The organism is Peribacillus saganii (assembly GCF_003429095.1).
Classification (GTDB): Bacteria; Bacillota; Bacilli; order Bacillales; family DSM-1321; genus Peribacillus; species Peribacillus saganii.
The window spans coordinates 1-57,671 of the sequence record NZ_QVTE01000024.1 but is presented as its reverse complement, the minus strand read 5'-3'; the positions used below and the strand labels follow the sequence as shown (position 1 = coordinate 57,671).

At 38.7% G+C, this 57,671-nt stretch carries 40 protein-coding genes and 1 pseudogene (1 of these 41 running past the window's edge); 10 read left to right on the top strand and 31 right to left on the bottom strand.

Going from position 1 to position 57,671, the window contains the following annotated elements; genetic code table 11:
* The 9 genes from D0469_RS21865 to D0469_RS09205 all read right to left on the bottom strand — a co-directional run.
* A protein-coding gene (locus tag D0469_RS21865; protein WP_158553406.1) for a FecR domain-containing protein crosses the window boundary here: on the bottom strand, positions 1-1,604 show its 5' portion. Its footprint begins 3,271 nt before the window's first position; 1,604 of the gene's 4,875 nt are visible here — the first part of the coding sequence; the start codon lies at positions 1,602-1,604; its stop codon lies beyond the left edge, outside the window.
* The gene (locus D0469_RS09240; RefSeq protein WP_117326464.1) at positions 1,591-3,405 is read right to left on the bottom strand and encodes a CHASE2 domain-containing protein; all 1,815 of its coding nucleotides are present in this window, start codon (positions 3,403-3,405) and stop codon (positions 1,591-1,593) included. The genes D0469_RS21865 and D0469_RS09240 overlap by 14 nt, the downstream gene beginning before the upstream one ends.
* Before the next feature lie 27 nt (positions 3,406-3,432).
* The gene (locus D0469_RS09235; RefSeq protein ID WP_117326463.1) at positions 3,433-4,566 is read right to left on the bottom strand and encodes an HD domain-containing phosphohydrolase; all 1,134 of its coding nucleotides are present in this window, start codon (positions 4,564-4,566) and stop codon (positions 3,433-3,435) included.
* A 1,015-nt stretch (positions 4,567-5,581) separates the two neighbouring features.
* Positions 5,582-7,609 carry an S-layer homology domain-containing protein gene (locus tag D0469_RS09230; RefSeq protein ID WP_117326462.1) on the bottom strand — a complete coding sequence of 676 codons (2,028 nt, stop codon included), beginning with the start codon at positions 7,607-7,609 and terminating at the stop codon, positions 5,582-5,584.
* Positions 7,610-8,006: 397 nt separating this feature from the next.
* Positions 8,007-9,911 (bottom strand): serine aminopeptidase domain-containing protein, encoded by a 1,905-nt coding sequence (locus D0469_RS09225; protein WP_117326461.1) that lies wholly within the window; start codon positions 9,909-9,911, stop codon positions 8,007-8,009.
* Positions 9,912-10,480: 569 nt separating this feature from the next.
* Positions 10,481-11,461, bottom strand: coding sequence for a C40 family peptidase (locus D0469_RS09220; protein WP_117326460.1), 981 nt, complete (start codon positions 11,459-11,461; stop codon positions 10,481-10,483).
* A gap of 1,205 nt (positions 11,462-12,666) precedes the next feature.
* The gene (locus D0469_RS09215) at positions 12,667-14,607 is read right to left on the bottom strand and encodes a S8 family peptidase (protein ID WP_117326459.1); all 1,941 of its coding nucleotides are present in this window, start codon (positions 14,605-14,607) and stop codon (positions 12,667-12,669) included.
* Positions 14,608-14,671: 64 nt separating this feature from the next.
* Positions 14,672-16,087 carry an N-acetylmuramoyl-L-alanine amidase gene (locus D0469_RS09210; RefSeq protein WP_117326458.1) on the bottom strand — a complete coding sequence of 472 codons (1,416 nt, stop codon included), beginning with the start codon at positions 16,085-16,087 and terminating at the stop codon, positions 14,672-14,674.
* A gap of 328 nt (positions 16,088-16,415) precedes the next feature.
* Positions 16,416-18,455, bottom strand: a complete 2,040-nt coding sequence (locus D0469_RS09205) for an S-layer homology domain-containing protein (protein ID WP_117326457.1) — start codon at positions 18,453-18,455, stop codon at positions 16,416-16,418.
* Between the two features lie 319 nt (positions 18,456-18,774).
* Here D0469_RS09205 and D0469_RS09200 point away from each other — a divergent pair, with 319 nt between their 5' ends.
* Positions 18,775-19,560, top strand: a complete 786-nt coding sequence (locus D0469_RS09200; RefSeq protein ID WP_117326456.1) for a hypothetical protein — start codon at positions 18,775-18,777, stop codon at positions 19,558-19,560.
* 155 nt (positions 19,561-19,715) lie between these two features.
* On the opposite strand, the gene D0469_RS09195 is transcribed toward D0469_RS09200, so the two are convergent.
* The 4 genes from D0469_RS09195 to D0469_RS09185 form a co-directional block, all read right to left on the bottom strand.
* A complete protein-coding gene (locus tag D0469_RS09195; protein WP_158553405.1) occupies positions 19,716-28,982 on the bottom strand; it encodes an S-layer homology domain-containing protein in 9,267 nt (3,088 codons plus the stop codon).
* A 466-nt stretch (positions 28,983-29,448) separates the two neighbouring features.
* Entirely contained in the window at positions 29,449-29,949 is a 501-nt protein-coding gene (locus tag D0469_RS09190) for a VanZ family protein (protein ID WP_117326454.1), read from the bottom strand.
* Positions 29,950-29,956: 7 nt separating this feature from the next.
* A complete protein-coding gene (locus tag D0469_RS21070; RefSeq protein WP_158553404.1) occupies positions 29,957-30,103 on the bottom strand; it encodes a hypothetical protein in 147 nt (48 codons plus the stop codon).
* A 377-nt stretch (positions 30,104-30,480) separates the two neighbouring features.
* Complete coding sequence (locus tag D0469_RS09185) at positions 30,481-31,122, bottom strand: hypothetical protein (RefSeq protein WP_117326453.1); 642 nt, start codon at positions 31,120-31,122, stop codon at positions 30,481-30,483.
* A gap of 535 nt (positions 31,123-31,657) precedes the next feature.
* Between D0469_RS09185 and D0469_RS09180 the strand changes: the two genes are divergently transcribed.
* Positions 31,658-32,122 carry a hypothetical protein gene (locus D0469_RS09180; protein ID WP_117326452.1) on the top strand — a complete coding sequence of 155 codons (465 nt, stop codon included), beginning with the start codon at positions 31,658-31,660 and terminating at the stop codon, positions 32,120-32,122.
* Positions 32,123-32,345: 223 nt separating this feature from the next.
* On the opposite strand, the gene D0469_RS09175 is transcribed toward D0469_RS09180, so the two are convergent.
* From D0469_RS09175 to D0469_RS09140, 8 genes are all read right to left on the bottom strand, one after another.
* Positions 32,346-32,582: an ATP-binding protein gene (locus tag D0469_RS09175; protein WP_233522999.1), complete on the bottom strand. Its 237-nt coding sequence runs from the start codon at positions 32,580-32,582 to the stop codon at positions 32,346-32,348.
* A gap of 85 nt (positions 32,583-32,667) precedes the next feature.
* The gene (locus D0469_RS09170) at positions 32,668-33,630 is read right to left on the bottom strand and encodes a ParB/RepB/Spo0J family partition protein (RefSeq protein ID WP_117326450.1); all 963 of its coding nucleotides are present in this window, start codon (positions 33,628-33,630) and stop codon (positions 32,668-32,670) included.
* Positions 33,631-34,017: 387 nt separating this feature from the next.
* Entirely contained in the window at positions 34,018-34,722 is a 705-nt protein-coding gene (locus D0469_RS09165) for a hypothetical protein (RefSeq protein ID WP_117326449.1), read from the bottom strand.
* A 170-nt stretch (positions 34,723-34,892) separates the two neighbouring features.
* On the bottom strand, positions 34,893-35,093 hold the full coding sequence (locus D0469_RS09160; protein ID WP_117326448.1) for a hypothetical protein: 201 nt from the start codon (positions 35,091-35,093) through the stop codon (positions 34,893-34,895).
* Positions 35,094-35,118: 25 nt separating this feature from the next.
* The gene (locus D0469_RS09155; protein WP_117326447.1) at positions 35,119-35,499 is read right to left on the bottom strand and encodes a hypothetical protein; all 381 of its coding nucleotides are present in this window, start codon (positions 35,497-35,499) and stop codon (positions 35,119-35,121) included.
* Positions 35,500-36,090: 591 nt separating this feature from the next.
* Positions 36,091-37,641, bottom strand: a complete 1,551-nt coding sequence (locus tag D0469_RS09150) for a YifB family Mg chelatase-like AAA ATPase (protein ID WP_117326446.1) — start codon at positions 37,639-37,641, stop codon at positions 36,091-36,093.
* Positions 37,626-38,201 (bottom strand): transposase, encoded by a 576-nt coding sequence (locus D0469_RS09145; protein ID WP_117326445.1) that lies wholly within the window; start codon positions 38,199-38,201, stop codon positions 37,626-37,628. Before D0469_RS09145 ends, D0469_RS09150 begins: the two co-directional genes overlap by 16 nt.
* A 308-nt stretch (positions 38,202-38,509) precedes the next feature.
* Positions 38,510-39,085, bottom strand: a complete 576-nt coding sequence (locus D0469_RS09140; protein WP_117326444.1) for a plasmid pRiA4b ORF-3 family protein — start codon at positions 39,083-39,085, stop codon at positions 38,510-38,512.
* 139 nt (positions 39,086-39,224) lie between these two features.
* Between D0469_RS09140 and D0469_RS22130 the strand changes: the two genes are divergently transcribed.
* On the top strand, positions 39,225-39,419 hold the full coding sequence (locus D0469_RS22130; RefSeq protein ID WP_158553403.1) for a WecB/TagA/CpsF family glycosyltransferase: 195 nt from the start codon (positions 39,225-39,227) through the stop codon (positions 39,417-39,419).
* Positions 39,420-39,711: 292 nt separating this feature from the next.
* On the opposite strand, the gene D0469_RS09130 is transcribed toward D0469_RS22130, so the two are convergent.
* Positions 39,712-40,866 carry a S1C family serine protease gene (locus D0469_RS09130; protein WP_117326442.1) on the bottom strand — a complete coding sequence of 385 codons (1,155 nt, stop codon included), beginning with the start codon at positions 40,864-40,866 and terminating at the stop codon, positions 39,712-39,714.
* A gap of 225 nt (positions 40,867-41,091) precedes the next feature.
* Complete coding sequence (locus D0469_RS21065; protein ID WP_117326441.1) at positions 41,092-41,529, bottom strand: hypothetical protein; 438 nt, start codon at positions 41,527-41,529, stop codon at positions 41,092-41,094.
* 446 nt (positions 41,530-41,975) lie between these two features.
* Here D0469_RS21065 and istA point away from each other — a divergent pair, with 446 nt between their 5' ends.
* Together istA and istB are read left to right on the top strand one after the other, a co-directional pair.
* Positions 41,976-43,385: an IS21 family transposase gene (gene istA / locus D0469_RS09120; protein WP_117326440.1), complete on the top strand. Its 1,410-nt coding sequence runs from the start codon at positions 41,976-41,978 to the stop codon at positions 43,383-43,385.
* A 2-nt stretch (positions 43,386-43,387) separates the two neighbouring features.
* Positions 43,388-44,113 carry an IS21-like element helper ATPase IstB gene (gene istB / locus D0469_RS09115; RefSeq protein ID WP_117326439.1) on the top strand — a complete coding sequence of 242 codons (726 nt, stop codon included), beginning with the start codon at positions 43,388-43,390 and terminating at the stop codon, positions 44,111-44,113.
* Positions 44,114-44,333: 220 nt separating this feature from the next.
* Here the strand turns inward: istB and D0469_RS09110 are convergent, their stop codons facing one another.
* On the bottom strand, positions 44,334-45,032 hold the full coding sequence (locus D0469_RS09110; protein WP_117326438.1) for an HAD family hydrolase: 699 nt from the start codon (positions 45,030-45,032) through the stop codon (positions 44,334-44,336).
* A 155-nt stretch (positions 45,033-45,187) separates the two neighbouring features.
* On the opposite strand from D0469_RS09110, the gene D0469_RS09105 reads away from it, so the two are divergent.
* Positions 45,188-46,069, top strand: coding sequence for a hypothetical protein (locus tag D0469_RS09105; RefSeq protein WP_117326437.1), 882 nt, complete (start codon positions 45,188-45,190; stop codon positions 46,067-46,069).
* A 576-nt stretch (positions 46,070-46,645) separates the two neighbouring features.
* Here D0469_RS09105 and D0469_RS09100 read toward each other — a convergent pair.
* The 3 genes from D0469_RS09100 to D0469_RS09090 all read right to left on the bottom strand — a co-directional run bounded on the left by D0469_RS09100 (position 46,646) and on the right by D0469_RS09090 (position 50,355).
* Positions 46,646-47,524, bottom strand: coding sequence for an ADP-ribosylglycohydrolase family protein (locus D0469_RS09100; protein ID WP_199478443.1), 879 nt, complete (start codon positions 47,522-47,524; stop codon positions 46,646-46,648).
* 322 nt (positions 47,525-47,846) lie between these two features.
* The gene (locus tag D0469_RS09095; RefSeq protein ID WP_158553402.1) at positions 47,847-48,749 is read right to left on the bottom strand and encodes a hypothetical protein; all 903 of its coding nucleotides are present in this window, start codon (positions 48,747-48,749) and stop codon (positions 47,847-47,849) included.
* 208 nt (positions 48,750-48,957) lie between these two features.
* On the bottom strand, positions 48,958-50,355 hold the full coding sequence (locus tag D0469_RS09090) for an SIR2 family NAD-dependent protein deacylase (RefSeq protein ID WP_117326434.1): 1,398 nt from the start codon (positions 50,353-50,355) through the stop codon (positions 48,958-48,960).
* 296 nt (positions 50,356-50,651) lie between these two features.
* Here D0469_RS09090 and D0469_RS09085 point away from each other — a divergent pair, with 296 nt between their 5' ends.
* The 3 genes from D0469_RS09085 (at position 50,652) to D0469_RS09075 (ending at position 52,459) form a co-directional block, all read left to right on the top strand.
* Positions 50,652-50,930, top strand: coding sequence for a hypothetical protein (locus D0469_RS09085; protein ID WP_117326433.1), 279 nt, complete (start codon positions 50,652-50,654; stop codon positions 50,928-50,930).
* A 90-nt stretch (positions 50,931-51,020) separates the two neighbouring features.
* Entirely contained in the window at positions 51,021-51,488 is a 468-nt protein-coding gene (locus D0469_RS09080) for a hypothetical protein (protein ID WP_117326432.1), read from the top strand.
* A 278-nt stretch (positions 51,489-51,766) separates the two neighbouring features.
* A complete protein-coding gene (locus tag D0469_RS09075; protein ID WP_117326431.1) occupies positions 51,767-52,459 on the top strand; it encodes a hypothetical protein in 693 nt (230 codons plus the stop codon).
* A 43-nt stretch (positions 52,460-52,502) separates the two neighbouring features.
* Here the strand turns inward: D0469_RS09075 and D0469_RS09070 are convergent, their stop codons facing one another.
* From D0469_RS09070 to D0469_RS09060, 3 genes are all read right to left on the bottom strand, one after another.
* Complete coding sequence (locus D0469_RS09070; RefSeq protein ID WP_117326430.1) at positions 52,503-54,830, bottom strand: hypothetical protein; 2,328 nt, start codon at positions 54,828-54,830, stop codon at positions 52,503-52,505.
* 92 nt (positions 54,831-54,922) lie between these two features.
* Entirely contained in the window at positions 54,923-55,582 is a 660-nt protein-coding gene (locus D0469_RS09065) for a hypothetical protein (RefSeq protein WP_117326429.1), read from the bottom strand.
* 97 nt (positions 55,583-55,679) lie between these two features.
* The gene (locus D0469_RS09060) at positions 55,680-55,979 is read right to left on the bottom strand and encodes a hypothetical protein (RefSeq protein WP_158553401.1); all 300 of its coding nucleotides are present in this window, start codon (positions 55,977-55,979) and stop codon (positions 55,680-55,682) included.
* 424 nt (positions 55,980-56,403) lie between these two features.
* Here D0469_RS09060 and D0469_RS09055 point away from each other — a divergent pair, with 424 nt between their 5' ends.
* The gene (locus D0469_RS09055) at positions 56,404-56,727 is read left to right on the top strand and encodes a hypothetical protein (protein ID WP_117326427.1); all 324 of its coding nucleotides are present in this window, start codon (positions 56,404-56,406) and stop codon (positions 56,725-56,727) included.
* A gap of 192 nt (positions 56,728-56,919) precedes the next feature.
* On the opposite strand, the pseudogene D0469_RS09050 reads toward D0469_RS09055, so the two are convergent.
* Positions 56,920-57,255 (bottom strand): annotated as a pseudogene (locus tag D0469_RS09050) (IS21 family transposase); the annotation flags it as partial.
* Positions 57,256-57,671 lie beyond the last annotated feature (416 nt).

The following is a 57,671-nucleotide window of genomic DNA, read 5'->3' as shown; positions in this document are numbered from 1 at the left end:
GTTGGCGCCGGTGTTGGTTTCGGACTTGGACCTGGCTTCGGGTCCGGTGTTGGTTCCGGATTTGGACTCGGCTTTGGCGCCGGTGTTGGTTCCGGTGTTGGACTTGGCTTCGGATCCGGTGTTGGTTCCGGTGTTGGTTCCGGTGTTGGTTCCGGTGTTGGACTCGGCTTCGAGTCCGGAGCTGGGTCTGGATTTGGACTTGGCTTCGGGCCCGGTGTTGGTTCCGGGTTTGGATTTGGCTTTGGGCCTGCATTTGATCCCGGACTTGGATTTGACGTAGAACCTGGGTTTGATGCCGGGTTTTGGTTAGTATCCTTGCCTGAATTTGGTGCTCCCGCTATGCCTGGATCTGGATTTGGTCCCTCTCCATTCCCCTGTGTTTGACCAATTGTTGTAGGAATGTCTCCTGGTTCATCATCTAAGCTGAGTTGCGCCGCGGCTGTAACAATATTATTGTCCTGTTCAGGATTTGATTGCTGCGCATTATTTAACAAGTTTTTTTCTTCTAATTTTTGATCTAATAGCTGTGCAGAAGATTTAATCAGGTTCTCTGTATCAGCTAAATTTTCCTTCACAAAGAGGTCATCAATCTTTTGTGTATCCATACCTTGTTTAATAGCTTCATTTTTTACTTTCTCAAAAGATTGTGCAGCTTCCTGGTTTACTTCTTGAATACTTGTTTTTAGCGATTCTATTGATTGGTTCCTTGAGGATAGCTCTTGTGTAACTTGTTCAATCTTTGGTGAAACTTCAATCGCTTTTAGCAGGTTATCGGCAAGAAGCGCCGTAAATACTGTTCTTTTTGAACTTAATAGACTTTCGGTTAACTGCTCCATTTTCTCCGTTTCACTTAAACTTCCTAAATCAGCAGCTCCTGATTCCTCTATTCGTTCTTCAGAGACTTCTAACATGTCCTGTAGCATTTGTACCAACATGCCGGGCTCAGCATCTTCAACTAGTTTTTCCAAGTTAATCTGTGTCTTTGAATCCTGCATTTCACCATTCAGCATTCCTTCATACACTGTTATGGATTCGCCAACAGTGACCAAGGTTTCCTCCTGCTGGTTTTCTTCTTCATTGTTTTCCTTACCCGGAGAAGAAACACTGACTGCTCCGTCAAACACATGTAAGACTGTGTCAGCTGTGTCCGGATCAATAGAAACATAGAATAATGTTCCCCTCACGCCCATAACCGCAGTAGGAGTTTCAACATTATATTCGTCATCTGCGTTTAAAAGCTTTTTTACACGGTTCCAGATATTCCCCGACCATAGCTTCAAACCTGTTCTGTTCTGATCTCCTTCTTGTTTTAAAGTGGAGATCATGAGCTGGGTATTTTCACTGAGCATTGCCTCGGTACCCTTATCATAAATAATTTTGGAAGAGCTGGCTTTCTCGGTACGGATCATATCACCTTCCAGCAGCCCCATTCCATTGAAAGCAAGGTACTCTCGCAAGCCGCCTCCCCTTTTTAACAGTGCACTTCCTTTTAAATCTGCTATTTTGGCTGATCTTGCCGTTTGGCCTTCTGCTGCTTGAACAGTAGCAGGCAAGCACATATGAAGCAGCAAAAGGCAAGCAGCGATAATCTTACTGCACTTCAACTCTCTCCGCCTCCAATTCATAGACAACAACCGGTTCCGCTTTCCCCTTAACCTTTATAGGCTGAAGAGGTGTACACACGAAATGCTGCTGTATAATCTGATATGTATTTTCACTCATTAAAATCTGGTTCGGTTTTGCATTCGACTCTAGCCGTGCAGCCAGGTTAACTGTATCCCCGATCGCAGTGTAATCCATTCGTTCACTGGAGCCAATATTTCCTATGACAGCCGGCCCAGTATTAAGTCCAATCCCGAAGGCTACGGAGCTTTGGTATTTATCATTAATCTGCTGGGCAAGCCTATCTGCTTCCTTTTTCATAAAAAGTGCAGCATTAGCAGCACGGATGGCATGGTCCTCATACTCGATTGGCGCTCCGAAAATAGCCATTATCCCATCACCAATAAACTTGTCAATCGTACCTTCATATTTAAAAATTGCCTGGGCTCCGAGATCCAGATATTCATTGAGTATCCCAACGACCTCTTCCGGCTCCATTTTTTCGGAAAGCGGCGTGAAGCCCCTTATATCAACAAACATCAAAGTTACTTCCTTGCGAATTCCGCCAACCGCTATTTCATTCTTAGCTGCCAGGATCTCATCAACGACACTTTTCGAAACATAGCGCCCGAATATCCCCGTCACTCTTTTCCGCTCCCCAAGCTCCCTAACATATTGTGTGACAATGGAAAGCACACAGGAAGTAATAATCCCCATAACCACATAGATAAATGGAAGCAGAATGGAGAATTTCAAGAATACAATAAGAGATATCCCTACATAGCAGGCTATCATTATTAATGATAGTAAACCTCCCCATTTAGGGCGCAGCGCAACAAATAATAGATATCCTACAATAGAAATAAGGAAGATAAGAACAACCCCGACCGTTTTTGACGACGTTTGATAAAAATCCTGATTTAACATGCTTTGGATGATATTTGCATGGATTTCGACCCCGAACATTTCCAGCGTTCTGCTTGTTGGCGTCCTGTATTGATCGGAAAGCCCCGTGGCATAAGGGCCTATTAACACAACCGAATCGGTAAAGTATGATGGATCAATTTTTCCGTTAATGACATCCTTAATGGAGAAAACTTCAAATGATTTAACATCCGTTTTTTGAGCGGAAGAGAAATACTGGAAATAAATATTGTTTCGGTTTCCTGTGGAGAGCTTCTTGTCACCCGCATAAAAATTGCCCTGCTCATCCCATGTTATTTGCTTTTTTTCATCCAGAAGACGGTTTGCCAGCCTGACAGAAATAGCAGGAACTATTCCTTTTTCTTCGTCCTTAACCCCTAATGTTACCTGGCGTACAATTTGGTCCCGGTCAGGGAAAGTGTTAATATGTCCAACCTGTTCAGGTGCAGGCTCATAAATAGGCCAGAGCAGCTCTTCTGCCTGAAAGGATTGCTGCCTCGGCGGAAATTTAAAATATGCTGACAAATAAACATTCGGATATTGCTTGGCAATACGGTTCCATTCTGAATCTTCTTTTGGCAATTCACTTTTTTCTGTATACAGGACATCAGTCCAGACAGCAGTGGCACCTGCCTTGGCAATTTTTTCTGCCGTTTCAGCCAGTACATCCCTTGACCAAGGCCATTTACCGATTTCGCTCAAGCTTGCCTCATCAATGGCAAGAATCTTTATTCTGTAATCAACTTCTTTTTCATCAGTAAAAGAAGTTAGCCGGTCTGTAAAATTATTCTCAATCATATAAAAGGTATGAAAAATATAAAAGCAGGATAAAACTGCCCCTATTATCAGACCGACTAAAATATTTTTTGCTAGCTTCATTGGTGTCCCCCTGAATTCCACATGCTGCTAAAATACATCTTTATAAAGTTCCTTTACTCGCACTATTTCATCCAAGTTTTCAAAGAATATATCAACGAGTTTCGGATCAAAATGCTTACCGCTTTCTTCCCTAAACAATGAAAGGATCCGCTCCAGCTCCCAGGCGTTTTTGTAGACCCGGTCACTTGCAAGCGCATCAAATACATCGGCCAAGGCCGTAATCCTGCCATATATATGGATGTCTTCCCCGCTTTTTCCCTCAGGGTATCCCGTTCCATTCCACTTTTCATGGTGTTCATAGGCGATTATCGCTGCTGCTTTTAAAATCCGCCGATTTGATCCTTTTAGAAGGTTATATCCTACTCTGGTATGGGATTGCATGATTTCGTATTCTTCTTCTGTAAGCTTTCCAGGTTTATTTAATATGCTATCAGGGATGGCAACCTTCCCAATATCATGCATAGGCGACGCCATTACTACCAGGTCAACTTCCTCCTCGCTCATACCCACGCCCCTCGCCAGGATTCCGGAATATCTGGCAACCCGTTTGACATGATTTCCTGTTTCTTTGGACCGCGTCTCACCAATTTCCCCCATGGTAAAAATAATTTCCCTCTGGGTCTGTTCAATTTCTTCATATAAAATGGCTGCCTCCAGAGATTTTCCTGTATAGGACGCAGCTAAGGTTAGGTGCTTTAAATCATGATCAGAAAATACAGCATCAGCTGAAGTCATTTTATTTACTGCCTGATAACACCCAATAATTTGATTCTCCTGATTATGTATTGGTATTACGATTACCGACTTGGTTAAATAGCCCGTTTTTCTATCAACATCCCTGTTAAACCGGAGGTCCTCATAAGCATTGCTTATAATAATCGGTTCCCCTGTTTGAACCGCGTTTCCAGCCAATCCGGTGGAAGCAGGAATCTCAACTCTGTCTATCCCATGGGCAACCTTCGTCCATAATACTTGCCGGTCCTCATCGAGAAGCCAAAGCGTACATCGGTCAGCAACAACAAGATCTCTGCCCATATCAGCCATTAGCACCAGGAGCGTTTCAAGCTTTTTTTCATTCGCTATTTTTGCTGCATATGTAAAAATAACCTCAAGCATTTCATCTGCCTTCAATTCATTCCTGAATAATTCAGCATTGGCCACTTCTTTCAGGTAAATCCCTCCTGATCCAAAAGTCTTAGTTTTATCATAATTTTAAATCCGACAAAATTAAAGAAAAATTTGTAAAAATTTCTTTTATAAGATAAAAATGGAATATGAGAAATTGTGGAGGCTAGATAGCTTAAAATGGAGTGTGAGGAGCGTACAACAACTATGGCTGGCTAATAAAGACATTTTATGTTGGGCGGGCACTAAATCTACTTTTACTTACCGATTTCTGCTTTGGTTCAATTTTGCGGGCACTAAACGGGGGTTTACTTACCGGTTTCTGCTTTGGTCTGCTCCTGCGGGCACTAAATGAAGATTTACTTTCCGATTTCTACTTCAGTCTGCTTTTGCGGGCACTAAATCAAGATTTACTTACCGATTTCTGCTTTGGTTCAATTTTACGGGCGCTAAATGAGGGTTTACTTACCGATTTCTGCTTTGGCCCAATTTTACGGGCGCTAAATCAAGTTTTACTTACCGATTTCTGCTTTGGTGCAATTTTGCGGGCACTAAATCTAGCTTTACTTACCGATTTCTGCTTTGGTGCAATTTTACGGGCGCTAAATGAGGGTTTACTTACCGATTTCTGCTTTGGTGCAATTTTACGGGCGCTAAATGAAGGTTTACTTACCGATTTCTGCTTTCGTTTACTTGTTGTGGGCACTAAATGAGGATTTTCTTTCCGGTTTCCTCTTTGGCCGCCGTTTTGCGGGCACTAAAATCAGGATTTTCTTACCGATTACCGCTTTGGTCCAATTTTGTGAGTACTAAATCAAGATTCGATTTACTTACCACTCTCCGCTTTGATCCAATTTTGTAAGTACTAAATCAAGATTTACTTACCAGTTTCCGACCGATTGTACATTTGTGACCGGGTTAACTTAAATAATCCCTCCACTTCATTCAGATTGTTGTTATTTACAAACTCATAACTACAGATTTAAATTTAACTCCAAAATAAAAAAAGCTGAACCCGCATAATATATGGGAGTTCAGCTCTAATAATTATTTACTTTGCGATAGTAATATTATCTACATATTCAGCACTGACATAAGCAAATTCATTTGCATTGCTGTCTGAGATAATTTTATACCAGTCAGTGCCATTTGAAGCTTTCTCGGTTCCGGCAATGATTACAGGATAACCTGGCTTTGGATAGGTAAATTGCTTATCAAAAGAAGTTCCGGCGCCCATCCTGACATTAAGTCCCTGGATATTGGTGATGCCAATGTTATACGGGTTGGCGTTATTGAGGAAGTCTTTTCCACCTAACGCTTTATCAACGCGGTACATATGGCCGGCTACTTTTTGTCCCCAATAGGCGTCAGAGGCATAGCGGACATTGATGCCGCGATTTTTGTTGCCTGGAGAACCGCCATTTTGATAAGCAAAACCGCTGTCTGGGATTGGAACGTAATTTTTATTCAGATAGTTGTTCATTAAGCTAATAATGCAATCTTTTATAGTTGCGTACTGCTCTCCGTCTTCCGGATTGCTATCAAACACTTTAATCCCAAAGATATTATTGTTCTTCTGAGCATGAGTACTTGTTCCAAAATCGCTCTCATGCATGGCCATTCCTAAGATTAATAGCGCATTAATCTTATACGTGCTTTCCACTTCCTTTAAGGTTGCACCAAGGCCAATCAGCTTGCTTGTTTTTGTTGCATCCTTATAACGAATGAAAGTGGTTGGATTAGAAGTATATAATGCTTCTTTTTCAGCAAGTACTTGATTGATATATTGATCTAATTCGGCTGCTGTGTAATTTGTCTTTGAACGTGCCGGAAGCATATTAAAATACTGATAAGCAGTTCCGACCACTGTACCGTTTTCTGATTTAAACGAATTTCCGTCCCAGCTAATGTATTTCGTACCCTGCTTTAGAAAAGAAGGTGCAATTCCCGTAGTATAGGCAGTATGGCTGTTTTTATCAATGTCATATACATTATGAACCAATTCTCCTGCACTGTTAACAGTGTAATAGGATCTGCCCTTCATCATCGCAAGAGGGACAAGATAGGCATTTGCATGCTTTACAAAACCTTGTCTGCCAGCAACCTTGACTTCAATCTTCTCATCATCTGATCTGACATATTCCATCTCGGTCGCCGGAACAGCACCACCTGTAGCAACAGGCATTATAACTGTTTTCATATCAGCTTCATAGATGACTGCAGCCGAGCTCCCGACAGTTGGCTTCGCCATAACAATGCCTGATTTCATTTTAATAATAGAATCATTATACAAAACAACTTGAGTGTTGCTGTTAGTTATCGCTGAATTTGCTGCATCAAACGTGTTATAGCTTTTTGGACTAATAGTCAGTTCTCCGGCAGCACTCACTGTGCCGATTTTAAATGGATCTTGCCCTTGGCTCGGATCCTCTTCTTCCTGTATTCCTTCCGCAGCCTTTAACATTCTGTAAATGAATGCTGCTGCATGGGCACGGGTCGCGGATTTCTTAGGGTCGAAACGGAAGGTTCCGGTCAGGTTCCCTTCACTGTCTACATTAGGTATACCTGCGATAATTCCTAGAGCAACCATATTCGCAATAGAATTACGGGATATCGATGAGGTAACGAGCTTTTCATCGGTGAAAGCCAATGCTGCTTTCTGTTTTGGCACTTTCAGATAATCCAGTGATTTATCAATCATATTAGCCATCTGTTCACGGGTGATTGGGTCATTCGGGGCAAAGGTTCCCGCTGAATACCCGGTGATGATTCCGGCAGCTACAGCTGAGTAGATTCCCGGAGCTAGACTTGCTGTAACCGGTACATCCTTAAACTTTGGCTGTCCTTCCGGCAATTTAAGAGCACGTGCTATGAAGTTAGCAAACTGCCCTCTTGATACTTGATCATGCGGCCCGTACTTTCCAGGGCCATACCCTAAAATTACTCCCTTCTCTGCCATTGCCCTCATTTCCATTTCCAGTGCAATTCCAGTAAGGTCATCTGCCGCGGAGGCAAAACGGTTCGGTAATAAGGAGACAATAAGCAAGAAACTTAGAAGGAGTGTGCTAATTTTTCTCATTAAAAACTTCCTTTCAACTTTATCTTTTTGGCCAAAGTCAACGTTTACTAGAAACTGTTACATGTGCAACATTTTGACAAAATGACAGGATATTTCTATTTTAGCAAATAACTAGTTTAAAAGGCGGTTGTATTGGGATTTTTTGTGGGTTTTTGTAGAAATAGAACTTTTTTACTATTTTTATAGGTTTAAGACACCTAAAGGCTGGGTACAAGGGGATTTGGCGAATATTACAAACCCTTCACAGAATGTCATCCCGTTTTTCACTGAATTATTCCATATCTTCACGAAATAAATCTTACTTTTCATAGAATTAGTCCTCGTTTTCGCAGAATTTAAAAACAAAAAGCTCTGTGCATTTTTCACAGAGCTTTCACGTGTATGTTCCAATAAGGAATTATTGTTTCCAAGCGTGTATTTTTTGCAGCAACGTTACCAACTGCGCCCTTACAATAGGGTCCTTTGGTTTGAATGATTCATATGTTTTCCGTACTTTTCCGTCCTTGTCCTTATGCCCGCTGGCCAGGTTCTGATCATACAGCCATTGGACAGCCTGTTTTTCAGTCATGTTCTTGTTTGTAAATCCTTTTGCCAGAAGCACTGCTGCTTTTCCTCTGGATAGAACGGCATTTGGGTTCTGTTTGACCGGAAGACCCAGCTTTTTAGATTGTGCATATACCGACTTCAAAGATTCATCCTTCAGGTCTGCTCCTAAGTAATAACGAAGGAATACTCGTAAATACTCGCTCTCGGTCATAACCTTTGCAGGCTTCAGCAGCTTTTGATCTGCATAGCCAAAGATGATGCCCTTGCCAATTGCCCAAGCAAACGCTTCTGACCAATACTCATTTGGCTTGTAGTCTTTGAAAACAGAAAGATCAGGCTTATTCTCTAAACTTCCTGACTTAACCCATTTGGCAATATCCGAAATAAACTCCTGCGGCACATTGCCTGGGGTCATATATTCTGTCATCCCATCAGGTGTTCCTGAGTAGTTGATTAGCATATGGAACATGTCAGGATATAATTTGTATTCTACATTGGACCGCTCTTTAAGCTCTGTTTTCCAGGATTCAAGTTGAGTTTCCTCCACTTGAATATCTTTGCCGCCCTGCAGAAGAAGCAACGGCACATTTTGCTGTTTTGCCAGTTCAGTCGGTATATAATCACGGATATCATACCACCAGTACGGGTTTTGCAATTTAAAGTTAGCCGGGAACTTTTCTGTAGAGTATTGCGGGTCGTTTATCAAACCGATCTGTTCCTGGAAGAATACAAGATTATCTTTAACAGCCTGAAGCTGGTCTGGCGGAAGGTTCATTTGCTTTGCTCTTTCCAGCTGCTGTTCCATTTGCAAGAGTAATAGATTATGGAACTTCCCTGCCGGCCCGGCGACACCAATCGCTCCTTTAATATCCTTATCCTTATCGTTTTCAATAATAAGCGGTAATGCAAAAGCCCCCTGGCTATGTCCGAGAACAAAAATTTTCTTAGAATCAACCTCCGGGAGTGATTTTAATTTTTCTACAACAAGGTTTGCATCGATTACTGTTTCCTCTTGGATTGAGAATGCAGGTACAAGGCTGGATTTAATAGGATGGACTTTTGTCCGTTTATCGTAGCGGAGTACCGCTATCCCATCGTTCGCCAAACCCACAGCAATGTCACGGAATGGCTTATTCACAAACGCGGTTTCATCCCGATCATGTGCACCTGAACCGTGAACAAGAACAACAACAGGAAATGGTCCTTTCCCCTTTGGAACAGTCAGCGTAGCCGGCAAAGAAAATGCTCCTTCACCAATGACAAGCTGTTTTTCTGAGTAATTTTCGGGATGATTGTAAACTGGGTTCAAGAAGCTCGTGGGGTTAGTTGGAAAATCATAAAAAAAGTCATCCACCTTACCTTCACTGTTTAATCGCAAAACAAGCTCCAAGCTGCCCTTTTCTGCCGTAACTCTAAATGTCGCCTTCGTATGTACTCCATCATTCTTCAAATCTTTGAATTTTGTTTCACTGACTTTCCCGTAGTGCGCTGTTAAACCGGTATAGAATTGCGGTAAAAGTTCTGGAGATAAAGCAGGTTGAAGATTTTCACTCAAAAGCTTGTAGGCTTCCTGCCATTTGCCGGCTTCGGCAAACGCAACAAAATCCTTTGCCTTTTGTGTGTAATCGACAGCCTCTTTCACACTCTCTGCATAAGCATGCTGTTCTGTTGCCGGCAAACTCCCTGCAACACCTGTTAATCCTAGAGTTCCTGCCAACATCAATTTACCGATTAAATTTGATCCTTGTTTCGCCAACCGTGTTTCCCCCCTAATACTTGACTTAACTATTATACGAACGAGAAAAGAAAATGTTTCATTTTTTTGAAAAATTTGTATATAAATGAGAATCACTTTTCAAAGACAGATCTGTAAGAAAACACAGTTGAATAAAAAAACACCATCAAGGGTGGCGCAGCATTGCAGAATTCAGTTAAAAGGAAAAACATCCTCGACTGGGCATGGGTCGTTAATAAAATAAAAGCCATTCTTATACGGTGAATGGCATACCGTCCCGATCCATTCCTTTCACAGCTGGGATCACCGCTTCCTGGGATGCCTGTTAGCATAAGTTATGAGCGCCGGGATGAACCGGAACCAGGAATGGAGTATCGATATATAGAAGTCTGCATTCCCTTTTCACAAAGGAAAGAAAGCAGATTGTAAAAAATAATTACCCATGACCATTGTACCATAAAAACTCAGAATGAATTGAATTTACTGTAAATTAATTCAATTCAGGGTAAAGAAATTTTATATGTTTCATTGAAAGCATTTGAGATATAAAAAAAGAATGCTACAAGAACATAGCATTCCTCTTCATAACTTTATTTCACATGAAGCGCATTATAGATTGCCGCAGAAAAGTCGGCCCGTGTAGCGGAATCCGCTATACGATATGTCTCTGTTTTGAATCCTGTTGTTATATCTATCTTGTTCATCAGCACTATGGCGTCATGTGCCCAATAGCTTGATGGAACATCTGCATACACCGCTGCTGCACTGGTGACATTCTTTGTGCCTAACTTGAATGCCTTGTCGACAATAACTGCCATTTGTGCTCTAGTCATCGTGCTTTCAGGTCTGAAGGTGCCATCCGGAAAACCATTAATGATGCCGAGTTCCTTGATAGCTGCGATGTCTTTTGCGAACCTTGATGAAGCAGGAACATCATGGTAGGAGTTTAAGCTCTTCGGACTTTCTTTTAACACTCTATTGATAATGGCAGCTGCCTGTCCCCTTGTAACGGAATCTGCCGGTTTAAATGTCTGATCTTCAAATCCCAGTATAATTTGCTGGGTACTAAGCTGCTTAACAGCTTCGTAGGCAAAATGGCTTTGGGGAATATCTTTATATTCTCCAGCTGTTATAACACGCTTTGCGCCGGCATATTTAGGTCCCCAGTAAGAGTTGCTTAAGGAAACAATGTCAATCCCCTTACTTGATGTAGCACTTATAAATGAATTATCACCAACATAAATCCCTGAATGGGAAATCCCTGGCTTATATGTATTAGAGAAAAAAACTAAATCTCCGGGCTGAAGATCGTCTCTCTCAACTTTTGTACCAATATTGTATTGTTCAGCGGCTGTTCTCGGCAAACTGATTCCTATTTCTTTAAATACATATATAAGAAACCCTGAGCAGTCGAACCCACTTGGCGTTGAGCCTCCCATTTTATAAGGAACGCCCTGGAAGCTCTTTGCATATTCCAGTAATCTATCATCCTCAGAAGCCTGAACCTGGACAACCGGTAAAAAGGTAAACAATAAGCCTGCAATCAGCAGCTGACTGATAAGTCTCTTCACGTATTCCACCCCGAAATTCTCCGATAAATGTAAAAAGTATCGAATTTTGTTTTTCTAGGGTTATTCTACCAAGAAAAAAGGATTATAATGTTACACTTATATTACAATTATATTAAGTTGGTATATTTGGATAAAATTTGGGTATTTATAGTATTTTATCCTTTCATTTAAATATTAAGAGTTGAAAATGGGATTAAAGTAGAGTGATCAGGGAAAAGGCATTTGCGCTTATTATTCTTAATAGAAAACATTGTTGGAAAAATGGTTGTTACTAGGAATGAATCATGATAGCGGAATAAAACAACTATAACTACACAGCTAGTTGGCAGTCACGGTTGACTTTTACATAATCCAATATTTCCTCTGCAAAACTTATTTGTTAACACGCCGTTTAAAAGCTTCAAACATGGAAAGAATCTCATAATATAACCAATGAAAAAAAGGTGATTATTATGAATGAATATACTGAAACACAGAATTTTTTTAAAGGTCTCCTGTGGGGAACTGTTTTTAGCATTCCGTTATGGCTGTCATTTTTCGGCTGGATAAAAATATTAGTTCTTCTTTAGTTAACGTCTATCCATTTGATGGGCGTTTTTTAAATTTTCTTCCTGGGTGGGACCATTCATCCGAGTTAGGATAGTTTCGAGCCAGATAGAAAAGCTATGAGCACAAACTGTGTAACAATACAGATACAAAAAGGGACGTCAAGTGGAAATTAGAGGATTTTGGAGATCCAGAAAAACAAAAAGAGCTTATAAATTAAGCTCTTCTCTCCTTGCCGCATGTGACACACCTATGAGTATACATACTGATTTTATGTTTTCCGCGCAGCATGCAAATAATAGATCCTAATATCAAAATACCATCTCCCGAAAAAGGTCATTGGAATTATATTACTATATCTAGTTCATAATAACTAGCAAAAACCCTTAGAAAGTCTGAATTTTTTTACATTTTTAGGAATTAATATTATTTGATGCATTAAAAAGCTAGAGTAAAGAGAAAAAAGCTGCTAAAAAATCGCTTTTTTCAACAGCTTTGGAAATCAACTCCAAGGGAAATATAGTTGTTTTTGCATTTTTCTTTTTAATGAGAATTCACCTGTATAAAACTGAATAATAGGCAGCACTTCTCTTTATTATCTATAAGCATGTGAGACAAACAATATCAAAGTTTGCAAGATTAATTTAGGTATAACAATCCTACTTCAGCCGCGGATTATTCACTTTGGATAAAAACACGGAATAGGTTGATCTGCTCATTGGTTCGTATGGCCGGAACGTACCGTCTGGATAGCCTTGTGTAATGTTTGCCCCGGCGATTTTGTAAATAGATTCATATCCGGTCACTTTTGTGTTTACGTCTGTGTAAGAATGGCTTTCTGCATTGGGCAGGCTATATGCTTTTGAAAGCAAAATAGCCATTTCGACACGGGTTACCGGAGAGTTAGGTTTAAATGTTCCATCCGGGAAACCGTTTAGTATCCCCTGTTCATAGGCTGCTTGAATATAGCCCGATGCAAAGCTGTCGGACGGAACATCCTTGAATCTTGTGGTTCTTTTTTCAGCACTGTAGCCAAGGGAGCTGCCGAGCATGGCCACCGCTTCCGCTCTAGTAACTAGCTTATTAGGACGCACTTCTCCATTAAGGTAACCATTGATGATCCCTTTATTGTACAGATACATCATATTTCTGCTGTACCATAAATCGTTGTTCAAATCAGGAATAACGGGGTTTTGGACGTTCACTGAAAAACTATGGGATTGGTCGACCATCTCTTCTCCGTTTAACAGCGGTACAAGCAGATACTCGATATTTCCCTTTACTCCATAATCCTCAATCATTTCTTCGCTGCCGCTGCTAATTATCAATCTGTTATTTCGGTACAGGTTATAGCCTTGAGACACTTCCGGCAGTGAGGTTATCGTAATGCTTATGCTGCCTTTATCCCCGACTGTCTGGGCAGTTTTTGTTTCATTTTCCTGCACCAGAGGAACCGTGTCTGCCTGTACAAGTCCATAGCCATAGAGCGGATCCCGTGAAGGGACACCCAAGTCGAGCGCATTTTGCTGCATTTTTTGCCGAATTTGCTTGTTGGTCAAATTCGGATACTTTTCTATGTAGAGAGCAGCCATTGCCGTTACATGCGGAGCGGCCATGGAAGTACCAGTAAGAGCTCCATAGCCATCACGATCGATGCTGGCAGGAAGAGTACTTACAATCGCATTTCCCGGTGCTGAAAATTCAACCTTGGCACCAATAGAAGATTTATCAATTACCTGGTTATATTTGTTTAACGCTGAAACCGCGATAACATTTGAAAACTTTGCTGGATATTGGACCGTTTCATCACTGTCTGTCTTATGCCCTTCATTTCCTGCCGCGGCAACGACTAAAATCCCTTGGTTATAGGCCTGGTCGATCATAGCTTTCATTGCCAAATCCTCAACCGGCAGAGACAGGCTTAAATTAATAATATCCATTTTGTTCTGGATGCACCAATCCATTGCCGCCAATATCGTTGACGTTGTGCCAAGCCCAGAATAATCAAGAGCTTTTACTCCATAAATCATCGCATTAGGAGCAATACCTGCAACTCCAATACTATTATTTTGTGCTCCGATAATACCCGCTACATGAGTTCCATGCCCATTATCATCCATATAGGAATTACTGCAGGCCTCCGGGTCTTCCGTAATATCGAGCACACATTTTCCGCCTGCAATTTTTAAGTCCGGGTGGGTAAAATCAATACCGGAATCAACAATTGCGATTTTTACTCCTTTGCCTGACAACGAGGACGGCTGCTGGTTTTTTAGGTTTAATTTTTCATGTGACCAAGGGACAGTTTGCGCTTTAGTCCTCACTTGCTGGTCGATTGTTACCTCTTTAACAGTTGCCGCAACTTCCAGAACAGGCATGTACCTAGATTCAACATCTGCCGTAGCTGCTCCAATTGAATCATATTCATTAATGATTGAAGCATTTACATCTTTCAAAAGCGTATGGTCAATTTCTTCGTTAAATAAGATGTTCACTCGGATTAAGTTATTAGCAGCCATATTTTCCTCGGCCATGGACGGAATAGGAAGCAGAAAAACGACTAATGTTAACAGAAAGGCTGTAAATAAATTCTTTTTCATAGTTTTCCCTCGTTTTTAATAGATAAAAAGGAGTCTTTCTGAAAGACTCCTCGCAATAAATTTTCTAATCTACTATATTGTATAAACTATTTACATTGTAGCCCTTAGCTTTATAATAATCCAAAATTCCCTGATAGATAGCTTCAGCTGCCAGCTGTCTATAAGCAGGTGAACGGAGTTTATTATTATCGGCTTTATTGTCTATGAAGCCTAATTCCGTTAGAATAGCCGGCATGCTGTTTTCACGGATTACATGAAAATTACCATGGTCTATACCCCGGTCGTTTGTTCCCCACGCCGCAACCAACCGTTTCTGAATGCTTTTGGCAAGGAGGATACTGTCATTTGTGTACGGATTAGTAGCTGCGGTGCGATAGTAGTATGTTTCTGTTCCATTTGCTTTACCATTGAATGCATTTGCATGGATACTGACGAAAGTATCTGCTTTATTCTGCTTCGCAAACGCTACCCGGTTCTGCAATGTAATATATTTATCTGTTTCTCTTGTAAGTTTAAAATTAAAAGGCGTTTGCGCAAAAAGCTTCTTTACACGCAATGATGTATCCAGAACAACACTTTTTTCATAAATTCCGTAGCCGATGGCGCCAGGATCTGTCCCCCCATGCCCTGGGTCGATTACGATCGTCTTTAGGCTAAGCGGTGATGATGATGATGGAACTGCAGGCAGGTCATCGCTTTCAGATGTTACATAGGCACTATGAACAAAGCCTTCAACTGAAGAAGTTTTAACTAAAATCCAGTTTCCAACACTATAGGCAAAGGTAGCTGTCTCTCCATCTTCAAGTGTTCCTACGGAATTATAATTAGTTGATGGGCCTGTCCGGACTTGCAATGAATCCGTTGCAACATTAATTTCCTTATCAAAATTTACTTCAGGATTCGTTCTTAGCTTATAATTAATAGCTTTCGCAAGAAATTCTGCTGTATCAGCACGGTTCATTTTAATGTCTGCACCAAAAGATCCATTTACGTACTGAGCTATTCCCCTCGACAATAGGGCTTGGGCTGCTCCCGATTGGCTATTGCCAAATGAGTAACCGAACGCTTTACAAATCATTACTGCCATTTCGCTGCGTGTTACTGTGTTGTTTGGCTTAAATGAATTATCAACATAACCGCTAACGATTTTTCTTCCTACAGCAGATTGTATATATCCAGAGGCAAAGTGGTTAATTCCGACGTCTTTAAACTGGGTTTTTCTTTGCTGGCCGTTCAGCTGCAGCGCTCTTCCTATCATCGCAGTGGCTTCTGCACGAGTTACCACTTTGTTTGGATAGTAATAGCCTGACAAAGAGCCGTTTGCAATTTTACCCTGAGCAAGGTACATGATTTCATCATAGGCACGGTGGTCTGACTTCACGTCATAAAACGAAGTAGCTGCTTCCACCTTTGTATTTCCCAGCTGCACCAAAAACCCTGTGACCAGTACAAAGCATAGAAGCATTTTTATTACTCTCATTTCCCTTTTGTTTCCTCCCTTTTTCAATTGGTTCCAGTTTAACACAAAATTAGGAGGAATAGATGGAGCTTTATGGCTATTTATGCAGGTTTTTATCAAAAATTGATATTTTTAACTTATTTTCCGCTAAAATTATTGCTATATTAGAAAACTATTTATTTTACTTTTTTATTATTAATAAGAGACAAACACATATTTTAGAATAATATTCCTTTTAATCTAGTTAAGTGAAAACGAGTGAGTATTTTTCATAAAATTACCAGTTTAAAATTTAAAATTAACTCAAAAAAAAGATGCCGGCCAAAGACCGACATCATTCGTAAAAATATTAGTTAGAGAACTTAATAAACTGAAGGAATTTATCCAGAATGGTTGCCATTTGATCACGTTTTGTATTATCGTTCGGACCAAAGTTACCATTTGAATAACCGCTCATAACGCCAGCCTGGATTACTTTTTCAACACTTGCGCGTGAAGTAGCTCCAATTTGCTTAAGATCTTCAAGATCAGCTAGCTTTTTAGACTTATCCAAGTCATTGTCAGAGGCTTTTGCATAATCCATTGCACGAGAAATCATCATCGCAGCTTCTGCACGAGTGATGCGATCGTATGGGTAGAATCTGCCATCTTTCTTACCAAAAATGATACCCGCTTCCACAGCCGCTGCAATTTCACCATTTTTATTCAAAGCTTGAGTCGTAGAAACATCGCTGAATTTAACTGCAGATGCATCCTGAGCAACTAGTCCAAGGCTGCGGGAAATAAGTGCCGCAAACTCACCGCGGGTCATGAAATCATTTGGAGCATAGTTATCTTGTGTTTTACCGCTAATTACATATTTAGAAGCAAGCTTTTCGATATGAGCCTCTGCCCAGTTCGCTCCTCCATCCACATCCTTAAACGTCTTGCTATTTTCAACAACAGTATATTTAGAGTTTGTTAGAGACTTAATAGTAGCTGTCTTTCCATCAAAATAAGTAGGAAGTGATGCGAAAGTGCCATCATTATTCAAACGTACACCAGTAGATTGATTAGCATTGAAATCTTTTTCTCCTACAATTGTACGATCCACATATCCGTTGAACTTAGTCTTTACAATTGATACAGTTTTGTCTCCTGCACCTTTTGCTGTGACTTCGAACTCAAGAACAGGAGCAACAGCTTTTAAACCGTTAGTCTCGATAACCTTGGCAGTATCTGTTGTAACTGTAACATTGATGCTGATTTTAACATCCTTCGCTTCTACGCCCAATTCTTTTGCAAGATTATCAAGGTTGATTTCACTCACTGGCAAAGCATAAGAACCTTTATCAATTTTTACTTCAACAACAGCTGCCGGATTTTTCTCAGCTACTGCCTTAAGTACAGATTGCGGAACGTCCACAGCTGCAGCAGCACCTGTTCCTCCGATTACTAATTTTGTAAAGTCTTTCGCTTCTTTAATAGCCTCAACAACTTTAGCTGGATCCTTTGTAATGCTATCAGGTGTTTGTCCTACTTGACCTGGTGCAGGAGTAGGTGGTGTTGTTGGAGGAGTTGGCGTTGTTGGTGCTGTTGAGCCGCCACCTCCGCCTCCACCGCTACTATCTGGTGGGGTAACTACAGGTGGGGTAACTACAGGCGGCTCAACCTTTAAGGCAGTTGCTATTTTATGAATAGCGGATAGAGCCGCCCCCTTAACACCTACATCAACCTGGTCGAGGCTTGCCTTAAGGTCAATAAGTGCTGATATGTTAAAGTCAAACATTCCAGTAAAGGCCACATATTCGTTTGGATAATCATCACCAGCATTTTTAAAAGCTGTATACAATGAATAGTAATAATCAATTGAACTTAAATCACTGATGTCTTCTACCTTACCAAGTTCCTTCAGGAATTCTAATTCAACAGCCGCAAAATAATTTAATACAGAATCTTCAGATACGTTAGGATTATCTAAAATATCTTTAATAGAGTCGTCGTTATACTTGCTACGGAATTCACTAATTTTATCATTTAAGTCTTCTAAGGTTAATGCATTTAAAATTAAAATCATATCCTTAGCAAGGTCCTTAACATCATCGCTCTCTTTACCATCGACAATAATATTACTTACAATGGAATCCCATTCTCTATCAGACAAAGAATTAAATTCGCTATATACAGCAGAAACAGCGGTTTTAATATTCCCACGTTCAGTATCGTTTAAAATATTATCATTGGTATAAATTTGCTCTAACTTATTAATTAAATCATCTAGACTATTATACTCTTGCGCAGCACTAACTTCGTTAGGCTGAAGGACGACCGAGCTTGCTAATGGCGTTAGAGCCATAGAAGCCACTAACATAGCCTTAATAGCCTTGTTGCTAAATGGGTATTTCTTCATCAATCTTTCCACCTCTTAAATTATGAAATTTTTTAAATAATATGCCCTATTAATTAAAGCATATGTTGTATAATTATTCCATAAAAAATAATGTGATAATCATAAAACATTTATCCTATTAAAGCAACAAAAAACCATTACAAAAGTCATATAAAATGATTTTCTAATATATTTTCCTTCTACCTCCTTAATTAATTAGAGACTCTAATAGGATGATGTATTTTAACAATTCAACATTATTAAACTATTCTATCAGTGCACCTTCCCCTCAAAATATGTTAATATAGTCAAAAAGTGTTTATTATGGAGAGGTATAGGAATGAAAAAATATTACCTTACTGGCGCTCTGTTACTGGCCATTGGTGGCGGTATAGCTGGAAATCAGTATTGGGATCGCCAAGTTACCGAAACGACGACAAAAGCTAAAGAAACATTAGATAAACCGGAGAATAAGGAAAGAATTGCTGAGATCGAGAAAGCTGTTGGCACTCCCGCTGTAAGCAAGAGTACAGTTAATAGCAGCGGGGGGACGAGCTCTTCAAATGCAAGAGCTGCTGCAGCACAATCTCATGATCAGGCAGTCCAAAATTCAACACAGGTTAACAACCCGCGTCAATCACAAACTATCCCAAACAGCTCTCAACCGGGTGGTAGCAATATTCTAAATCAGGCTCAAGCCAAAAATAAGACGCAGATTGAAACAACAACAGAATTGGAACAAAAAACAGATTCAAAATCGACCTCCCCTCATAACAATACGGAGCAGAAGAAAACAGCAGAGGAAATAAAAAGTTCTTATCGTTTACTTTTAAGTGAGTTAGAGGCACAGGAAACAAGCAAAGTAGATCAATTAGTGGTTCAGGCTAAAGCTGATTATGTGGGCAAAAAATTATCCAAAACAGAAATTGCAGCCAAATATCAAGCGCATGCACAAACACTGGAAATCAACGCTGACCGTTCCTTTAATGTTCTTTTTCAACAGTTCCAATATGACTTAGAAACAAATGGACACAGTTTAAATGAAGCGCAGGAATTTAAGCGTGAGTATCAAGTTAAGAAAGAAGAACGCATGAGCAGAATAATTAGCCAGGTTCAAGGGTTCTAAAAAATACGGCTAAATATTTAAATGATGACACCCATGGGAAAATTAGTTTTCCATGGGTTTTTCTTTTGTTTCATATTTTCAATCAGCGGTTCCAGATACTCAAATAGGGCTGTTCAAATGTCAATTGTATTGACTATTGAACAGCCCCCTTCTTGTTATTGATTAATGTTTACATTTATCGGTAATTTTGCTTCGATCGGTTGTTCTGCACCTGATACGTCGGTTAAGTCTGTATACGTTACATACACTGTGTTTCCATATTCAACAAATAATGTGTCTTGTGCATCATCAGTTGTTCCGTTTAATCTGACCTTTCCCTGAAAAGTACCAGGGTTCTCTTCTGACTCACCTAATGTAACTGTAATTGTTTCAGAGTTAGAGTTCTTAACTTCTACCGTTACTGTATCAAGCGCTGTAGCATTCTTATTTAAGTCACTGTCTGTCAGGGTGATTGTTGACTCTCCAAATTCTGAGACAGTGCTTGGGACTCTGTCTAGATTTAACGTTCCTGTCATAGTTTCCGAGTTAGTATTTGGAACGGTACCAGTGCCGCCGCCACCTGGAGCAGAAGCTGGAGTATTTGCCTCTTTTGTTATCGTGATCTTATTAGAACGATGAGATAGATTTCCATGGTCTACCACGTAAATAACATATTCACCCGCTAAAAGGTTCGGCGTGTCGATAAACATTCGGTTGTGATCCGACGTAAAGTTGACAGCTTCAAATGCTTTTCCTTGATCAACCAGTGTATCTAACGAGTTGATCGTTTGTTCAGTATTTGAGTTAGCGGCAGGAACAAAATAAACATTCGAAACATTTGGATATGATTGTGTTTCGATTTCAATTTGTTCTCCAGAATTATAAGAACCCTTCAATGCAAAAGCGTAGAATGTATGATCCAGCAGGTTAACTTCTTCTACGATTGATCTTACTTCATCCAAGGTAATGACAGCTTCCGTATTCTCTTTATGTTCCATGAAAAGAATTTGATATAGCCTAAACCTTGTAAAAGCAACAGTAATATAATTATCAGCAAATTCCAGATCGTGAATGTCGTTTACGTCAAGCGATTCAGGGTTTGTTTGAATCTTTTTGAACAGTTTTGCACCGAGTTCAGCATATAGGCCCTCGATTCCGGCTTTGATGTCCTCAATTGTTATATTTCGGCCATCTGCTTTCAGTGATTCCAGCTTGGAGATATACAGCTCATGATAATTATCATAGATTTCCACAGTTCCTAAAGGAAGCTTACGTAATTCTTCCATGGTTACTTGGTCAGGGGAAGTATTTATCTTGTCAATTACATTATTAACATTAGAGCCATTTACTGAAATTATTATCTGTTTTATTTGGTCGAAAGTTAACGGTTGTAATGGATTTGAAGTTTTAGCTTCCTCAATACCGCTCTTATATAAACCGAGATTTTCATAAATGACGATATCAGCACCAAATAGCTCAGTTAAATGTTCACCTTCTATTTGATCTGTGTGCTCGTTAATAAATGAAATTTTATCATTGAAAGCAGCAGTATTCCCTTTATCTATCGCCTGAATAATCTCATCCTTTGTAAGATCTTGGCTCAGCTCTGTCTGTAAAGCTTTAACCTCAGCATGATAATACTTAATATTATCCTCATTAACTTTTTCATAACCAGTTAATGCCACTAGATCCACAGCTGTAAAACCCTCTGGGTTTTTGTTAATTGCGTCTAGCAGCGAGTTAAGTGCAGCTTCATTCCCCTGATCCACTGCTTGCGAGATCTCTTCTAGCGTTAGATCGCTGTCCTTGTCTGTATGCAGCTTTTGAACAGCTGCGCGGTAATAGTCAATATTGTCATGACTCAGCCTATTATCATTATTAAATAAACGTTCTAAATCAGAAACAGTAAATGTACCAAGATTGTCATTAATGGCATCAAGCTTTTCTTGCTGGGCTCTGTTATTAACAGATAAAATTACTCCCCGGACTTCTACAAGTGTAATAGATTCTCCTGCCTGTTTACCACTAACTAAAGCAACTAGTGCAGATCGGTACTCATCAAAATAGGATTTGTTAATAAGTCCATCCTCATTAATAAATAGCCGATTTAGACTACTATAGATGTCAAAGGTGGCAGGTTCTTCCTGGATCTCTGCTAATATTGATTCCTCATTAACATTGCTTATGATTTCGTTAACCGCTTCTATCGTCAAATCCGCACTAGTGCTGTAGGCTATCAAAGCACTTCGATACTCTTCCAGGTTATCGAACGATGTGTATCTTGATACTAAGGATAGCAGCCTATATTCAAAGCTCTCCAAATCGGCGTTCAATTCTTCAAAGGCTTGTTTTGCCGTTTCATTTGTAACTATTTCGGCTACCCTTTCAAGGGATAAATCGTTGTGATTTGCATCCAGCTCTGCTTTGATTGCTGTCAGACAATCCTGGAAATAGGGTTCATCATATTGCCATTCTCCGCTGTTTCCCTGAAGTAAAAGAATTAGGTCACTTTGGGTCAGTGTCAACGGATTAGCGTTTAACTTCTTTAACACTTCAGCCCTATCCAATTCTCTGATTAATTCAACTAGTTCATAAACGGTTAGATTAAACGATGCGTCTGCCAGGGCCTCCGTTACCGCCTGCTGATAAAGAGGGAGTCTGCTTTCGGTTGCTTTATAGTAGCCTAATGCATTTTGTAAAGTTTCAAATGTAAACCCGGAAGCATTCTCTTTAATCGCATTAAGAGCAGTTTCTCGTATGGTGCCCTCGGCGTTAGAAACAGCAATTCTAATTTCGTCAGTTGTTAGATCCCTGCCTACCCGGTCCCGCGCCTGTTTAATAGCTTGTCGGTAATCCGCAATATTACTCTTAAACGCAATATGCGTAATGACTTTGAGATCTTCAATGGTGAAGCTATCGATATTAGTATTAATCCGTTTTACCGCTTCAGCAAGCACTGTATCCTGGTAACTTTGGTTAGCATCTTCAATCACTTGAGCCAGCTGTTCCACGGTTAAATCGGCATCTTGAAGTTCCTGTTTTTTGAGTTTTACCGCATCACGGTACTTTTCAATTCTGTCTTCAGGAGCATAAGAATAAATTCCTGCCTTCCTAATTAATTTATAAGCGAAGGATTCAGGATTTGCATTAATCTCGGCAAGTGCGGATACCTTTACCGTTTCATTTACCTTATTTACCAATACCAATAAAGAATCGAAAGTAATAGCTTCCGCTGCTGCTGCTTTTTCCGATACAGCTTTACGGTATTCTTGTAAGTTGTCATAAACAATGTTATCCCATCCATATACGGAGCCTAAATGACTGGCTTCAAAACTGCCTGGATTGGCAACGATAAATGATAATCCAGCCTGCTGATTCACCCTATTTAGGACTTCAAGCAAACGCTCAACGGTAAGTGATTCAGCTTCTTCCCTGATCGCTTCCTTATAGCTGTCAAATAAATCATAATCATAATCAAAATCTTGATCAAATAACGCATCTTCCAAGGTTTCATCCGTTATATCTTCCGTAAAATGGTTAATCGCATCAAGAGCACCTTTTTTATTAACTTCAATAACTATAGAAGCTAGATCATTATGATTGATTGGTGCTGACGTTTCCATCAGTTGGTGGATGGCAGGTAAATAAAGATGATAGTAATTCATTCTAACAGATGCTACCCCATCCACTGCTGCCTCTAACAGTTCAAACGTAGTATTGTTAACATTTTCATTGATCTTATTGACCGCTTCCGTTCGAAGCTGCTGACGCATATCCTCTACTACAGAATCCAAAATTTCTTCTAGTTCTGTATAAGTTAGTTGTTTATTCGCGGCTTTTATTGCTGTGCGGAACTGTTCGATATATTGGCCATATTGATAGCCATGGTATAAATCAGCATCCTGCAGGTCCCTCACAGTAAAGGTCTCAGGGTTTTCGTTAATAAAACGAAGTGCTTCCTGTTGCCTAATCTCATCATGGGTACTGTTAACCTCTTTGATTACTGCTTCAAGCTCCGTAATCGTCAATGGACGATTTATTTCAGAGATTTTTTGCTGGATGGCAGTCCTGTATTTCTCCAGAAGACCTCTGTTCAAATATGTCTTTAACAGGTTATTTAATGTCTCAAATGAGAAGCCCGCTGGATCATTATTAATTTGTTCAAGAGCCAGGACTGACTGTTTTTCATTCACTTGTTCAATCAAATCAAGCAGTGTTTCATAGGTGAATGTTTCTTCTTTTGCCGCTTTTTCTTGAATGGCATCCAGGTATTGGTCACCCCATGCACTGTCAACCAGCGAGAATCCATATACAGCTTGTAGATCTTCAACTTGTACTCCTTCAGAATACACATTGATTTCATCGAAAAGGGCCGTTTTATTGGTTTCACTTACAGTTTCTCTAATTTCACCAACGGATAAAAAGCCATCATTCTTTACTTTTTCCGCAAGTGCCTTCTGATATTGAGCGATAAACTTCCCGTTTGCAATTGAATGTCCTACAACAGTTTCAAGCTCGTCAATTGAAAGTGCAGAAGGAGCACTCATAATTTTTCTAACAACAGATTCATGGTTTTTCGTATCGATGACTCTTTGAATATTGTCTGCAGTTAACGCAACCGACTTTCGAAGATCTGTTATTCCAGACTTGTATAAATCAAAATAACCCTCATATACATTTTCAATCCATAGATCATATAACATGTCAATCGTTAAGGCAGATGGATCTTCGTTCGCCAGTTTTAGAGCGGCCTCTTCCCGCGCTGCATCATCGTTGTCATTCGTCCTATTTATCACAGCTTTAATATCAGATATTGTTAATGGTGCTGTTTTCGTTTGTTTTAGTGATGTGATTGCCTGTTTATATTCATCAACAAGATCTCTGTTAGTCCAATATCCGCTGTTGATTCTCCTAAGGTTTTCAAATGTAATAGAGTTCAGATCATTATTAACATCCTCTAAAGCTTTCTGTGCTGCCTGCTGATTGACATCCTGAACAACAGAAATCACCTGTGCCTTTGTGAACGGCTTTTGGTTATCCGGTACGTTCTTAATGGCTGCCAAATAAGCCTCATACAAAGTTTCAAGGGTAAATTGATCTTCTACTAATGTCTCAATGAATCGGAAGGAAACAGTGTCTGGATTATTGTTTAGGGTGGACAAAGTTTTTTCAGCATCCACTCTTTTAATTACTAATTGAATATCCTGCTGCGTTAATGTTTTCTTGCCGACAGCATCAACTAAGGCTAATTGATACGATTCTAACCAGTTTTCATTTAGATAGTACTCGTGCACCACTTGGGTTAGCAGGTCGAATGAAACTGTTTCCGGTTCGGCATTTATTTGTTCTAGGATTGTTGTTAGGTCTGGGCCTGCTTCAAAATTGCCGAGTTCTTCCTCAACACGTGCCAGTCTCTCCAAACCTGTAAAATCAGAGTCATTCGCACCTTTTAGCTTTGCTGAAGAAATTAATGCCCGTACATCCTGAACTAATAATCTTATTTGTTGCACATTTGCTTCCGTTATATCTGCTGCATCAGGAAGGGATGCTAAAGCTTCATTTGCTTTTTGAACGGCTTCTGCTATTGATTCTCCAAAGGCCGATATGGCTTGTTCCACCTGTCCCAGCTTGTCTAAACCATCAAAATCGCTATCTGCCGCGCCACTGTCCTTTGCCGCTTGAATGGCCGATTTCGCAGCGTCCAATTTTGTCTTTGCATCCTCAAGATTACTCTCCGTAATAGCAGAAGGATGTGGCACTAATGCGATTGCCTCATTCGCCCTCTCAATGCTCTCCTGTATAGACTGCTGCAATGAATAAACCTTTTCAAAGGCAGTTTCATACCTGTTTAAATCAGTAAAATCGCTATCAGCTGCTCCTTTTTCTCTCGCAGCTTCCATCGCTAACCGCGCAGCATCCACATATTGTGAAGCTGTTTTAAGGTTAGAAGGACTGATTGTATCTGCATTTGGAATTTGAGCAATGGCTGCATTAGCTTCGGTAATCGCTTCCTGTTTGCTATCATCTAATTCCTTAATTCTTGCTTCTGCTTCTATTAATACAGAAAGATTGCTAATTTCTGAGTCAGCTGCCCCTTTTGCTTTAGCAATATTTACTGCTGTGCGTGCAGCTGCAACTGTTTCACGAACAGCTTCCAGGTTTTGAACTGTAATTTGCGGATTGGAAGGCACCACATTAATTTTACTGATTGCCTCTTTAGCAGCGTTTTGTTTTTCAAGTTCAAGCGTTTTGATCGCATTTGCTGCTTCTCCCACTCTTGTCAATAAGCTGGCACTACCATGAATGAAATCAGCATCCCGGGCACCGTTCAGCCGGGCCTTTGCAATGGCTTCATTTGCTGCGGAAAGCTTAGCCTTTACATCAGCCATTGTGGTAACAGTTATGTCTGAAGAAGCTGGCAGTGCATTAATAAGTTCAATTGCTTTTGACAGCTCGGTGTCTAGGCTTTCTTCAAATGCGTCTATTTTTGCTTTCAATCCATCAAGGCGATCCAAATTCTTTACATTTGCATCATTTGCCGGATCAATACCTGCTTCAACTGCTGTTTGATAAGCGGCTTCTGCTTCTGCTGCAGCCTTTTTAAGTATAGGCAGGCTTACAGGCTTAAAGTATGGAAGATAATCCACTCTAGGCAGATCTTTTAGCTTCTGATTAAGAGCTTCAAGTACAGCCATTTTTTCTTCCATGCTTGCTTGTAACTCTTCAAATTCATCCAGCAAATTGACTTCCTGATCGGCAAAATCGGATTTTTCCGCACCAAGGGAAAGGGCAGTTTGAACAAAAGCATTTGCTTTATATAAACGCTCGATCGCAACCGTATCCGGTGATTGTAAAATTGCTTTCAATTCCAAAATGGCTTGTTCAACACTCTTGTCTTTTATAGCCTTTAACGCATCCTCGACTGCCTGACTGGAACCAATTACTTTTACGGAATTACCAGCCGCTGAAGGGATTGTTTTAATTTCCGTAATAGCTTCTACTTTGCTGCCAGACAGGGAAACATCAGCAGCTGCAGATATTGTTCCAACATTTGATTCAAGAACCAGAGCAACCGGTTTTTCAACCCCGATCTCAGGATTTCCTAAATTCCCGCTGATCTCAACCTTTTCATTCGCACTGCTCACGTTAAGGACTATTTTTGGAACAGAAACATTATCCGACAGAGATTGAATCCGGGCAGGAGAACTAACATGAATAGCAGGCAATTCCACCTGAGCATCTGAAGCTGTCTGAAGTTTTACCTGGTCACTGGCATTATCAGTTTGTATATCTATTGAAGATGCATGAAAGTCTTCATTCGCTGTTATAGTTACTTCCTTCTTAACAATTACTTTTGTTTCATTATAGTTACCTGCAAGAACTACCTCAGAGCTTGCATTTGGATTAACTGGTGCAAGCGTAATGCTTCCTAGTGAACTATTTCCGTCCGTTTCAATTTTTACACCATTGTCGTCTTTTACAGTAACCTCTGATGCTTCAACCGCATTAAACACAATGGTACCTTTTTGGCCCGACAATACTTCAATACGTGCTGCCTGGACGTTTGTAAGAATAACTTCCCCGTCATCTCCCGGATCGAGAAAAAGAGTACCGTCTATTGTCATATTTCGTAAGTCAATGTCATCCTGAACAGTCACATCGCCTTGGACAACCGCATTATTTCCAATTGTTGTACCGCCAAACGGTGCTGCACTATTTTCGGGATTAATAATATAGTTTGATGGGTATGTTTTATTATCTTCAAATATATTCGTTTTTATTTCTGGTACAGGATTACTATTTTCTGCAGGCGGGGCAGTTTCCGATTGCGGAGCTCCCGGATTTGGGCTGGATCCCTGGTTTGAACCTGAACCTGATCCTCGGCCTGAGCTTGAACCACCACTACCTGGGGATGATGGGTTAGCAGCACTTGTATTTTTGTGACCATTTATATTGGAAATAGATTGTTTTACAGTTTCATAGTTTTGGATCACCTTGCCAGGCTCTACTCCCGCAGGCAGAACAAGGTTGCCAATCTTTGTTCCTTGCTTTAAGGTAATGTCTTCTCCCTTTACGATTTGCAGGGATTTAATTTCACCGGTTGTTTGAAGGTCTAATTTATTACTTGTATTAACCTTGACATTTTCAAATGCCCCTTGTCCATTTATCGTTAAGTTTTCCGTGTTTTCCAATGAGAGCTCTTTTACTGAAGCATTGATCTCCACTTGCTTCGCATCTTCGACTACCTTGAGAACAGGAATTACTACACTATTGTCTGCCGTAATATTTGCATTTGACGTAACTACCATGCTGGTAACAGTTGTATTTCCCTTTGGCTCTACCCGAACACCTTCTTTGTTAACAAAAATATCCTGTAATTTGGCATCTTTAAAGACAACGGTGTTGCTATCTCCGCCATCAATCACAGTTTTCCCGTTAACTACGAGACCTTCTGAGTAAAAATCATTTTGCAGGTCTTTGCTGATGACCAAATCATTCTTTATAGAAAGATTTTTAATGGTTATGTAATTGCCGCTAATTTTTAACTGACCGTCAATAACAGACCCAGCTCCGTCCAAGACGAGATTATTAGCAAACTCAGCTTGACCATTAGCAGCCGGTTTTCCCGAAGCCTTGATTTCAAGATATGAAATATTAGTAATCTCTTTCCCGCTCACTTCAAACCTAATCTGTGCGTTCTGTAAGATATCTTTATTTTTAGCAGAAAACAAGTTTTTTAGATTATTTGAATAGGTGTAAGAGGAGCCATTGATAACAACTTCCTCATCAGAAACGCTTTCGATCTTCTGAGAAAGGCGATCACTTAGCTGGCTATATAAAAACAAAGCAAATTGGACCCTTGAAACGGATTCCTTTGGTCCATATGTATTATCGAGCTTACCTTTCGTTCCACCGTTTTGGAACAAAATTTCAACATCTTTTTTATGTGAAGGAGAAATCGAATTCTTATCCTTAAAAGGAAGACCTTCAGTGCCCTTCTCCTTTAGCTGGAAAGCCCTTACTAAAATGGATGCCATTTGTTCACGCGGCAGTTCTTCACCCGGCTTAAATGTATCTCCATAACCCTTAATAATGCCAGCCTGCTGGACTGCCAGGATGTCTTCGTAGTGAACAGAAGCTGTATTCACATCAGTAAACATATTTTTTCCAGGAGAAGCCTTTAAACCTAATGCTCCGGCAATAAGTGTTGCTGCCTGTCCCCTGGTAAGCTTTGCGTACGGCCTAAAAGTACCATCCTGATAACCGCTAATGATTCCCGCACTTGTAAGTGCCTGAATTTCCTTGTACGCGTTAAAATCTGCTGTAACATCCGTAAAGGACGTACTTTCACTTGCTGCCATAGCATGTCCAGCGACGCTCGAAACCGCGGCCACTGCAACCGATGCAGCTATAAATTGTTTTCTATTTTTTCTTTTCTTCACTAGAATCCCCCTCATAAACCTTTAAACAAGGAAGATTATACTACATTAGGATAAATTTAACACTTGTTTTTTAGTGCTCTATAGTGTAAAAGTCTTACTGCATTAAAGCACTGAAAGTGTTTTTAAAATTTCTCCAGCAAAAATCCCGGCTGTACTAAATGATAAGTTTAGTGCAGCCGGGATTTGCCAATCTTTTTATAAAGTGATAATGACGCAGACTAGTACACGCCAACCTGCGGGAGGAACTTCAAAAAATCTGCAAACTCATTGACCTTTCAAACGTGCTTTTTAAGATAGCGTTTTCCTTCTTCAATATTATTCGTTGGAGACTTTAGCAGTGTAAATCTATTATAGAGAGGTATAGAATATAATTGCTTTTCCATCGGGTTTGTTATATTAGGAGTGCAGTTATCAATATTACGAAAAGCTAAGAAAGCATGAAACCCCTGAAAATAATCAATCGCATTTAGTTTTTCTTCTTTTTTCCTCTAATAAAAACAAATAAAAAATAAGCGAGGATTCCTAAAGTCCCTCCAATTGAATCAATCAATACATCCTCAGCCAATGGCGTGCGGCCCCCAGTGAATTTTTGATGCAGTTCATCTAATGCTGCATATAAAACAATAAAGAAAAAAGATCCAAGCAGTGAAATAAATCTACTAGCACTATATTTATGCAAAATCCGGATTGTTAAAAATCCTAAAACAAAGAAAATAAAAAGATGGGCTGCCTTTCTGATGAAGAATTCAATGAAATGAGGAACTCCGAGTTTTTCTATGCTAATTATAGAATTACTGTAACTAAAGTGTACCCAGCCAAAATATTCACTCCAATTGATCCCATTGGCATATTTACTGATTAATGGAGTTATATCCTGTTCTTTATACGGCTGTGATGAAAAGTAAAAAATAACGAAAGCCCAGATAACCAGTGGAATAAATAATACGAATGTTGGTTTAAACTTCACTTTTCCATTAAGTCTCCTTCATGATGTGTCTCAGTTTAATTATGATTTCAGTAACCATCTCCTCCACAGTCACTTCTGAGCTGTTTTCACCTTTTTCATAAGCTTCTTTTAAGAGAATATTAAAATGATTTTCAACAACTTTATTACTTTCCACAACTACTTTCTCCTTATCCTATTGCTTATGCTAGTTCTTTATTTTACATCTTTTACTGACAAAGGTGAAAAGGTATGTATGCAGACTCTGTCTACATAAGGCAGGTTAGCAGAATTCATATAACTAACTTCTTGAGTAAACTATAGAAGCATCCATGCAAGTCTTTCGAAAGGAGTCGGTAATCCCGATCCACCATTCTTCCCTGTAAAATTGTAGTGATTGATGATTTTTTTGATTTTTTAAAGGCACACCCGAATTTTAAAGAGTAACTCCTCATCGCAGATTATTACTACCCAAATAATTTAATCAAAAGTCTGATTAATTCCTCGAGACAGGGCCAGTTCGCCGCCACCTACTTCTCTAGCTAGCCACCGGTCTTATTGTCCTAAAGCTTCTTCAATCGCAGCTATCTCTTCCGCAGAAAACCGGGAATATGCCATTTTAAGGGCCATTGCTTCCTGTTCCGGTGTTAATCCATTCTTTGAAGCTTTGTTATAAATAGCAATTTCCTCAGCCGAAAAGCGGCTTAAGCCGAATTGAATTGCCTCCTGTCTTGAAGAGAAATGCAAACCTCCTGAGCTTTTTGGCTTTTCAGGTACTGCCGTTTCTGTCTCAGTACTCCTATCTTCTCCAGCAGGAATTCCTACGGGAGCAGCTATATTTTGAGGATCACCCTCAGCAGGCGGAGTCCCTATATTTTTATCATCCGTTTCTCCAAGCGCACTTTGATTTTGGTTCTCTTCCTTACTAGCAGGTTGTACACGTTCATTTTGGTTTTCATCCTTACTAGCAGGTTGTACACGTTCATTTTGGTTTTCATCCTGTGTAGCAGATTGCGAACTTTTAGTTTCATTCTCCAATTCATCCATTTTTTGCGGATCGTTCGATTTAGCTGTTAGCCCCGTATCCTTTGTGTTCATAGGAATAGGAATTAGTGATTTATTGTTGATTATCAAAAATGAAATGGCAAGAAGGATCATAAGGGTACCGGCAACTATAAGCTTGTTTTTAGCTTTCAATTTTCGACTCATCCTTTCTGTGAATATTAATACTGTATAAAAATCCCATCTGATAATTTATTATAACACACCAAAAATATGAAACCTATTAAGCTAACAACTTCAAATATCCCCAGTTCCTTCTTCATTACTTAAACAAAACATGTTTGCTCTGCTTCCCAGGGGGTGCCACGTGTAACTTGAAGCAGGTGGAATATCACAAAGCCAATCCTTAAAGGGATAATAAGGACCGCCAAAAAAAGGTATTTTTTGAGATTATATGAGATGGCTGGACAATATTAACCGATTATTTCAACAAGAGATGTACTGATTTACAGGATGACTGATTAATGGTTGTTTTGTTACTCTATTCAGGGTCTCAGCAAACCGGATATAGTGATCTCTGCTCTAACCCCATACCCTATAAAGACAAACGACTTATTCATAAAACCTGGTGACAACAAGGATTCGGATAAGGTGCCAAATCACATTGCAATAATAAATACCGGTCAACCTTCATATCTTTGATTAATTAAACTAATCAAAGGAGTAAAACATGCGCCGTAAAAAAAGACCTCCAGTTCTTATAGGCATCACCATTATTATGGTTTTATGTTTTTCTTTTTTATTTATCAGTATGGATTTTAACCCTCCAGAACAGTCGGCGAAAGAAACTGTTGATAAATTTTACTCCCATGAACAGGAAGGTAATTTTGCTGAATCGTGGAATTTGTTCCACCCCTTAATGAAAGAGAAGTGGAATAAATCTACCTATCTGCAAGACCGGGTTCATGTATTTATAGGACATTTTGGAGCTGAGACCTTTAAATATCACATTAAAGAGATCGGTAAATTAAAGGATTGGCGAATAACCAAGGAAACTCCTTCTGAAAAAGAAGCATATAAATTTCAGGTCACACAAACTTATAAAGGGAAGTATGGTAAGTTCAGCTTTGAACAAGAAGTTTATGTAATAAACAATAAAGGGAAATGGCAAATCGCATGGGACTATAATGAGTAACGAACAAAAAGGGTACATTCCCATAAATCATCAATTGTTTCTTTATCATGATAAAAAACTATATTAAGAGCGGCAACAGGTACCCCCGTCCCGATACAGAATACGTACAAGCCAATTTACTCTTCCGGAAAATTTCATTCTTCCTGTTACTCCAACAGGCTGTTGATATTCTACATTCACTACACAAAAAAAAAGACGTGATATACAATACTTCCAATCAATATCACTTGCTATTTCCTTTCCATACCTTTTTGTATTGCCTTTTTCTTGCCTTTTCTACACGCATTCTTATGCTGAACGAGGGTTCTTCCTTGTTGGCTTTATCAGATTTCAGATCAACAGGGCGCAGTGATAGATTAATATCAAATCGGTCTCTTAAGGGACCCGAAAGTTTATTTTGATAGGCTGTAATCTGCTTAGGATAATGAGTATTGGTGCCAGCATATCCAAAAATGCTCACCACGTTTTGTGATGAGCAAAATTTATCGTGTTCTTTCTATATATATAGACCCATTTTTTTCAACGTATAAACCTTTAAGACAATATTAATGTTCCAAACTTCCACCGTCTTCACCTTCTAAATTTTCATGAACCAGTTCGTCCTTGGGAAAGTCTGCCCATTTTATAGGCGGATTCAATATTAATATTAAGTCCTTGAGTGATTTAGTAAGCAAATATTTTTGCTTATTCGATAGATAGTCCACGTAATATGGGTTGCTAAATATCCTCTCTATTTTCTTTATTAATTCTAAAGTTTGGTTATGCATGAATGTATGACTGCTTTTAATATATCTAGCTTGTAAACTATTTTCATTGACAACTTCTTTCACAGTTTCATAGTTTTTAGTGTACTGCTCGATTATCTGGTCAATACATTGTTTTGTATTTTCGTCGGCTATATCCTTAAAAGCATTCTCATTGGTAGCTTTTTTTATGATATCAATAGTGGACTTATTAATCTGTCTATCTATATATTTATCAGCAATGTAATTCCTCGTTTCTTCACTTATATTTAATTTATGAATATCAGTAAATGCATGCCTTCCAGCACCAGTTTGCTCTCCTCTTCTTAGCCAATCTGGATTAACGTCGGAGCCACGTATATATTTCTTTATAGTCTCCTCCGTGACATCACAAAGGCTTGCAATCAATTTGGCATCGTACTTTTCATTTTCTAATAATCGGTTAATCATTCTTTCCAACTGATATGCAGTTCTCTTTTTGGTGTGTAATTCTAATCCTAACCTTTTAACTATTCTTTCCTCTTCTGATGTAAGCTTTTCAACGCTACATTCAACATCTTCCATCCCCAAGAACTCAAGGGCGTAATAACGACGGTACCCATCCACTAGCACATATTGATTCCTACCTTCTTCCTCAACAATTAAAGGAGCTTTTAATCCATGCCTATTAATACTTAATTCTAAACTTAAATCCTTCTCCTTTTTTCGATATCTCGTCTCCAACCTTATCCGGGAAAGGCTTATCTTCTTTAGCTGCTTGCTCATGTTGAACCACCCATTTCATTTTTATTAATGGATATTCAATGAGTAAATTGTACTATTACAAAATTTTACAAACCATTATTAAAAGCCCAACACCTGTAAAGGTGTGGAATTAAATCATTAAGTAACTTTTATGCAGTTTAAAATGTGCCTTTGCAAATAGGAAAAATGTAGCTCATTGTACTTCTTGCCTTTGTCTCTCTGATAATGTATCTACCAATAGTCCAATTTCCCAACATTCTCTTTGTTTCTAAAAATCTATAATTTCTCCACCGTATTCATAATCACTACCATGGCATGCGCATTTACCACTATAGTTAAATTCACATGTCTCGCCAGCTTTGTTAATTTGCACTGCCACCCCTCCACTCAATAAGTACATCAATGTTTTTATAAACGATACGCCTTTTTAACCGGATCATTTCGAAGGCTAAGATTAGCTTTGCCATTGTTATCAGTAACAAGAATAAATGGACGGTTTATGTATAGTATGTCGGAAGAAACATCGAACTCTCCCTCTATATTTTGTGCCAGTATATTTTCTATCGATATGTCATTTATTTTGTTAACAATTGAAAATACAGCGATTAATTTTTGCTCATCATAATAAAAGCCATCTTTCCTCTTTTCGAAGGTGTGTGATTCATCTTCAGTCTCGATTACAAAATGGTTTTGTAATAGCTTTCCTAATTCCACTTTCTTTCCTGGAAACACAAAATGGTGGATATTAAGAGTAAAGTTACCGAATTCTTGTTTGAAATAAAGCTTATCGATGGTTCCACTTGTAACAGTCATCCCATTATCGTCTTTCCCAGTAAAACCAAACAGACCTTTCTTTGCGATTCCTTCAAACGTCTTAAACCCACGTACTTTCATAAAATCATAATATGGATTCTCTTTCAGGGTATCTAATGCTTTTTTTGGCAATTGTATACTGCAAAAGTCATTAATCTCTTTTTCCAAAATCGGTGGAGTTACATCCGTCATCGTATAACTATTTTCTTTTCTCTCAATCTTAAAAACTTCCTGTTTCGTTGTTTCAACAAAAAATACTTTATGTTCGTTTAGTTCTTCTTTTGTCAAAGCATTAGCCACGATTAGCCACTCCCTTTATAGAATTGCCGTAATAAGGTTATCAACCATATTTTTTAATAACTTAATTTTTTCATCTCTTGATACTTCTAGCTCGTCATACTCATTGTACTTCTTCGCTAAATCAGGAACTTGTTCCCAATAATATGTTCATACCCAACAATATCCGCCACTCATAATAACAGTGTTTCAATATAATTATAAAACTTTTCATGGTCTTCATTACATGCGTGCTTCACATCAATGTGAGACATTAACTTCTGAATACCTTTTATAATGAGTTCTGTGTCGTCTTCTTGTTTACCCACAATAGTAATTTTTGTTTCCAATTCATTTTCTTGAATCGAGTATTCACTGATTTTAACTGTATTCATACTTAATGCCACCTTTCTAACATTTTTATTTAGACTTTGAACTATAATCTACTTCTTCCTCGTTAGTTGGATCTGTAATCTTAACCTTCTCTCCATTTGAATTAACGCGATAATAACCTGTCTCATCTTGATGAAAATTTCCCCCACAATTTTTTATGTAGGCTTTCCCGTATTCACTATCGAAGTCAAACGGATTAATTCCCAGTGTTTTTTCAGCTTCAACAATAGCAAGTTGAATAAAATCAGCAGCTAAATTTGCTCTACTTGTTTCTAATTCTTTTGCAAGGTACTGCAATCGAAAATTCGTTTCATTTTCAATAGAAACTGAAAACTTCACTGGTTTTGGTATCTTTTCTATTTCTAACATTGCTATGCGTTCTTCAACATATTTCTGAATAGAGCTCACTTTGGGTTTCTCCTTAAAAAGATTATTTTTTACATTATCAAAAAGATTATTTTTAATATTATTTCTTTTATTATCTTACACATTGGTAATATCAATCAATAAAATCTTCTTAGTAATAATTCATACATTGTTTATCTGATACCATATACAAGATGAACATAAAGGCCCATCACCGACAAAGGGTGATGGGCTTTTGATTTAACTCTAAATAATGGGTTCTTCTAAGAATTTTTCCCTTTAATAACTTGTTCCCGCCATTAGTGTGATATGACACATCCCGGTCCTTGAAACCTAATTCAAAATACTCATTTTTTAAAAAAAGCAATTCTATCAATTAAACGATGTCGGATTAGACACCGTTACTTATACATAGAAAAAGCACTTGCCGAATGACAGATGCTTTCAGCTTTGGTCTTATCATAATATCGACAGAAGATGCAGAATGTTGGTGATACCGAAAGGGAATCCTTTGCGAAAGAGGCTTTTATCTCCTGCAAGGTAATGGGACAGACATTCCTTTCCAATCCTATGCTATTGGGACATGTTCCACAACCTTGATACCTGGAAAGAAAAAGGTGATGGCTTCCCAAATTAAAATTTATTGTTTCCGGGTGTATGTGCATACACCCTGGTTCCCAATGCATTCTTTATCTCTTTTATGTTGTTCAATTTCACTGCTTCCCAAATACTTTGATCGGTAATTGTATCGCTTCCCTGTAGATCAGAGACCGTTCGGGCCAGACGGATTATTTTGATTTGAGTCCGATTGCTCCAGCTTTTTTTTATAGAGAACTGTTGGAGTGTCCGCTCTTGTTCTTGTGTTAAGGGGCTTGTTTGTAACAAGGTATGATAGGAAACTCTGCCATTAGATATTTCCTTTCCATACCGCTCGTATTGCCTTTTTCTTGCCTCTTCAACACGCATTCTTATGTTGGACGAGGGTTCTTCCTTATTGCCTTTATCAGATTTCAGATTCACAGGGCGCAGTGATAGATTAATATCAAATCGGTCTCTTAAGGGACCTGAAATTTTATTTTGATAGGCTGTAATCTGCTTAGGATTACAGGTACAATAATGGGTATTGCTGCCAGTATATCCGCAAGGACAGGGGTTCATGGCCCCGATTAAAATAAATGAAGCTGGATAAGTAATGGTTGCCTGAGTCCGGCTGATGCTTACGATCCCGCTCTCTAAAGGCTGACGGAGCATATCGAGCGTCTTCTTCGTAAACTCTGCTATTTCATCAAGGAACAGCACTCCCCGATGAGCCAATGAAACTTCTCCAGGTTTAGGAAATTGACCGCCTCCAATGATTGATACACCTGATGCGGAATGGTGGGGACTGCGAAAAGGAGGTATTTTTGTATGGGTCCATGAGCTTCCACTCAGCTGGTATAGACTGATCATTTCAAGCTGTGCTTCGTTTGATAGAGGGGGCATAATGGATGGAAAGCTTTCTGACAAAAGGCTTTTCCCGCAGCCTGGCGGGCCAGTCATGAAAATATGGTGTTCCCCTGCAGCCGCTACCTCTAAAGCATATTTAGCATAGGGATGGCCTACAATCTGCTGAAAGTCAGTAAAATTTGTGCCTGTTTCCAGTTCTTTAGGCTTTGGAACCAGCGGGGTGATCATCTGCCCATTGAGATGGTGAATTACCTCTTCCAATGATGATATGTAGATAATATCCATTTCCTTAAAGTCCAGAACAGGTAATCTTTCATCAAAGGGCATGTACAGTTTTTTTAGACCCAGCTTTTTGGCAGCCAGTACTGCTGGAAGCATTCCCTCAACCGGCTGAACTCTGCCATCTAATGAAAGAGCACCGATGAAACCAATATGTTCCGGAATGGCCATCTTTAGCTCCTTTAGACTGATTAACACGCTAATCGCCATGGCTAAATCAAACATCGGACCATTCTTCTTCATCTCGGCGGGCGACAAATGAATAATAATCTTTTTACTTGATAGTGAATATCCTAATGAATGAAAGGCAGCCGCAATCCGTTCCTTTGATTCTTTCACAGCTGCATCCGGCAACCCAACAATCACAATCGAATCGACGCCGACCATTGCTTTCACTTCAGCGTAGACAAGATAACCCTCCAGCCCTCTTAAACCTACACTGGCTACTCTGGCACACATATTTGCCCCTCCTCATTCTTATTCAGGTTTTTTTCAACAAATATTTTATACTTCTTTTCAACCGGTGCAGGGAAATAGGATAATGTTTTATTGTGGTTCACATGAGGATTAAAATTAAGAGGATTTACATAGGAGGCATAACTGCTCCACTGATAATCGCCAAGGTTCACGACCATTTTAGCTTCTAAGGGGTTCCGATGTATATACCGGCTTACTTCTAAAAAGTAGGCATCTGTTTCAATTAACTTCGCTCCATAACGGCCCTGAAAAACGTGGCCATCCGTCTTCAATCTCTGATTCAGGTAAACAGCATAGCGGGAGTGCATTTCTTTCATGATATATTGGATATGGTGATGAGCAGTTTCGAGCTGAAGGTGAAGGTGGTTGGTCATTAAGCAGTAGGAGTGTAAAACAAAAGGCATCATGATGCGGACATCTTCCAAAATGGCTAAGTACATTTTGTAATCTAGATGATCTGTGAATATCGCCGAACGCCTATTTCCTCTGGCAACAATATGATACATCGCACCCGGATACCAAACCCGAGGCTGCCTCGGCATACAAATACCTCCTTTAACCCAAATGGAGAACATATGTTCTACACTTAAATCATAATCCACTCCTCCCCATTCGTCAAGAATCAAAACAAAAAAACCAGCTCAGCGACAACCAAGCTAGCGATTAATACTTCACCATATGTGTAGTTTAGGTACACTAAGAAAACAGTTCTTTCAAATCCCACGTCAAACCCTTGTAATTTGCTTGATTAGACCAAACCAATTTCTCTTGCAATATCCTTTTAAAGGTCCTGACCTTGTTTGTTTAAAGAGTAACTCTGCCAAATAGACAGAGACCGTTTCCGCATCCATCACCTTAATTTGGATAACTTCCTGTTTACCTCATCCAAATCAAAAAAATGAGGATTGAAGTTTCCCCCACTCCATGCAAGCAAGTGCTCATACTCTTCATTACTAGGGTCCGAAATGACATCAAGGAAATGCTGATAGCCATGCACACCTCCGACATCCTCCGGCGGGCATGCCCTTTCACCTTTCAGACACTCCGGAATCACTTTTCCTCCCTGAGAATAATAAGAATGCTGCACTTCTAAAAGGTGGCTCCAGTCATCTCCAAAGTCATAGTTGTATATAAGAACATCCTTTGGCTCAAGATTTAGGGAGCTCAGCTTTACCTTCGAGGCATCTTGAAGATAAGTCCCCGGAATAAAATATTCATCATCCGGAATGCCATATCTAAAAGGGCCATATTTAAACTCGTAAAGATGGTAACCCTCCCAGCCCATCACAATTTGAATTATTTTGTGAAGCTTCTTTAAGGTAATTCGGTCTGAGACACGAAAATCCCTATATATCGATGGCTCCAATTCGCGCAGAGTAATTCGAAATTCGTAAATAACAGGACCCTTCTTCCCCCTCGTATCCATTCAACCCTCTCCTCTTTATAAGATGCAACCATTATACCATCCATTCCCAACACACTCGACTGATAAAACCAAATCAATAGGCAGCAACCAGTCTACCCTTTAACACTTTAACGCATGTGGGGTCAGGCACTGGATTTTATTGTCTGGACAGGTCAAACGATCCCCCCTCGCTTTAAGAAAAGCACATTTAGAATGGGCGTATCGTTTACTCATTCATCCCAGGAGAATGGATAAAGCAAAAAATTCATTTGTGTTTACAACATTGATACTGTATAACAAATTAACTTCTTTTCTCAGTTTGAATAAAAACAGGCCGTCTCACTCCCCCGATTGAAATTCATTTTAACCGGTTCTACTCGTAACAGGTCATTGGCAGAAAGTTGCTCATTAATCAAATCGCTTGCCTTAACTTATATGACCAAAGGCAACTATCTGATTACCTTGGGATCGGATAAAACCAAATGAAAGGGCCGGTATCCTCGCAGCTTGTTATTCAACTTAATAGTTTAGTAGAACCCTGAAGAAATAGAGTTTTAACCTGTTTCTGCTGAAATATTAAAAAGAAGCCACTCTGCCCCCGGTTATGGCTCAGCGCAGAGTTAGCTTCTTTTTCGTTTTATAAATGCCTAATATTCACTATAACCAGCTTCCGTTCCATCTTCAGCAGGTATGTCTGTTTCTTCCACAAATCCTTCTTCAATGTTTTCTTCCGGATATTCTTCTGTTTCGTAATTGGAAGATTCGGTTTCCTCTTCTGCTACAGGTTCCTCATCGTAGCTAATAGCCGGTTCTTCCTGATATTCCTCTTCAATGAAAGAGCCAGTATCTTCTTCGGGCACAGCCTCTTCATAGCTTTCCTCTGTTTCATAATACTCTTGATAGGACTCTTCAGTTTCAGAATAAGGCTCTTCGTAGTACGCTTCCCCTCCTTCACCATACTCGTTATAGGCGTCTTCGGGAATATCCCACATGTTATACTCATTATAGAATTCATCATATTCCTGTACTTCTTCCCACACCATCGGGTTTTGAATCCAGGAATCGATAAATGGAATAACCTGCTGTACCGGGATCGAAAATCCAAGGGCGGATTGATTGACATAAGAAGCGCTGTTGATTGCGATAACTTCGCCTGTCTGCTTATGAATTAACGGACCTCCGCTGCTTCCCGGAAAAATCGGAGCCGTGGTTTGATACACATCTTCATAAACAAAAGGAGGTATTTCGAAATCCCGTTTGAGACCGCTTATTATACCTGTTGATACAGAGTCTTTAAGTCCGTTGGGGCTGCCGAACGTGATTACTTCCTCTCCCTTCACTGCCTGGTCCTTGGATACTGAGAGCGGCTGCTTACCTTCCAGGGCAGGCACATGAATTACAGCTACATCCGTTTCATCGCCAATCCCAATCACTGTTCCTGCCAGAATTTCATTATTAACTGTTTGGATCTCTACATCCTTGTATCCAGCAACAACATGGGCATTCGTGACAATATGCCCTTTGTTATCATACAAGAAGGCAGAACCAAGGGAAGGACCTGCGATGACTTGAAAAACTTTGTCCTCCGAGAATTGGATGATATCTTTTAGAGTTTTCTCTTCTTTCACTGACGCATTGGGCACCGCTGTTTGCTTCTCAACTACTTGAACGGTTTTTACTTCTTTCACGATGATTTCAGGTTCGGTCTTAGCTTCCGTATTTTCCTTCGTGCCGCAAGCCGATAATCCCAATAATGCTGCAACAGAAAATACAAGAAACTTGAATTTAAGCGCTGTTTTCATAGTTCAATTCACCTCATGCTTTCTTACTATTTTTTAATTACTAATTATATCGGCAGTTTTTTTTACTATTAAAGCAGCCAAGCCCAACGGATTACATGATGACGGTCTGCCTATATGCATAGCTTTATCTAAAATTAAGACTAGACCAGATTCAAATAACAGTCCGGCGACTGTCGTACTGGCCTTCTATGAAAAATAAAATTGATTTCCGTAAACTAATGAATATTATGGAAAAATTCTATCGCATAAACAGCGTAAGAAAAGCCCCGTTATATACGAGGCTTCTTTTATATGGGCGTCTTGTCTCCAATATTGGTTTACTTTTATCTCTGTAAATCCTTTGGCATCCAGACACATAAAGAAGGCTGAAATTTGCCCTCTATTCAATATTTCATTCACGTTATAGCTTTCATACGTTTTTTGTCCGTTGCGCGCTGTTGCTAAACCATTGTCATACATGAATTGTACAGCGCTTCTTAAATCTGTTGGCTTTCCCAAAACAGCTGTTGCGAAAACTTGAGCAAGTGTCCCACGAGTAACAGGAGCATCTTTTATTTTATCATTTGCATAACCATTTAATGGAAGCTTGTATCCTTTTAATACATCATATATTGGCTGAACCCAATGGTGATTTTCATGTTTCCACTTTGAAATAGCGGGCAACGATGGTGGCTAACTGAGCTAACAGGAGAATGGGAATTCGTGAAAAAAGGAGTCAGAGCTTTTAAAAGAACTTTTGGTCATTTTGGGATAGCAATAACAGCTCAAAAATAAATTATCAGAAACATTTATGATTGAACAGCAACCAGGCCTCCCTTTAATACTTTAACGTATGTGGGGGTCAGACTCCTTAATTCTGAAATCACCCGCTCGATTTTTATAAAGTAATTATAAAACAAAAAGGTAGGATTCCTCAAAATAATCGAGAAATCCTACCTTTATTTAGAGGACTTTTGTGTATTGCAAAATAGAAGTGCAGAGCTTTGCAAAAGGAAAATGCAGAGTCCTGCACTTTATTTAATAGGTGCATAAAAAAAGACTTGCCAGCCACCCCAAGTCCCTCTACTGTAATGGTGTCGAATCAATACAGAGTGGAGGATCATGAAAGGATGCTAGCAATGTCTGATATTAATTGTATCAAACACCTAAGAAACAAAAAAGGATTATCTATAACAAAGATTAAGGAAACATTAGGGATTAATTGGAGGACAGCTAAGAAATATGCCGATGAGGATCAATTACCTGATTCTAAGATTAAACAATCCAATGGAATGATGTATACAGATAAATGGGGAGAAATAGTTTCAGATTGGCTCTTTGAAGATAGCAAATTAAAGAAAAAGTTAAGGCGAACAAAAAAACAGATGTTTAAAGAACTTTTGGACCTTGGTTTTACTGGTTCTTACAGAACAGTCTGTTATTTTATATCCGACTGGGAAAATAGCCATAACGAAGAACTTGATAAAGGTCACGATCGGTTAGAACATCCTCCAGGCGAAGCACAAGTAGACTTTGGCTTAATGGAAGTTGTAAAAGATGGAGAGTTTATGGATACTCATGTATTAGTCATGTCCTATCCACATAGTAATACAGCTTTTGCGGTACCATTACCATCCGAAAATCAAGAATGTTTTCTTCAGGGGCTGAAACTCTTATTTTCACAATCGGAGGGTGTTCCCCGAAGAATAAGAATTGATAATTTAACACCAGCCGTTAAGAAGGTGAGATCAAAAACCGAAGAAGCAAAATTAACAGATGCTTTTATCCAATTCCAAAACCATTATGGGTTTGAAGTCCAGGTTTGTAATCCACGCAGTGGACATGAGAAGGGTAGTGTTGAAAATAAAGTAGGTTATATTCGGTACAACTTTTTTACAACATCTCCAGTAATGAATAGCTATGAAGAATTAACGGAAACACTTCGTGTTCAACTGCAAAACGATAGGCAAAGACTTCATTATGAAAAACAAGTAATGATTGAGGATCTTTGGAATATAGAGAAGAACTTTTTACTAGAGTTACCAACGGAAGATTATCCAGTCTTTAAAGAGGTAGAAACAAAGGTGAATAAGTTTAATGAAGCGAAGATAGATAATACATTAATACATATTCCAAAAGCATCAAATTATCCATTTATTTATTTCGTATTAAATTGGGATAAATTTAAAGCTGTTTCCTCCGATGGGGAAATTCTGTTAGAAGATTTTAGACCATACATGAACAAAAAACGAGCTATTCCATGGATATCAATCTTCAAGGATTGGATTCGAAAACCAAGAGTAGTCCCTTATTCAAGATATCAAAAATACCTACCGGGACGAGTTAATGATTACTTGATGGTTGATGATTTAGTGGTTCGCAAAGAGAGATTACTAGAATTAGTTAATTTACTCGTAACACATGATATGAAAAGAATTAATGAGGAATTTTTTGATTTAATTTCTGGGAAGAACGAGAACCCCTTCGGGCTAGACTGGTCGGAGTATGATTCCTTGGCGCCACTAGAAAGGAGTGAGTAATTATGAGTGACACTATCCGTTCTATGTGTAAGTTATTAAGATTGGCCTATGTTTCGGAAATTTACGAGACAATCCAATTCGACTCTCCTACACAATATTTAGAATCGTTATTTAAAGAAGAGTTTCGTTTACGCGATAAAGCAAAGGTGCAGCGCCTTATAAAAAATGCCAAATTTTTAGACTCTAAGAGTTTAAGTAATTATGAATGGAACGAGAGAATTCGATTTCCAACACAAATCGATAAAGATTGTTTAATGAGCCTTGATTTTATCAAACAAAAACAGAATGTCGTATTAATTGGCTCACCTGGGACTGGAAAGTCCCATTTAGCAACAGGATTAGGAAGAAAAGCATGTGAAATGGGATATGAGGTGAGATTCTATCGTGTTTCTCTCCTCATCGAACAATTAGAACAGGCATTAAAACAGGAAAAATTGCCTTCCTTTAGGAAACGGTTTGAAAAGGTAGATTTAATTATTCTGGACGAAATGGGCTATCTACCTTTCAGCAAGGAAGGATCAGAATTATTGTTTCAACTTATTGCAGATTGGTATGAACAGAAAAGCATAATCATTACTTCAAATCTTGAGTTTAGTCAATGGAATCGCATATTTATTGACTCAAGATTAACAGCTGCTTTAGTAGATCGATTAATTCATCACGCACACGTCTTAACGTTCAATGGTGGAAGTTACAGGCTTTCAAACGCACTGTCTAAGGCCAGATAGTTATTGAAATTGGGTGGCAAAACTCTGCAAATAGTCTTGCGCAACTCTGCACTTTTTTCTTGCAAAATACAACTTTTTCAGTGCCCTCGATTGAAAGCTAGGCTTTTTTAATAGATTTCCGTATCCATATCGATAATATCTATAAGAAAACTAATAAAACTAAACCTAAATATTAAGCATAGAAACAACAATCTCGCTGTTCTTCACAGAAAAACAAATCTTACAATCTGCCCAAGGACAGTCCCTGACGCTTAATAAACTCTAGCGCCTCTTCAATCGTATCAAATTGCTTTGCACCCTCTAGTTTAAGTTTGTTACCAATTATAATGGATAGGCCTGCTTCTGTAAGCATCGGTATGTCGTTAGTGGAGTCACCAACTGCAATAACTTCATCTTTTGTTATTTTTTCTTGACGAAAAAGCTCTAGCATAGAGACTCCTTTATGTACGTTTTTCGGGATGATATCTATGGCATCTATATGAGTGTACATCACATAACCATCTTCGTGTTGATTGACTAAGTCACTCATAAACTCAGATAACTCTGTGATGTGTTCTCTGTTTTTAGGAAAGAATGTTAAGGCTACTTGATTGGGTTGGAGCCAAACTTTATCAGTGAAGGTTTCAAGGACCTTTTCCTTGATTTCATCTAGTATGTCTCCTCTTTCAACAAGCTGAATTTCTCTATTTTCAAATGGATATAAGAGGATACTCCCGTTTTCACCGATGACTATGGGTCTACTGATGCCGATTCCCCTTGCGAACCCAGAAAGGTATGCAGCATTTTTTCCTGAGTTAAAAACAATGGTGTAGCCCATTTCCTCTAGATCTTTAATTTGATTCGCAACATGTCTTTCAATCCCTTTACCAGCTTCAGCAAGAGTTCCATCCAGGTCGAATACAATCATTTTATATTTCATTTTATCTGCCTTCCTAGTCTAATGAGTTTATACAACCCAATCCACAATTGTTATTTTAATCATACCATTCTTTTCAAACACTTATTAATTTTTAATATAGATACATTAAAATCATGGTAAAATATTGAAATAAATGGTGAGGAAGGAAGCAAGAGATGAAAGCTGAAGTTTATATCCTTGGATTATTTACATTTAAAGACGAGGACAAAAAGAATAAAGTATTCAACGATAGGGAATTAAATAAAATCAATGAAAATATTAATAGCACAGATGGATTAAAACTAAAAAATATACAACCAAACAGCAGATGGAAAATGTATCAATTAGATATAAGTGAGATTCAAACGAAGATCCCACTTACAAAAATAACCTCCGCCTCTATGGGCTATTATCATCATCGGCTTATCTTTCGTTTTCAATTAACAGGAGAACGAATTGATATTGATTTAAGGAAAATAAGAAAAGTGTTCAATGATTATTCAAAAAATATCATTACAAATAGTATTATTAATCCAAATAAAGTCTATGATTTTAAGCATTGTGATACCTATCAATTAATATTTCTAAAGAATCGCCAGTTTCTTAGATTCAGTAAAGAAGATGCTGTGTTTTCTAATGATACAACTACAATGACTTTTGATATTAGCGAACCAAGTGCCATTATGCCATTTGGAAAAAAATATAATATTAGAATAAGTATTCCGTCAACTATTATTACTTCTAAAGAAAAAGTCAGTGACGATTTCTCTAAGGCTATGATAAATGCTATCTATCAATCATGTTTATATGAAATTAAAGATAAAAGAAAAATGAAAAATGAGACAACAGAATTATCGGAAGATCAATTAGTAAAGCTGTGGCAGCATATTATCGATACAATGGGAGGAAGAACTCTGGACAAAAATATTGCCAAAATTTCCCAAACAAACCTAGTCGTTGCCGTTGCGGCCCTCCTTCTAGGGTTAATAGCTATAGATGCCAAAAAGATATTCTCTTTTGCTGATTTCATAAAGCACATACTTATTACCTTCTTCTAAGTTGACGTACTTCATATAAGGAGCTTAATACCTTAGGTTAAATATGTATTTTATAACTAGTAAATACCCCAAGCAATAAATAAGAAAGGCAAAATGAACAAATCAAATTTTTTCTTTGCCTTTCTTTTTTCCCCCTTAAACTAAATCTTATCTCCATCGCACAGCTCTTTACCCTCACACCTTCTCCAAACATCCCAATTTTCTTTCCTCGTCACTCTTCTGTATACATATAGAGTCGTGGAGATTACGGTAAAGTAATAGCATAAGAAAAAAAGCTTAACCGTAAGTGTTCGGTTAACCTATTTCAAATTTAATCAAACAATTGATTAATGAAATTATTTATTAATGAGTTATAAAAAAATCCCACTGAAGTTATTTACTATCGAGAAAGAACAAGTAGTTAGGAAATAATATTTAATTACCTTAATAATTAATTTAGATGATGCAGTATGTGGGGTCAGGTACCATTCTTTCCCAAGCTGTAAAATAATATTAAACTGCCTGCCCCATTTGTTAGAAACAAAAAAATGCTCAACGGTAACCAAGCAAATCTTTGACACTTTAACGCATGTGGGGTCAGGCACCTGATTCCCGTCCCAACTGGGTCGATACTCGCTCTATTTCATCTTTCTCCAATAAAACATCCACATATTCCCTAGGCAGCCTATCATAACCACAAGCGAGCCCCGCCAATCCTCCTGCAATTGCCGCTATTGTATCAGAGTCATCTCCCTCATTGGTTGCACCGATGACTACATCTAAATATGAATCAGAGTTTAATAGCCAATAAAGGACCCAATGCATGGTGTGAACAACAAATCCACTAGGTGGACACGTTGGCGTCTCGCCGTTTAAAGCAAGGTCATAAATAGTCCCTTTGATTTCATCTCGGATTGCTTCTTTTAAATCTTTGCCATGTAGGACGTGATAAGCGACTCGGTTATATATGATGCAGGCTTCGTCGGCTTTAGAATCATAGTGGGTCATTTTCGATTGTTTTCTTGTGATCGCTTCGACTTCTTCTATGTCTTTGTAGGCTAAGGCGATTGGTAGACAGCGCATCAAGGAGCCGTTACCAGCCGTCATTTCGCCGAGATATTCATAATGTGCCTTTTTAGCAGTCTCAAACCAATTTCCGTCGTTGAAATGCCTCAATACTGTACTAATAATAATCCCGACATCCTTTGGGCCGGAAGCATACCATTTTAGGAATTCCTCTCCAATGGCCTCCACTGCCTCTGCCGGATTTTTTAAAATTCCTCGCGCTACAGCCAAGGTCATTGCTGTATCATCAGTGGTTTCTCCTTTTGCTAAGTTCCAGCAACCGCCGCCAATGATTTCCTTTACATAACCATATCGTTTCTTTATTTCATCTTTTGTTAAAAATTCAGTCGTTCCGCCCAACGCGTCACCAATAGCAAATCCGAATAATGCACCTTTAATTTTATTTAACATGAAATTCACCTCTACTCATTTATACAATAACACCACGACATAAAAAGTGGTGGATGATATTTACAATGAATCTATAAATCTATACGGAGTTGATCTTATGTCTGCATGGAGTGAAGAGCAACAGGTATGTGCCTCCTGCCGGTATTAGTCTGGCAGAAGAGAAATAGACTTTACCGCTTCCCATTTCAATGCCAAGGAACAAGCCGCTTCTTGTCAAAAACCCCTTAGTCCTTTTCATGGAGTTTTGATAGGGGAAGGTTCTTACTGCCCCATGTGGGAAGCATTTGGAGACAATAATTAACTATATATCAAGGGGTGGGTCTCATGAATGACACCCCTTCGCTATCAAAATATCCCTCAAATGCGCTGGAATATGTTCCTTATATAAGTCTACCGAAGAACCAAAATCCTTTTCCAGAGCTGCCCCTGATAATAGAATTGTCTCCTTTGAAAATTTCTGGAGTTCCTTTACATATTCCATTACCTTACCCAACCTTCGATGACCTTCAAAGATTGGTGGAGTAATAATCAATGTAACCACTTCTACCTCCATTAAACGCAATTGTTGTACCAATAGGATTGCTAGTTCCGCCTCAAAATCATGTTCAAAACTAGTTTGTAAAAAAACCTTTTTTACGTTCCTCATACATTGGTAATGGTCACGAGGATTTTTGGCCTTTTCAATCGCCACAATCGAAAAAGGCAAATCCCGTTTTATGGGCTCTAGGTAGGAAATTGCCTGGCCCCCAACAGCTATTAACACTGTCTCCCTAAGCGTAGTAGGCATGCTTACCTTACATTGGGCTAGCTTTCTTTGGAGTATGAGTTCGGGTGATAAGGCCGGTCCCGCATTTACCAACGTGTAACAACACGGGCAAGGAATCGTTTCAGGGGCATGATAAATCACCGCCTCTCTTCCGCACGTATTACATAACAACGCATGCAGTACCGAACCATTGTCAGAATCATAAAGCGCTAGTTGTTCATGGCTATTTTTACAATGAAAGCAAATGGTCAATCCACTTCGGCATTCCGCCTCCACTATTTCCTCTTTCAAGATTTTTTGATAGAGTTCGCGCCAAACTGATCTGGCCTGAAGATTTTTGGCTGACAACAGCTGCTCCTCTACTCTCTCAATTAACGTTCTCATCCTTCTAAAGCCACCTGTTATCCATTGACCGCTCCAGCCACACTCACATTGATAGTGATGTACACTCATTACCATTTCATTACCCCGCTTTCACCATTTAGGGGAGCGTTTATGGATGCCCCCCTAATAAATCGCTTCACATGCTAAATCCTGTCTCTTTGTGGGCTTTCTTTCGGACAAGAAATCAATCCACAAGCTAATTCCTTTCTCTTTGCGGGCTTCTTTCAATCAAGAAATCGCTCCATAATCAAGATCCGATAAAATATCAACAATCTGGCTCTTTTTATTGTTTTTGTTCTAGTATCCCGCAAATCTCGGAGATATTTCCTTGTAAAACATAATCAAATTCGTCATCTGGGGCCTCTCCATTGATATACACGACTGGAATATCATTGGCAGCTGCAAGCCTTGGTAGTTGATTAAAAGGGGATACCTGTAAGGATGTTCCCGCAACAATAATTAAATCACTGTTAACAATGGCCTCCTCACCACGATCAAACTGTTGAACGGCATCACCAAAAAAAACCACATTTGGGCGTAACACATGCCCACATTCGCAACGAGGGATGGACCCCACTTTAAAAACCTCTTTCAAACGATAAGTTCTTCCGCATTCCAAGCAGGAACAAGTTGTGACATTCCCATGGATTTCTAGCACATTTCTACTCCCAGCCTTTTGATGCAGTCCATCGACATTTTGAGTTAAAATTGTCACGTTCTTACCCGTCTCCTCAAGCTTGGCAAAAAACTGATGACCTTCATTTGGATTGATCATATCAATAGCTGTTACTACTGCTTCATTCGTTTGATACGGAATAATTTCATTTAAAGTAACCGCAAATAAATCGTAGTAACTGTCCCAAAATTGCTTGGGATCCTCTAAAAACGTTTGTTGATTAAGTGACCGAAGCAAATCAGGCTTCTGCTGCCAAACCCCAGCTGCTGCAGAACGATAATCAGGAATCCCGCTCATTGTTGAAATACCTGCACCCGTTAACACTGTAATCTTGTTGGCTGTTCTTATCCTTTCTGCCACAAGGTCCATAGCCTCATAATCTTTATTGGATTGTTCAGCACTTAACCGCCTAATTCTTTTCTTAAGCCCTTCATTAATCACACGTTTTAACGACTTTTCCAATTCCTTCATAACCTCCTTTGTTAATGGGACCAACAATTTTTCATTTTCATCAATGGGTGAGAGTTGCCAGTAAGAACTGCTCAATGAAGGGAGTTCATCAATCGTATCCAGCAAATGTGTTGTAAACTTTCCATATCGACTTATAGTAGCCTCGGCATTCGTGGCCCCTTCATGGTATAGCAAGTTCCAGGTTTGTTTATAACTTAACCCCATTATCTCACCGTTGTTTCGGTTCTTAACCATGTATCCGACGGTAGTAGGCATCTGATAAACGGAACGAACGGTAAGAACATGCAAAAGCTCATATGGGTTATTTTCATTCACTAAAACTCCTTTTTTAATATCCCAAGGTGCATCGACCCGCTCCTTCTCCTCTGCATCAAAAATATAGTCACACAGTATAAAATTTCCATACTGGTTCGTATGATGTAAATCCTTAATCCTGATCTGACTGCTAAAATACTTCCGAACATCCCCAGCCTTTATATCCTTAGGCAAATCATTCTTTGAAAACACGATTTTCCTCGTCTCATACCGTGGCATATACAACGTCCCCCTTTAGATTTTATAAATTTATTATAAAAACTCATAACCACCTAAAAAGTTGTAGTAAGTAGACAACGCAAAACAAAAAATGTTGCAATATTTTGTATTTAATGGTACTATATGGTTATAACTTGGTATAAGTAATTTCTAAAGGTCGTTCTGTATAAAAGTCAATATTTTTTAATTAAATTATAGTTTGTAACCCCTTCATATCATTGGTATGAAGGGGTTTTTTGCCGTGGGTTTTTTGTTTTTTTATATAAATAAGTTTTTATATAAAAGGAGGCGTTTGTATGTTTAATTGTTTAAAGGATAAAAAGGAAAGAAATAAGAAAGAGGTTAATGTGTTTGTTGGAATGAATTTATTAGTAGAAAGAGTTAGGTTTAGTGAAAATAATGATGGTAATAAAAAAAAGGATATTGTATTATTACCGGCCAAAATTATCTCTACTAAATATTCCAAGTTTTATGTAATAGAAATTCAATCGAATTTTTATCATCAAACTTATCATTTAGCTATCTTTAAAACTGATTTTCATGAAAAAGTTTCTAATAACATTCTTAAACTTTAATATTTTTGATTTCCCTGTTTCTACAGGGAAATCATCCTTACCTTTTAAATACAAACTCCTCCTATAAATATGGTGAAAGGTGATGTGCAGATGGAAACAATTGAGATTTGGAAAATGGAAAACGAAACAGGCATATTAATTTTGAAAGGAAAGCCTAGTCCAGATGTTTTTTGGGTGGAACTTTATCAAGAAAATCTCTTGGTAGAAAAGTCTACGGAGATTCATGATTGGGATGATCAAATGGCTGGGCTTATGGAAAAATACGACTGGCAAACGTATGAAACCTATTTTGTCCATCCACTTTTCACTCGATTAGTAAGTAATTTTAGAAGGTTGAATGGTCATTATATTAAGCCGAACCCACGTGAACGAATTTTAGAATTATACGACCGGTTTTTGAATTGTGATGAAGTGGCTGTAAAAAAAACAGCCTATGAATTTTGTGTCGGACCAGAAGAAATCAAAGAGGATATACGAATACTAAGAAACCACCTAAAGTCACATGAAAAAGAAATTAACTATATTAGAAGCCATAATGTGTATAAACTAAAGAGTTAAGGCCAAATCCCCCTTTTCGCACGGACAAATGGCAAGTAAAAAAGTCAAAATAGCAAGTAACCAGACAAAAATGGCAAGTAAAGAAGTTACATTCTTATAAAACTTGGCAGCTTTAATAAAAAATACATGTGAAAAAACAGTTCTGCTGATTGATCACCGCCACTAAATAAGCAGCAGTAAGTTGATAAACTAATAATAGCTTTATACCACTTTACACACCCTCAACTGTTCAAAGAATGACCCAACTAAACACAAATATTAGGTAAGGGAGAGATTGAATGATAACAAAAGAAGAATTTAATCAGTGGAGAGAATGGTTAAGAACGGAATCCTCAATTAAACCGCCTGAGATCCTAACCTCGAATTACTGGGCTTGGAATTGTCGCGCTATGTTATCACGTTTCATGATGCGAGATAAAATTTATGAGCCTGCCCTTAGAATCATGGAAACCGTTGTCGAGCAAATACCCGAAGAAGATGATCATTATGCTTGGGCATTAAGTGATTTGGGCTGCCTCTATTGGAGAGTCCATCATAACAAGGAACAGGCACTTTATTACCTAAATAAATCCTTGGAAGTTTTGGACACGACTGAACAAAACCGAGAAAAACTATCTTTTTTTTCAGAAGGAGGCAAATATCTCAGTTACAAATTATCAATAATGGAACAAGCAGGTGAGATAGAAAAGGTCAAGGAAGAAGCCTTTCATGAAATAAAACGTTATCAGGATAAGTATCCTCATGCAAAATATAACAGCTATATTTTTTACGGATATTTATTTTTGGCTAGATTAAAAAAGAAGGAGCAGAACCTTCCGTTAGCGGTTGAATATATAAAACACGCCTTAGCAGCATCTGAATATGTAGAGGAATGCCGCCAGATTTGCAACAGCAGCAAAGAAGATGCGGAAGTCTTATATAGCAAGCTGGAGACACTGAGTCACTCGATGATTGTTTATTTTAATGTTTAGTATGAATAAAGGTCTCTCTGTTAAACAGGGAGACCTTTTACATTTATTGTACAAATTCTTTATATAATTTAGTAAGGTATTGATTTAGACGGCTAAAATCTATCCGATCCAGTAATACATTCATTTTATGTGAAATTTCATTCATGTCATCCCAGTCGTTAACTTCTATTTCTTCCTTCACCAATCTAGAATATTTCCCATCTTCGTTTGCCAGAGCACCTCGTGTAATGGTAAAACGTTTATCTCTTTCCCGATCTTTTTCGTGTAAGAAATTTAATAGATCCCGTCTCGACTTGATTGTTGGATTATATGGTCCTAACTCAAGCTTTAATCCTAGCCTATCATCCATTTTATAAAAGAAATAAGAAAAGGCATAGCGAGATTTCCATCTATTAGTTAAAACTGGAATCGTATTTTTAAAGCTTGCCGGGGCAAACCAATATTCCTTTGGCCCCTTATAAAACAAATAACTCTCATAAGAATCTAAGATATCTTCTCGTTCATTAATCGTTTCATAGGAGCTTATAAAGGCATTGGAACTAGAGTTAGTCATCGGGATCTCTTCAGGAGCTTTGCTGTTTTCTGCCATCTCCCCAGCTAACTTTGGAAAATCAGTTTGGACTCCTAACACCAGCTCTTGTTTAATTACTTGTTCAACCACACTCTCCCACAGTCTTTTAACTGTCTCCTGATCAACATTAGAAGCTTTATATCCCATCATTAAATTACCAGTAAGAAAATCATCTATTTTTATTACTGGTCTACGAAAGCCTACGTTTTGATCTGCATATGGTTGACATGGGAAGAAACTGAACATTCCATTAGCCGAATGGCGATTTTCATAAGTTACGCCTTTATATAAATGAAATGTTAATTGATCCCCTTCTTCTAGCTCTTCGTTTTCATCGCCTGCTTCTTGAGTTTCGAAATTTACTAAACAGCTCTTTGAAGTATCAACTGGTTTAGTTTTATCCGATTCTGAAAAGTTTTCTGGGTACAATGGTGCGATAGTGACATCAACATATGTTTCTGGTAATCCTTCAACCACCTCATCAATGGTATCGGCGTTATGTTGAATCGGATTACGGTCTACAACAAACACAGTATCGAGTACAAATTCATTTTGAACACAGGATCCAAATAAAATGAGAGAACCAAATTGTAATCTCGTTAATAAAGTTGGCGATAACTTCCCATTACTACTACGTCTATACTGTCGACAACATGTATAATAAAAATTATCCCCAAAAATAAAAGGGTCTGTATTTTGTTTACCTGTGTAGTTGGTTGGTTTTTCGTAAAAAGGTTCATGTAAGTAGTTAGGACCATTTACCCCATCCAGTTTCTGTAGCACTTTAGACTGTGCTTCCCATTCTCCCCAAAACATTAATTCAGCATTTTTCACTTCACTATTGTCCAGGCCCGTAATATACTTCCCTGGATTTTTCAAAAATTTCCGCTTATGGTCATTCTTATTCCACGCGAAAATATCCTCGCCGTTTTGTGGTTTATGTTCGCCTCCCGGATGCATAAATTGCACAAAAGTAGATTGTGAGTTTCCTCGATATGAACTCATAATAACTTCGCCCACCTCTCTTTTTTTCTTATTACTTAATAACTGGAAAGGAGTAACCCCTGCTGGACCAAAGAATAATTGTACTTCTTTCTCGTTTGATAGCTTTAAGTTTCTTCTTTTTAATAGATACGGTTGGGCTCTAAGCTCACCATCAGCTTTTTCAGGAATGGAATGAATAACCTCCCATTCCGATACAAAGTCAAAACCTAACTTTTCCGTCATGTTGTGCGCTGTGGACATCAGGATAATATCCGGCTGCAGGATTTCTACTAATTCTCTCCAAAGTTGAATACCTTTTTCTATTAATAAATGCTGCTGTTCTTTGCTTAATCCATTCCAAACAGGATCGGTTGGAAAAGGGGAATAAAGGTCCGTATGTAAAGCCGTATTCTCAACTGTGTCGCGCCCAGCAGAGTATCCACTGTTAACCCCTGATAAAACATGATTATATTGGTTAAACCAGTCCTTGTATGGTGCATGATAATAATAGTTTTTGAGGGAATCTAAATACCTCTCATAAAAATAATCATTTTTGTTAGCGGTGCTAATTGCCTTCATAGCTGGAAAACGATTAAATGGATCGGCTTTTGGAAACTCATTCCTAGATGGATTTATCGCTACTGTGATGATTTTTATTTTTGATGAAAAATATTTCTCATAATCTCCAAAAAACAAGATCGGCATAGCTTCTGGCATATGAATGGTTTTCAGCGCATTCTTTAATTCTGTACTTGATACAAATTCATACTCCTCCCAGCATTTCTTGGAGAGTTTGGTTAGTGCTGATATACTCATTTTTTCACCTCATCATTTTGGAAATAAATGGTTCCAGGATGGTTCATCTGTGGCTCTACAACCAAAGCTTCCCCCTTCAAAACTAAACTACCTTATGGCATAGTGACCATGGCAGTTAATTCAATATGTATAAACCAAGAAATCACCGCTTTATCAAAAGTAGAGCACTGATTGTACAGACCTAATTCTTTCAGGCATTTATCCGTTTCCGACCTAACATATAGTTGAAGCTCTCCGAATGATTTGTTGTTCGTAAATAGGCCCATTGCATTTGCTACATCTATTAAAATCTTTTCATTGGAAATAGTTGTAGAGATATCTCTTAGGAGAATAGTGAACAACCGGTTAGTATAGGCACCCGGAAAACTGACACCTTGCAAATATGAAAACCGATCTCTATAAACAAAGTATTCTCTAATAAGGTTTCTATTTTGATTTTGTGAGAAATCTCTCGTTAAAATTGAACGAATAACTGACTTCGTTTGCTCATGATCTAAGAACTCCTTAAAATTTTCCCGCGCCATTTTACCAGGACCTATCCCTGCCCAAAACTTTCCATTTGAGTATAAAAGATTATTCTTATCGTCTGCGAATAATGACATATTCTTGTTATGGATAAAATCTTCAATGGCTCTTTCTACTCTATACGTATATTCATCCCCTAATTCTTTAATACTTTTTTCGTCTTCTGTATGTCTATTTATCTCTACATATCTATCATAAGCTCTTTTCACTAATTCACATGTACTCACGAACATCCCCCCAATTCTAGTTCTCAGTAAATATAAAATTACCTTAATTATCGCACTATTTACATATGTTTACAAAATATTTTATAAGACTTTTTCTCTAGTTACCACTTAAGTCCGTCCGGCGAATCTCTACATCTTTAAGGAATTTTTCTTCTGTAATTCCGGATATCTCAAGGGTTACTTGCTTTACATGCTCTAACCGCGGACTTAGTTCGTAACCAGGCTGCAATAACATAAGATGCGCTACCCGAGTTACTAAAACATCATAAGGCTCGGCTCCCTTTTCACTGCAGCTTTTGCAATATGCACAACTAACAGGAGCAATTCTAGATGAAAACACACCTTCTGCCTGCTGAAAACCACAAACACAGCAAATCATCTTTGGTTCGTTCATCATTCCACACCCTTTCAATCTATATATAAACAGTATATCTTCTTATCACCACTTAATAGGCAGTGGTCACTTCGAGAGTAAGGAAACAAGGGGACGTTTCCTCTGTCTGCACTATGTGTCGAATGCTATTTTGCACAATATTGAAGAAGGCAAAGGCAGGCAGAGCCAGCTTCCTTCTTAAATCTCGCTCCATGTCAAATCCATTTTGGAGTCTGCAATTTTCATTGCAATACTGTGTATAAATTCTTGCAATTCCATGTATTTATTTTTTGCAAAATACAGCGGGGTCAGGTACTGGATTTTTTGTAGGGTCAGCGGTTCTCAATATTGTTACATTATTGAAACAATTTTCGTAAAATCCCGGTAGGTATTTTTTCATTGTTTGTTAAATTTTCTAATTAAAATATATTAAATGGATGTGATTTATATGAGCGGAATCAAATACAAAGTGTTGTTCGAAGATAGTTTAGATCATATGGAAGTTGAAACTGTGTTAATTAGTCCAATCAATAATGAAGTTGGAATTGCTGTTCTTTCCACGCTGTCTATAAATCCAACAGAAAAGCAGGTATATGTATACTCACTAATTTGGAATAGAACACTAAATTCCTATACTATTGATAAAGAACTTCAATCATTTTTATTCAGAGACCTTAGCTTTGCCAAAGAATTTATTGAACATCTACCCGAAATGTCAGCTTTCGAGTTAATGTTCGCTATGAATTCTATATCAATTTCAACTAAATATTAAAATCTTAATAATTAATAATAATTAATTTAGGTGATGCTGTATGTGGGGTCAGGTGCCATCCTTTTACAAGCTGTAAAATAATAATAAACTGCCTGCCCCATTCCTTAAGAACAAAAACAAAAAACCTTTTCAACGGCAACCAAGCAAATCTTTAACACTTTAACGCATGTGGGTCAGGCACCGGGTTTTCGCAAACCGGAGAGTGGCCTGCTTTTTGGGCTGTGCGCGGTGAGGTTTAACAAAATCCCTTAGAATGGTTGATTTCCCCTCATACCCCATAGCCTGAATTTCTTCAAGCAATACTACACAGTTCGTGGCCCCTTCTTGAATCCTTTGTAGAATATAGGGCTTGAATGGATCAAGCTTGCTTGGATTTGGTTTGCGGTTTTTAGCCTTTGGCACCTTGTCGCTGTTTATGTACTTGCTTATCGTCTTGCGGTCAAAGCCAGTCGCTTCGGCAATCGCCGTTTTCGTCCAGCCCTTTTGAAACAAATCTCTAATCATAAAAAATCCCCCTGTCTTCAGCACCGTCTCATGCGCTCCTAAACTAGTAAGCTATGAGATGATTATCTGTTAATAGTGGGGAATTTTAAACCGTTGTTATTGGGGATTTTAGCACCGATTCTGACAAAAATCTTAATAATTAATTTGTGATGCTGTATGTGGGGTCAGGTGCCATCCTTTTACCAAGCTGTAAAATAATAATAAACTGCCTGCTCCATTCGTTAAGAACAAAAACAAAAAACCTTTTCAACGGCAACCAAGCAAATCTTTAACACTTTAACGCATGTGGGGTCAGGCACCGTTCTTGGAGGTGGCGGAAGTTGTCCTGTAGGTATTGTACAGTTCCAGTCATTGTTGTATTCCTCCCATAATCTCTACATAAGTTGCCAAATCTCTTGTTTGTGCAGTGGCTTTCATTGCGGGGGTGTTTATCTTCTTTT

Coding starts and splice junctions, on each gene's coding strand:
- D0469_RS09240 (WP_117326464.1), bottom strand. CDS start 3,405: ATGAAGCTAGCAAAAAATATTTTAGTCGGTCTGATAATAGGGGCAGTT.
- D0469_RS09160 (WP_117326448.1), bottom strand. CDS start 35,093: ATGAATACAGTTAAAATCAGTGAATACTCGATTCAAGAAAATGAATTG.
- D0469_RS09075 (WP_117326431.1), top strand. CDS start 51,767: ATGATAACAAAAGAAGAATTTAATCAGTGGAGAGAATGGTTAAGAACG.
- istB (WP_117326439.1), top strand. CDS start 43,388: ATGAGTGACACTATCCGTTCTATGTGTAAGTTATTAAGATTGGCCTAT.
- D0469_RS09180 (WP_117326452.1), top strand. CDS start 31,658: ATGCGCCGTAAAAAAAGACCTCCAGTTCTTATAGGCATCACCATTATT.
- D0469_RS09145 (WP_117326445.1), bottom strand. CDS start 38,201: ATGCCGAGGCAGCCTCGGGTTTGGTATCCGGGTGCGATGTATCATATT.
- D0469_RS09130 (WP_117326442.1), bottom strand. CDS start 40,866: ATGAAAACAGCGCTTAAATTCAAGTTTCTTGTATTTTCTGTTGCAGCA.
- istA (WP_117326440.1), top strand. CDS start 41,976: ATGCTAGCAATGTCTGATATTAATTGTATCAAACACCTAAGAAACAAA.
- D0469_RS09095 (WP_158553402.1), bottom strand. CDS start 48,749: ATGGTAATGAGTGTACATCACTATCAATGTGAGTGTGGCTGGAGCGGT.
- D0469_RS09105 (WP_117326437.1), top strand. CDS start 45,188: ATGAAAGCTGAAGTTTATATCCTTGGATTATTTACATTTAAAGACGAG.
- D0469_RS09085 (WP_117326433.1), top strand. CDS start 50,652: ATGTTTAATTGTTTAAAGGATAAAAAGGAAAGAAATAAGAAAGAGGTT.
- D0469_RS09110 (WP_117326438.1), bottom strand. CDS start 45,032: ATGAAATATAAAATGATTGTATTCGACCTGGATGGAACTCTTGCTGAA.
- D0469_RS09215 (WP_117326459.1), bottom strand. CDS start 14,607: ATGAAAAAGAATTTATTTACAGCCTTTCTGTTAACATTAGTCGTTTTT.
- D0469_RS09210 (WP_117326458.1), bottom strand. CDS start 16,087: ATGAGAGTAATAAAAATGCTTCTATGCTTTGTACTGGTCACAGGGTTT.
- D0469_RS09200 (WP_117326456.1), top strand. CDS start 18,775: ATGAAAAAATATTACCTTACTGGCGCTCTGTTACTGGCCATTGGTGGC.
- D0469_RS09070 (WP_117326430.1), bottom strand. CDS start 54,830: ATGAGTATATCAGCACTAACCAAACTCTCCAAGAAATGCTGGGAGGAG.
- D0469_RS09150 (WP_117326446.1), bottom strand. CDS start 37,641: ATGTGTGCCAGAGTAGCCAGTGTAGGTTTAAGAGGGCTGGAGGGTTAT.
- D0469_RS09170 (WP_117326450.1), bottom strand. CDS start 33,630: ATGAGCAAGCAGCTAAAGAAGATAAGCCTTTCCCGGATAAGGTTGGAG.
- D0469_RS09100 (WP_199478443.1), bottom strand. CDS start 47,524: ATGTTAAATAAAATTAAAGGTGCATTATTCGGATTTGCTATTGGTGAC.
- D0469_RS09055 (WP_117326427.1), top strand. CDS start 56,404: ATGAGCGGAATCAAATACAAAGTGTTGTTCGAAGATAGTTTAGATCAT.
- D0469_RS09230 (WP_117326462.1), bottom strand. CDS start 7,609: ATGAGAAAAATTAGCACACTCCTTCTAAGTTTCTTGCTTATTGTCTCC.
- D0469_RS09080 (WP_117326432.1), top strand. CDS start 51,021: ATGGAAACAATTGAGATTTGGAAAATGGAAAACGAAACAGGCATATTA.
- D0469_RS09090 (WP_117326434.1), bottom strand. CDS start 50,355: ATGCCACGGTATGAGACGAGGAAAATCGTGTTTTCAAAGAATGATTTG.
- D0469_RS09060 (WP_158553401.1), bottom strand. CDS start 55,979: ATGATGAACGAACCAAAGATGATTTGCTGTGTTTGTGGTTTTCAGCAG.
- D0469_RS09140 (WP_117326444.1), bottom strand. CDS start 39,085: ATGGATACGAGGGGGAAGAAGGGTCCTGTTATTTACGAATTTCGAATT.
- D0469_RS09205 (WP_117326457.1), bottom strand. CDS start 18,455: ATGAAGAAATACCCATTTAGCAACAAGGCTATTAAGGCTATGTTAGTG.